This is a genomic window from Rhodococcus baikonurensis (assembly GCF_040489275.1).
Classification (GTDB): domain Bacteria; phylum Actinomycetota; class Actinomycetes; order Mycobacteriales; family Mycobacteriaceae; genus Rhodococcus_F; species Rhodococcus_F baikonurensis.
The window spans coordinates 112243-169913 of the sequence record NZ_JBEUOQ010000005.1; the positions used below are offsets into that span (position 1 = coordinate 112243).

Genomic DNA, 57671 nt, shown 5'->3' on the forward strand with positions numbered 1-57671 from the left:
ACGACCACCTGGTAGACCGTCGAAACCATCTCGGCGCGCACGTCTTCTGCCATCGTGAACCTCACTTCTGTCGGAACTGCACTCTGACCACGAAAATACGTCGACGGATCACTCGATCGACCTGCCAATGGAACCACACCGGCATCGGCGTGAAACAATGACGCGAAAGAAACAGAAGGGAGACCAATCATGGGTAAGCGTGGTCGTAAGAAGCGCAGCCGTAAGGGCAACGCCGCTAACCATGGCAAGCGTCCAAACGCCTGACATGTAGCGCAACAAAACGTCCGAGGGGCGGGGAAGCATTGCTTCCCCGCCCCTCGGCGTTACTGCCTACGCTACTACCGCTCAGATCGTCGCTGACGGGCTAGCTGTCGGTTTCGGTAGTCGTTATGACGATGGTCCGACGCAACTCGACGGTGAGCCGCTGACGCAGACTTTCCGGCGCGTGGTCTCCGCCGCACTTACGGTTGATCAGGCTCTTGACCTTCTCTTCGATCCCGTAGGCCTCGAGGCACGATCCGCAATCGTCGATATGACGCTGCAGGCGAGCACGACTGGAATCGTCACATTCACCGTCGAGCATCAACCAGACGTCGGCGATGACTGCCGAGCAGTCGAGCCTTTCGAATTCGTCCTGCTCACTCATCGTGTGACACCTTCCGTCTCGGTGGCTGCGACTGTGGCTGTGTCGACTGCGCCGTCCCGATTGAATCCCCGGTCTTTTGCGACATCGGCCAGAAGACCACGCAATTGCTTGCGACCACGGTGCAGTCGCGACATCACCGTTCCGATGGGTGTGCCCATGATCTCCGCGATCTCCTTGTACGGGAATCCTTCGACATCGGCGTAGTACACCGCCATCCGGAATTCCTCGGGAAGCGACTGCAGCGCCGCCTTGATGTCGTCGTCGGGCAACGCGTCGAGCGCCTCCACCTCGGCCGAACGCAGACCTGTGGACGTGTGCTCAGCGGTCGCGGCCAACTGCCAGTCGGTGATCTCGTCCGTCGGGTACTGCGCGGGTTGGCGCTGCTTCTTACGGTACGAGTTGATGTAGGTGTTGGTGAGAATCCGGTACAGCCAGGCTTTCAGGTTGGTACCGGCACGGAACGAGCGGAAAGCGGTGTACGCCTTGACGTACGTCTCCTGCACGAGATCCTCGGCATCAGCCGGATTCCGAGTCATGCGCAGGGCAGCGCCGTACAACTGGTCGAGCAGCGGGAGCGCGTCGCGCTCGAACCGGGCAATCAACTCATCCGCAGTTTCGGGCGTTTCGGACACTGCGCCGTCGGCAGGTTCGGTAACCCCTGACGGTTCGTCCTTGGGCCGGTCGTGTTCCAGCACTCTGATCCCTTCACTAGCCGTAGGGATCAAGGTTACCGCCAACTGAAGATCCGACCCACGGGCCGGTGGTGGCTCACACACAGCCAGCACGGTCGCTCCTTCGCTTCTCGGGACAAGTTTCATCAACTGGTACCAACACGGGAGTCTGCGACTCTGTTCCCGGCCTGGTCGGATGCACCTGTCGGCGATCCGCATAGGGTGTCCTCATGGCCGGAACTGCGACCCCTGCGACCGTACTTCTCGACAAGTCGAAGACACCGCACCGAGTCCACAGCTACGACCACGATCCTCGCGCCGAATCGTTCGGCGACGAAGCCGTGGACGCGCTGGCCGAGTCGACAGGCGTCGAGGCTGCCCAGATCTTCAAGACCCTGGTAGTCAAACTCGACACCGGCAAGCTCGCCGTCGCGGTTCTGCCGGTCCCGGACAAGCTCTCGCTCAAGGCTGCAGCCGCTGCCCTCGGTGCGAGCAAAGCAGTCATGGCCGATCGCGTCGAAGCCGAGCGCTCGAGCGGCTACGTCTTCGGCGGTATCTCACCGCTCGGCCAGCGCAAGAAACTGCCGACCGTGATCGATGCGTCGGCGCTCGACTGGGACCGCATTCTCTGCAGCGCCGGTCGACGCGGGCTCGAGATCGAGCTGGCTCCGACGGACCTCGTGCAGTTGAGTGGCGCGGTCACGGCGCAAATCACGGCGGGCTGAGTATCCGGTCGCTACGGTCTCACCATGCGACCACACCTGAAAACTCTGGCACTGACCGCTGCAGCGGCAGCCCTCACCGTCTCGCTGACGGCCTGCGGGAGTTCGGACAATGCCGCCAAGGAAGTCACGGTAGTCGGATCAGGGCAGATCCGCGGAGCGCCGGACATCCTCAATGCCGACATCGGTATCGAGGTGGTTGCCCCGGATGTATCGGGAGCGGTCTCGGAGTCGAATGACAAGGCCCGTCAGATGATCGACGCGATAGTCGCCGCCGGCGTGGCCCCCGAGGACGTACAGACAAGCGATCTGTCCGTCCAGCCGCAGTACGACGCGAGTGGTGGACCGTTCATCGGCGGCAACGTGACCGGCTACCGGGCAACCAACTCGGTACGGATCGTCGTCCGCGATCTCGACAAGGCCTCTTCTGTCCTGGACGCCGGCATCGCGGCGGGCGGAAACGCGGCACGGCTCGGCAACGTCGCCTTCGCCATCGACGACGACTCTCAGCTTCTGGCCGACGCTCGCACCCGAGCTTTCGAGGACGCGAAGAACCGTGCCGAGCAGTACGCGGATCTGTCCGGCACTTCGCTCGAGAACGTCGTGACCATCACCGAGGCGCACGACACGAGTGGCGGTCAGACCATGCGCGCTCCCGACGCCTCGATGTCCGACATGGTTCTCGCCCCGGGAACCCAGCAGGTCTCGTTCGAAGTGACCGTTACCTGGGCTCTCGGCTGACTGCTAGAGCAGGCTGATCTGCTCGCCGGCACGGTCGACGTCCGGCTCGATCAACTCGTGTCCGTTGTTCTTGACACTGTTGACCAGCGGCCGGACTCGATCGACGTCGATTCGTTCGAAGAGATCCGGTACCGGCTCGAGCAGGGCCGAATCGACGGTGTTGTCGGGATCGAGCCATGGCTCCCAGCGGTCGCGAGGCAGGGCGAGGGGCATGCGGTCGTGAACCTGCTCGAGGTGACCGAGAGAGTCGACTGTGACGATCGAGCAGCTCAGGACGGGGCTCGCGTTCTCGACCCTCGGGTCCCGCCAGGCAGACCACACACCCGCCATGAACAGCCGTGATCCGTCGTCGGGGTGCATGTAGTAGGGAATCTTCGCTGCCTTCTTCCCGCCGGTGGCCTCGGTCTGCCACTCGTACCACCCGTCCATGGGGACCAGGCAACGCTTGAACTTGAAGGCGGTCCGAAAGGCCGGCTTCTCCGCCAGCGAATCGGCACGGGCGTTGAACAGGACCGGGCCTTTGCCCAGTTCCTTGGTCCACGACGGGACCAGTCCCCAGCGCATCCGCCGAATCCTCTTGGTCGGATCGCTGTCGGGGTTTTCCCGATCGTGGCGTTCGACGACGGTCAACACCTCGGTCGTCGGGGCCACGTTGTAGTCGGCTTCGACGGGCGCCGAGTGGTCGGTCTCGTCGAGCGCATCGAGTTCCACCGCCAGGGTGGCCGGGTCAGCTGTGGTCGCATACCTTCCGCACATGACACCCAGGGTGGCACGGTTTCGACCATTCCCCCACCGATGAGAGAAGATGGACCATGTGAGTCTGAGTCTGTGGAGCGCCCCGAGGGCCCAAGCACCCGTCGATGCAGTGGTGACGCTGCCCGGATCCAAGTCCATCACCAATCGAGCTCTGATTCTTGCCGCACTTGCGGATGGCCCGTCCACGATCACCGGTGCACTCCGCAGCCGTGACGCCGACCTGATGATCGCAGCTCTGCGTGACCTCGGCATCGGCGTCGAGGAAGCCGGCGATCCGACCACGCTTCACATCACCCCTGGGCCCCTGCGCGGCGGCGAGGTCGACTGCGGCCTGGCAGGCACCGTGATGCGCTTCCTGCCGCCGCTCGCCGCGATGGCCGACGGCATCGTTCGCTTCGACGGCGACGAGCAGGCACGCACACGACCGCTCGGCACCATCTTGGAAGCCCTCCGCGGTCTCGGCGCACACATCGAGGGTGACGCACTCCCGTTCACCGTCACCGGAACCGGATCCCTACGCGGCGGGACGGTCACCATCGACGCATCCGGTTCGTCGCAGTTCGTCTCCGGTCTCCTCCTCTCGGCTGCTGCCTTCGAAGAGGGTGTCACCGTCCACCACGACGGCAAGCCCGTCCCGTCCATGCCGCACATCGACATGACCGTCGAGATGCTCCGCGAAGCCGGAGTTTCCGTGACGACACCAGCCACGGGCGGTGACGCGGACACCTGGCGTGTGGCACCGGGGCCGGTGCGCGCCGTGGACTGGGCGATCGAACCCGATCTCTCCAACGCCACACCGTTCCTGGCCGCTGCCGCAGTGACCGGCGGAACCGTCAGCGTTCCGATGTGGCCGTCGTCGACCACGCAACCCGGCGACGCGATCCGCGGGATCCTCGCCTCGATGGGCGCCGACGTCACTCTCGCCGATGGTGTGCTGACCGTTCGCGGCCCGGAGAAACTGCGCGGCATCGACATCGATCTCCACGACGTGGGAGAGCTGACCCCCACCGTCGCGGCCCTGGCTGCTCTCGCCGAGGGCACCTCGCATCTACGAGGTATTGCACACCTGCGCGGGCACGAGACCGACCGTCTGGCCGCCCTCGCCGACGAGATCAACAAGCTCGGCGGCTCCGTCACCGAAACCGATGACGGCCTGACGATCGTTCCCGCGGAACTTCATGGCGGACAATGGCTCTCGTATGCCGACCACCGCATGGCAACAGCCGGCGCGATCATCGGCCTGGTCGTCGACGGCGTCGAGGTCGACGATGTAGGAACCACCGCCAAGACACTGCCCGGCTTCGAGAACATGTGGGTCGACATGCTCGAGAGTTCGACTGCGACGCCGAAGGCAAGCTTCTGAGTCCGCGGCAGTACGACGAGTCCGACGTCCGGGTACGCCCCGGACGCGGATCCCGCCCCCGTACGAAGACTCGGCCCGAACATCTCTCGGCTGAATCGGGGATGGTGGTGTCGAAGGATCGTGGCCGTTGGGGTTGCGTCCTCGGCGGTGATCCCGACCGGCTGATCGTCACGATGCGCGCCCGCGAGTTGGGCCGCACCCCGATCGTCGTCGGCGATCAGGTGGACATTGTCGGCGACCTGTCGGGTAAAACCGATACTCTGGCTCGCATTGTCCGGGTCTCCGAGCGTTCGACGGTTCTGCGCCGAACCGCCGACGACACCGATCCCTTCGAACGCATCGTCGTCGCGAACGCCCAGCAGTTACTCATCGTCGTGGCACTCGCCGATCCCCCACCGCGCACCGGCTTCGTCGAGCGCGCACTGGTCGCCGCCTACGTGGGCGGCCTGACACCGATCGTCTGCCTGACCAAGAGCGACCTCGAACCACCCGAGGAATTCGCGAGCACTTTCGCCGACCTCGACATCCAAGTGGTCGTCGCCGGTCGCGACGATCCACTGGACGAACTGACGCAGATCCTCGAGCACAAGCTGACCGCCCTGATCGGGCATTCCGGCGTCGGAAAGTCGACACTGGTCAATCGTCTTGTCCCCGATGCCAATCGAGCGGTCGGCATCGTGTCCGGCGTCGGCAAGGGCCGGCACACGTCGACACAATCGGTGGCGCTCCCCCTCGCCGGTGGCGGCTGGGTCATCGACACTCCCGGCATCCGTTCGTTCGGCCTTGCACATATCTCACCCGAGAATGTGGTGGCGGCATTCTCGGACCTTGCCGCGGCGATCGAGGATTGCCCGCGCGGATGCACACACCTGGGGCCGCCGGCGGATCCCGAATGCAAGCTCGACCTGCTGGAGGGCAAATCAGCTCGACGCGTCGTCGCGGTGCGACAACTGCTCGAAGCGATCAAGTCCAACGATCAGTACTGAGCGACACCCCTGCACGACCCCCAGCGCGAGAACAGCAAAGCGGCCCGACACCATCGAATGGTGTCGGGCCGCTTCTGTTCTGGTCAGCGCAGGCGGGAAATCAGCGAAGGCCCAGGAGGCTGCGCAGCTTTCCGCTCTTACGCTTGCGTGCGATGGCGCTCTTGAGGCCGCTGCGACGCCCGGTCACGGGATCGACGGTTGAGGTCAGTTCGCCGTCGAACATCCGCTCCGACGCCGTCTCGGGCGCATTGTCGACGGTGTCCTTGAGGTACTTGTTGGGCAGCGACAGCTTGGCGATGGTGCGCCAGGACTTGGCGTACTGCACGGCAAGCGGGCCCGTCGTGTACGGCAAGTCGTACTTGTCCGCGAGCTGACGCACCGTGACCGCGATGTCCTTGTAGCGGTTGCTGGGCAGATCGGGGAACAGGTGATGCTCGATCTGGTAGCTCAGGTTGCCAGTCATGAAGTCCATGAGCGCGCTGCCCTCGATGTTGGCGCTGCCGAGCATCTGACGCAGGTACCACTGAGCCTGTGTTTCCTTGTCGATGTCTTCCTTGGTGAACTTCTCGGCACCGTCCGGGAAGTGACCGCAGAAGATGACCGCGTTGGTCCACACGTTCCGCAGGGTGTTGGCGGTGAAGTTGGCCGACAACGTGCTCTTCCACGCCGGGCCGGTGATGGCCGGGTAGATGACGTAGTCGCGCAGGACCTGCTTGCCGATCTTCTCGCCGACCTCGCGAAGCTTGCGCTGCGTCTCTTCCTTGTCGGCGCGGCCCTTGGCCACCTTGCCCAGCTCGAGGTGCTGAGCGGCGATGCCGTACTCGAAGAACAGAGCAAGCAGCGTGTTGTAGACCAGGTTGCCGGCATTGAAGGGCTTCCAGCGCTGATCGCGGGTGACGCGAAGGAGGCCGTATCCGACGTCGTCGTCCATTCCGAGGACGTTGGTGTACTTGTGATGCAGGTAGTTGTGGGTCTGCTTCCAGTGTGCAGACGGGCCGGTGACGTCCCACTCCCACGAGGTGGAGTGGATCTCCGGGTCGTTCATCCAGTCCCACTGCCCGTGCATCACGTTGTGCCCGAGTTCCATGTTCTCGATGATCTTCGAGAGCGTCAGCAGACCAACACCGGCAAGCCACGCCGGACGACGACGGCTGGCGAAAAGCACTGCGCGGCCCCCGATTTCGAGCGAACGCTGCAGGCGAATGACGTTGCGCACGTAGCGCGCGTCCTTCTCGCCGCGCGACTCCTCGATGTCCCGACGGATCGCGTCGAGTTCGCGGCCGAGCGCCTCGATGTCGGCGTCCGTGAGATGTGCGTATTCCTTGACATCTGCAATCGCCATGGAAAGCCTCCTAGCAGTGAGTTAGGCGCAAAGTAGTAAGTGCAGAACGATCATGAATTCGAATCGTTCAGATCAACTGCACCTACTGTAGCGTAACTTACGGCACCGTAGGTTGGGTTTTTCCCGATGTAACCTATATCACTTCCGACGCTTCGGCATGCGGGAACGGGCCTGCGACTTGAGTGCGGTCAACAAACCGAGACGCTTACCGGTGACCGGATCCGTACGAAGGTCCTCGACCATCGCCATGGCTGCATCCCGGAATCCCGAGTCGCGGAACCGTAGTTCCGAAGAGGTTTCCGGAGCATTGTCCGAGGTTGCGGTCAGCCACTTGTCCGGCAAAGCCAACTTGTGGATCGTGCGCAGAGCCAGAAGATACTGCTTGAAGAGCGAACCGGTGGTGTACGGGAGATCGAACTTCTCGCACAATGCACGCATCTTCACAGCGATTTCGGGATAGCGGTTACTCGGCAGATCAGGGAACACGTGATGCTCGATCTGGTAACTCAGATTGCCGCTCATGAGTCCCATGAGCTTGCCCGAATTGAAGTTCGCACTACCGAGCATCTGGCGCAGGTACCACTCGTGACGAGTCTCCTGCTCGAATTCGGCAACCGTGAACTTCTCGGCACCGTCCGGGAAGTGGCCACAGAAGATGACGACGTACGCCCACAGGTTGCGCACGAGATTCGCGGTGGCATTGGCCGTCATGGTCGACTTCCACGCCGGCCCCGTCAGGGCCGGGAACAAGATGAAGTCCTTGCCCACCTGACGAAAGATCTTGCGCGCGAAGTCTTTGTTCGCCTGCGAGTTCAGTTGTCCCTTTTCCGCGCCCTCCAACTCGGCTGCCGCCGTGAGGTCGTGCAGCGCGATGCCCCACTCGAACGTGGCCGCCAAGATCACGTTGGCGATCGGCTGGAACAGGTTGATCGGCTTCCACGGCTCGTCACGCGTCATACGCAGGATCCCGAAACCGAGATCCTCGTCCATACCGACGACGTTGGTGTACGTGTGGTGCTGGTAGTTGTGGGCGCGCTTCCAGTGCTCGGAAGGACCGGTCTGGTCCCACTCCCACGAGACGGAGTGAATCTCGGGATCGTTCATCCAGTCCCATTGCCCGTGCATGACGTTATGCCCGAGTTCCATGTTCTCGATGATTTTCGACAGGCTCAGCAGGGTCGTACCGACCAGCCATGCCGGTCGGTACCGACTGCCGAACAGCGCGATACGCCCGCCGAGCTCCAACGCCCGCTGGACGCGAATGACGCGACGAATGTATCGGGCGTCCCGGATTCCACGAGAGTCTTCGATGTCGAGTCGAATCTGATCGAGTTCACGTCCGAGAGCTTCGACATCGGCCTCGGTGAGGTGCGAAAACTCTTTGATATCGGTGATGGCCACCGTGGTCCTCCGTGTGCCTAGAAGCTATGCGTCCAGCGTACAGTCGCCGGCGGCAGCGGAGATGCACGTCTGAATGCGCTCACCCTCCGCGTGCTGTTTACCCGAACGTAGATCGATCGCGTGGCCGGCAACGAGAGGTACGACACACGTCTGGCAGATGCCCATACGGCAACCGAAGGGCATCAAGGCACCGGACTGCTCGCCGGCCTCCAGAAGGGTCGTCGCGCCGTCGACGGTGATCGTCTTACCCGATTTCTCGAACGTGACCGTGCCGCCGTCCGCCGAAGCGTCGATGCGCGACACCGCGAACCGCTCCATGTGGAGTCGATCCTCGATGCCTTCCGCCTTCCAGACGTCTTCGAGCTCGTCGAGCAACGGAAGTGGTCCACACGCCCAGGTGTGGCGCTCACGCCAGTCGGGGCAGACCGTGTCGAGCGAACTGAGTTTGAACTTTCCGTCACGGCGCGTGAGTTGAACGTGGCTCACGAAGTCCTCGTGCTCTGCATGCAGTGCCGTGAGTTCGTCGGCGAACATCACGTCGGATTCCGTCGGAGCCGAGTGGATGTGCATGACGTCGGGCAATTGACCGCGCCGGTTCATCGTCCGCAGCATGCCCATGACCGGAGTGATGCCACTGCCCGCGGTGATGAACAGGATCTTCTCCGGCGGCGGATCAGGCAACGCGAAGTTGCCCGACGGCGTGGCGAGTCGAACGATGGTTCCCGACGGCACCGCGCCGCTGACGAGGTGGCTCGAGAGGAAGCCCTCGGGCATGGCCTTGACCGCGATGGAGATGCGCTTGTTCTCCCAGTTGGGAGGAGAAGTAAGTGAGTACGACCGCCAGTGCCACCGGCCGTCGATATGCAGGCCGATGCCGATGTACTGCCCCGGCTGGTAGTTGAAGTCGAATCCCCAACCCGGCTTGATGACGATGGTCGCCGAATCCGTGGTCTCGGGCCGGACTTCGACGATCTGACCACGCAGCTCGCGGGCGGACCACAACGGATTTGCGAGGTGCAGATAGTCGTCGGGAAGCAATGGTGTGGTCAGCCGAGCCGCCGCACCGCGAAGCAGATTGAGCTTCGACCGCGCTGCCGGAACTACCGACGCCGCCGGTGCCTCGATCCAGTCCTTCAGACCCATCAGACCTCCACCTCTCACCTTCCGAACCCACTGCCTACGGTACCGTAGGTTATCAGGTTACGGTACCGTAGGTTACTTGACGGTAAGCATATTTACAGCAGGTCGAGCAAGAACGGCAACTCCTGCGCGGCGTACCACGCCAACTCGTGGTCCTCCGCGTCGCCGAGCGTGAACTCGGCATCGGCATCACCGAGATCCGCCGCGTCGACTATGCCAGCAGCGCGCTCGATGTCCGATTCTGCCTGTTCGAGGTCGACATGCACAGATGCAACCTGAGCCATCGTGACAGGACCTGCCAATCGGACTACCGAATCGTCGAGATCGGGCCGCAACTTCACATCGGCATCGTCGACGTCGGCGGCAACGACAGCACGCCGGAAGGTGACGTCGCCCTCGGTTCCGGCGATCAGCCGCAGCGACGCACGCGCAGCCTCACCCATGGCGACCTCGGCCAACTCGTCGTCGTCGCCCGCCGCGTACGACTCACGCAACGTCGGGGTAACCGCAAAAGCCGTCCGGCTCATCGGGTCGAACTCCTGATCTGCGACCAACTTCTGCAAAATCTCGACCGTCGCCGGTACGTACACCCTCATGAGACCACCTTCATGCTCGTTCGTCACCGACTCGCATCCGTCAATTCCTCGAGTGACTCGAAGATCAGCGAACGAACGACGTCGACGTCCGACATCGCGTCACGGTCGGCATTCAAACCGTAGTAGACATTTCCGTCGTACGACGTCAGGGCAATGCTGAGTGTCTGATTCTTGAGCAGTGGCGACACCGGATACATCTCCAGCATCCGAGCTCCGCCGAGGTAGAGCGGGAACTGCGGCCCTGGTGCATTGGTGATCATCAAGTTGAACATTCGCTGCGACAGACTGCTGGCCGCACGGGAGCTCATCGCATGCAGCGTCGCCGGCGCAAACCCGGACATTCGCACCATCGTCTGCGCGGTGACTCGCCGACCCTGACGCGCGAATGCCTCCGTCGCATGCGCCACGTGCGAGAGCCGAACCACAGCGTTGGGTTCACCGACAGGCAGGTCGATGAGGAACGAGGAAACATGTCCCGGCGCCTGCGGATCGTCGACGTCGGGACTCTCGGGGCCATCCGTGTAGACCGACATGGGCACCATCGCCCGCACGATGGTCGCCTCGGTCACCGGCTCGCCACGCGAGAGCAACCAGTTCCGCATCGCTCCAGCGATGACGGTCAGAATCACGTCGTTGATCTCGCACCCGTACCGCGCGCGAATGCGTCGATAGTCCTCGAGTGACGTCTTGGCCACCGCAAGGCGTCGATTGCGGGAGATGGTGGCGTTGAGCGGGCTCGACGGGGCAACCTGCGTCGCCGTTCGAACCACTTCTGCGAGCTTTCCCAGCGCGCTCACCGCCTCGGTGACGGACGTGGTCACGTCGTTGAACGCTGCACGCGCCCGCGCGATCCCCTCCCCCGGGCTCGTCACGAGATCCGCCAGCGCACTGACCAACAAGCTGGTATCGCTCGGCGGCCTGGCGGGCATCCACAATTCTTCGGGGCCGGGCGCTCGATTCTTCTCCGGATCGAAGATCACCTGACTGATCTCGGGAGCCGCCTCGCCGTCCACCAACGACGAATGGGACTTCGTGAAGATGGCAAATCTGTTTCTGCTCAGACCCTCGACCAGGTACATCTCCCACAGCGGTCTCGTGCTGTCGAGAGGTCTCGACGTCAGCCGCGCGATCAGATCCATCAGCTGTTCGTCGGACCCCGGCTTGGGCAGAGCCGATCGACGGACGTGATACGTGATGTCGAAATCCGAGTCGTCCACCCACACCGGGCGGGCCAGCCCGAACGCCACCTCACGAACCCTCTGGCGGTACCGCGGAACCGATCCGAGCCGATCTTCGACCAGGCGAAGCAATTCCTCGTGATCGATCCCGTTTCGCAATTGCCGGAAAATCCCCAACGAGCCGACATGCATCGGCGTCGTCCCGGCTTCGAGGAAGTAGAAGGCCGCGTCCTGAGTGGTCAGTCTGTTCACCATGGCTTCGTGCCCCCTCCTTCGCCGAGCTCGAACAGAATCGACAACTCCTCGATGGTCGATTCCGAGCCGACGTGATGGACCCCGACCATCCCGACGGCCACCGCCGCGCGAACGTTCACCTCGAGATCGTCCACGAAGACGAACTCCCCCGGATCGACGCCTAACCGACTCGCCGCCAACAGATAGATCTCGGCGCCGGGCTTCGCCATCTCGACGTCACCGGACAAGATCACGTCGTCGACCAAGACCCCGTCACCGAGATCCCGCAACCACTGAGCATTGGCACCGCCGGGATCGTTGCTGACGATTCCCGTCACGATTCCGCGGGCCCTCACCGCGCGCACGACCGCGCTCAAACCGTCGAGATCCGATCCCGGACCGAACAGCACGCCACCGACATCCAACAGAAGTCCCCGCACGCCATCACCCTAAGTCGCGATGGTGATCACGGCGACATCTCGAGCGTTTCGTGTCATGCTTCTCACCATCGCTCGGGGGAGCGAAGTCCGAGACGACCATCTCGGACGCACGATCATCCGGGGGGATGTCATGGAGCAGGACTGCGCAATCATTCTCGAGCCGGCGCCGCACTTCGAGCCGCACGCACACACCGTCGTGCTGGTGCGGCCACAGTGTCGGCCGGACCGAATGCAGTGTCGAACAGACCGGATGCTGCATCGCCCGCGAAAGTCGCCGCACAACGGAACGTCGCCCAGTGCCGGGTTCACTCACACTCCGGAACCGCGCTTGGCAGGTGCCGACATCTTCTGGAATCGATCGCTTCGCCTGGTTCTCGAAACCGTCGACCGACGACGAAATCCGCGACAGCTCAAGGGCGTGTTGACGCCGTCCGTCCTGGAAGTTGTTGCACGACTTTACACTTCGGAGTTTTCGGCCCGAAAGCTGGGCGGCGCGGCTGTTCACCGCACCCACGTTCAAGCAGTGTCGGAGAGTACCGCCGAAGTCTGTGCGACGTACACACGAGGCACGCAGACGTTTGCCGTCGCGGGTCGGATCGACCGCACAGACGGAACAGGCTGGACGGTCACCGCACTACACGTGGTGTGACCGTCCAGCCTGCCGAGTACTACCTGCGCTGGTTGCTCAGCGCTTGCGCTTGGACTTCGGAGCTCGATTGCTCTTCGACTGCGTCCGCGCTGCTTCACGACGTTCGCGACGCGAGGCGGCGCCGTCACCGGAGTCGGCGGCCGAGTCGCGAGTTGCCTTCGCCTTGCCGTCCTCGTCCGGGCCGGTGTACGTCAGTCGTGACGGACCTTCGTCGTCAAGTCCCTTGGCGCGCAACGCCGTCGGGGCAGCAGTTCCGGCAGTCCTGGCCGCAGCTTCCTGCGTCGGGAGCGGCTTGGGCGCCGTGGCCGACGCCGCGGCGGCCGAGCCTGCGGTGACGGAAATTCCGCTCGCGGGCTGAGCCGGCGCTGCCTCGACCTGGAGATTGAAGAGGAATCCGACGGACTCTTCCTTCAATCCGTCGAGCATGCCGATGAACATGTCGTAACCCTCGCGCTGGTACTCGACCAATGGATCGCGCTGGGCCATCGCACGCAGACCGATTCCCTCCTTGAGGTAATCCATCTCGTAGAGATGCTCACGCCACTTACGGTCCAGGACCGAGAGGAAGACACGACGCTCGAGTTCGCGCATACCGTTTTCGCCGGCGATCGCATCGATCTCGGCCTCACGCTTCTTGTACGCCGCGTGGGCGTCTTCGAGCAAAGCGGTTCGCAGGTCGTCACGACTCAGGTCACTGTTGATGCCTGCGCCGTCCTCCCCCGCCAACGTCTTGTGATCGATACCGACCGGGTACAGCGTCTTGAGCGCGGTCCACAGCTGCTCGAGATCCCAGTCCTCGACGTATCCCTCAGCGGTGGCGCCGTCGACGTAGGCGGTGACCACGTCGGTGATCATCTGCTCGACCTGGCCTTCCATGTCCTCACCCTCGAGGATCTGGCGGCGCTCCTTGTAGATGACCGTTCGCTGCTGGTTCATGACCTCGTCGTACTTGAGGACATTCTTGCGAATTTCGAAGTTCTGCTGCTCCACCTGGGTCTGAGCGCTCTTGATGGCCTTCGAGACCATCTTGGCTTCGATCGGGACGTCGTCGGGCAGGTTCAGGCGCGTCATGATCGACTCGAGTGCCGAACCGTTGAAGCGGCGCATGAGCTCGTCACCGAGCGAGAGGTAGAACCGCGATTCGCCGGGATCACCCTGACGTCCGGAACGACCACGCAACTGGTTGTCGATACGACGCGATTCGTGACGCTCGGTGCCCAGGACGTACAGGCCGCCGGCATCGCGGACCTTCTCGGCGTCGGCCTTGACCTCGGCCTTGACCTCGTCCAGAACTGCGTCCCACGCTGCCTCGTACTCGTCCGGCGTCGTAACCGGATCGAGGCCCTTCTTGCGCAGCGCGATGTCGGCGATGATGTCCGGGTTACCGCCGAGCACGACGTCGGTACCGCGGCCGGCCATGTTGGTCGCGACAGTGACCGCACCGGAGCGACCGGCCTCGGCGATGATGGTCGCTTCCTTCTCGTGGAACTTTGCGTTCAGGACGTTGTGGGCGACACCGCGCTTGGTGAACTGCTTCGACAAGTACTCCGAGCGCTCGACGCTGGTGGTACCGATGAGGACGGGCTGTCCGTTCTCGTGGCGCTCGACGACGTCGTCGACCACCGCGTCGAACTTGGCTTCCTCGGTCTTGTAGATGAGGTCGCCGTTGTCGACTCGAACCATCGGACGGTTGGTCGGGATCGGAATCACGCCGAGGGTGTAGGTCTGATGAAGCTCGGCAGCTTCCGTCTCGGCGGTACCCGTCATGCCCGACAACTTGTCGTACAGACGGAAGTAGTTCTGCAAGGTGATGGTGGCGAGGGTCTGATTCTCCGCCTTGATCTCCACCTTCTCCTTGGCCTCGATCGCCTGGTGCATGCCCTCGTTGTAGCGGCGGCCGACCAGCACGCGGCCGGTGAACTCGTCGACGATGATGACCTCACCGTCACGGACGATGTAGTCCTTGTCCTTGGTGTAGAGCTCTTTGGCCTTGATCGCGTTGTTCAGGTAGCTCACCAGCGGCGAATTCGCGGCTTCGTACAGGTTGTCGATACCGAGCTGGTCCTCGACCAGTTCGACGCCCGCCTCGTGCACACCGATGGTGCGCTTGCGGATGTCGACCTCGTAGTGAACGTCCTTCTTCAGCAGCGGCGCGATGCGCGCGAATTCGCTGTACCACTTGCTGGAGCCGTCAGCCGGGCCCGAGATGATGAGCGGGGTTCGGGCTTCGTCGATGAGGATCGAGTCGACCTCGTCCACGATGGCGAACGCATGGCCACGCTGGACCAGGTCGTCCAACGAATGCGTCATGTTGTCACGCAAGTAGTCGAAACCGAACTCGTTGTTGGTTCCGTAGGTGATGTCCGCTGCGTAGGCGACGCGACGCTCGGCCGGCGTCATGCCCGAGAGGATCACGCTGGTCTCGAGGCCGAGGGCACGGTGAACGCGGCCCATCCACTCCGAGTCACGCTTGGCGAGGTAGTCGTTGACTGTGACCACGTGGACGCCGTCGCCGGCGATCGCGTTGAGGTATGCCGGAAGAACGCAGGTCAGGGTCTTGCCCTCACCGGTCTTCATCTCGGCGACGTTGCCGAAGTGCAGGGCTGCGCCACCCATGATCTGCACGTGGAAGTGCTTCTGGTCGATCACGCGCCACGACGCCTCGCGGGCCACGGAGAATGCCTCGGGCAGCAGCTCGTCGAGGGATTCCCCGGCGGCGTAGCGCTCACGGAACTCGGTGGTCTTGGCTTTGAGTTGCTCGTCTGTCAGGCCTTCGACATCGGGCGACAGAGATTCGACATGCTCGGCGATGTGCTTGAGCCGCTTGACCATGCGACCTTCACCAACACGGAGCAGCTTCGATAGCGACAGCGACGGCACAGTCTTCTTCGTCCTCAATCTTCGGCGACAGGGGGTCACACACTGAAAATCCGGCCGGGGTCCGAAAACTCCGGCCGGATTCCATGGTAGGCGCTACCGGCGGCGAGCGAGCAAACCCACCACCGATTGGGTCATGTCAGGCGGATCAATCCGTAGTCGAAAGCGTGACGACGGTAGACGACGGACGGCTTGTCCGACTCCTTGTCATGGAAGAGAAAGAAGTCGTGTCCGACCAGTTCCATCTCGTAGAGAGCGTCGTCGATGGTCATCGGCTCGGCCGGGTGATCCTTCGTGCGGACCACGCGTCCGGGGCCGTCGTACTCGTCCGGCTCTTGACCGTTCAGCGAAATGTCCGGTGTGACTCCGAGTGAGTCTGCGTCGACGAGGGAGGCGGTTGCCTCCGCGACGGATACCGGTCGCTTGTCACCGTAATGGACCTTCTTGCGGTCCTTGGTTCGACGGAGGCGACTCTCGAGCTTGTCGATCACCGATTCGAAGGCGGCGTAGAAGCTGTCTGCGGACGCTTCGGCTCGGGCCACCGGGCCTTTACCTCGAGCGGTGATCTCGACGCGCTGGCAACTCTTCGCCTGTCGTCGGTTGCGTTCATGTTGGAGTTCCACGTCGAAGTGGAATATGGAGGGGTCGAAGTGTTCGAGTCGCGCCAGCTTTTCCGAAACGTAGATTCGGAAGTGATCGGGGATCTCGACATTTCGTCCCTTGACTACGACGTCGGATCTCGGAGCTGCGGCATTCTCGGAACGCTCGATGGTGGCGTCCTCGATGAAAAACGAGGCTTGCGAAGGGGTCGTCACTCGTACCTCCCAATTACGGCCCCGCCCCACGGTGGGCGGCGGCAAATTCTGCAAGTACCGAGAGGGGATCCGCCCGGCACCAGTATCGAAGTACCACCTCCTACCAGTATTTTCGGGTGTGCCGCCGACGCTAGTACGTAACGCGCGCGAGTGCCACTGTTCCAACGAAATTCATCTAAGCCCCTGCAAGGACAAGCACGAGAGTTGTCCGAATCCCACTGAGCGAGAGTGCCCGAACCGACTCTGCCGCAGTCGCTCCCGTGGTCAGCACGTCGTCGAGCACGACGATGCCGCAGTCTTGCGCCATGGACGAGATCGCTGTGGTGTCGAGAGACACACGACCGTTCACATTGGTCACCCGGTCGGCCGCGGACAGCCCCACCGAGTCACGTACGCCCCGCGTCATCCGGAGGATCGGACACACTCGTATCGGACGAGCCACAGCAGAACCGGTTTCGCGCTTTTCGCGCACACTCTCGGCTACCCGGCGCACGGGATCACCCCCGCGAGAGCGCGCCGCGCGGGCGCGTGTGGGTGCCGGCACCAGGACGATCGGGTCCCGAATCCCGGTGCCGAGCTCGCCCCACCGTTCAAGCGTGGCCAATGCACCGGCCACAGCGATCCCCAGAGGCGTCGCGAGGTCCCGACGACCCCGTTCCTTCATCTCGATCACACTGCGCCGTCTGGGGCCGTCGTAGCGGCCGAGTGCCCACACCGGCACGCCCGGGTCGACGCGCGGACTCAGTTGAACCGGATGGTCACGCATCAGTTCCGCGCACTCACGACACCACAGAGTCCCCGTGCGGCCACACCCACCACACTCGCGTGGCAACAACAGATCGAGCAGGCCGGCGCCGAATTTCTTGTCCCCCATGGTCGAATCATGACCTGGGGCACCGACATGAAACCGAGCGCCGACGCGTCAGCCGGGTGGAGACGCGTCAGCCAGGTAGAACCGGGATGGCTTTCTGTCCGGTCAGCACGGTCACTTCACGCCAACGACGATCCCCGGCGGGGTCGTTGTTGTTCAGTTGGAACACCGCACGCGCGTCGGCCACGTACTCGGTGGTCGGCGACGCATCCACGGAGGTGACGGGAGCCGTCAGGTTTCCACTCGGCAGCGCGTCCATTCGGGAACCGTCGATCGCGACCTGGACGACCGGTATGTCGGCTCCACTGCGCGCGATCACGATGGTGTCGCTGTTGCTCCAGTCGAGCGAGAGCGCGGTGCTGCCCAAACCGGAGGCCACTGCGCGTGGACTCGTCAGGGCGTAGACGCCGCTGGCTGTGCGCACGACCACGGCCAGGTAGACCTTGCCGTCGATGATCATCGCCGCTCGCACACCGTCACGGGAGAGTCGTAGTTCAGAGATCGTGGAACCGACCGACGTCAGGGCCCCGACATCGACATTGGTGACCGACACCCGGCCGGTGCCTGGTTCACGGACGACCCGTACGACGGTATTGCCGTTCACGGCCGCCCAGACCGCGTTGTTGTCCAGCTCCCACGAAGGTCGGGTGATGGCACTGCCTTCGAGTACCGGAACGGATCCTTCGCCGTAGGTCCCGAGCGACAAGTCGAATCTTGTGGCTGGATCCGGCCGAGCAGTGTCCGCGACGGCTGCCACCAACTTGCCGTCCCGGGAGAGAGCGGCCGCTGTGAGGTTGCCCGCAGTGCCCGCGAAGCCGGGCACCGGAGCCGCCTCCTGCTCGGTGACGCTCACCAGTGAGCCGTTGCGCAGGGCGTGCAGTCCGACGGTCGCACTCGTGGTGGCCAGCGGGTTGGTGGATGCGACGTCAGCGGTGGTCCAGCCGTCCGCATGAGCTGCGTCCAGCGGTTCGCCGTCGATCTCCAGTACGTACGGTCCCGCGACATCGGCATTGGCGAGCGTCCAAATGACCTGTGCTGCAAACAATCCGCGAGTAGCAGCATCCATCGGGTTGTCGAGGCGGAAGTTGATGCGCACACCACCGAGCCCGACACCGACCTGTCCCGGCTTGCCGTCGGCCTTGGTGATCGGACCGATCACCGACACGCCATTGCCGAGTTCGTTTCGTACAGCCGGCGCCAGCGCTGCCTTCGGTCCGTCGATCATCAGGCCGATCAGCTGAGCTGCCACCTGGTCCTGTCCGCCGGAAATCCAGCGAAGGTCGGGGACGACCGTCTGACTCGTGGGGTCGAGGAAGAACAACGACTTGCGCTGATAGGCGCCGAGGAACTGCGGGCGCTCCATGATCACACCGGGTGGCAGATCACTGATCCGCCATTCGCCGTCGGTCAACGTCAGGGTCATCCTCGCTTCGAAGCTGCCCTCTTCGGGAACGTACAGTCCGCCCGGATCGAGGCGACCTACCTTGTTCACCCGAATCGTGTACACCGCTTCGGAACTGGTTCGCGATGCGGACAGGGTGTCGATCTTGTCGACGATGACGGCGCTGGCCGCGTCGTCCCAGCGCGCCGACGCGTCCTTGGTGAGGTACTGACGTGCTGCGGCATGCCGGTTGGACGGATCGGTACTCGCCTTGACGAAGTCGCGTACCAGCAGGTCCGGCTCTCGCCCTGATGCCGGTGATTCGACGGAGGTTCCGGGCACGGCTGTTGCCAGAGTTCCGATTGCCTGCGGCGACGAGGACTCGGGCAGACTCGCGCACGCGCCGGTCAGCAACAGCACGCTGAGCGTTGTTGCGAGAAGTCCCAGACGACGGCGGGTTCCGATCATGATCGATCTCCGCCACTGGACTCGTTCCGCGAGTCCGGTTCACGCGGCGTCGGCAGGGACGACGTGACCTCGCCGACGGTATCGGCGACGATGTCGGCTTCGCTCGGTGTGCGCACGAATTTGGTGGTCGTCGGCTTGAGCGGCAGCGGACTCGACACGATTTTCTTGCCGCGGGTACGCGAGAGCGTCAGCCGGAAGCAGGCGCCGACGCCTGGTTCGCCCCAGGCTTCGAGCTTGCCGTCGTGCAGATTTGCGTCCTCGACGCTGATCGCGAGGCCGAGTCCGGTGCCACCACTGCGGCGCACGCGGGACGGGTCCGATCGCCAGAACCGATTGAAGACCAACTTCTCCTCCCCTGGCCGCAATCCCACACCACTGTCACGGACGATGAAGGCGAGAGCATTGTCGTCGGCGCGAAGGCGAAGCAGAATCGGCTTCCCTTCGCCGTGATCGATGGCGTTGGCCAGGAGATTTCGCAGGATGCGTTCGACGCGGCGCGGATCCACATCGGCCATGACGGGCTCGTCGGGCATGTCCACGATCAGTTCGGTGCCGGATTCGCGGGCGAGATGGCGAACCGTGGAAACCGCCGCTCGTGCACACATACGCACGTCGAGTTGTTCGGACGCGAGTTCCGCGACGCCGGCGTCGTGGCGGGAGATCTCGAGGAGGTCTGCCAGTAGCCCCTCGAACCTGTCCAGTTCGGCGACAAGCAGTTCCGACGACCGACGCAGCATCGGGTCGAGGTTCTCACTGCCGTCGTAGATCAGGTCGGCTGCCATTCGGACCGTCGTCAGTGGAGTGCGGAGTTCATGGCTGACATCGGAGGTGAAGCGTTTCTGGAGACTGCCGAACTCCTCGAGTTGGGTGATCTGTTTCGACAGACTCTCGGCCATCTCGTTGAACGACATGGCCAGGCGCGCCATGTCGTCCTCGCCGCGGACCGGCATTCGTTCCTTGAGTCGGCCGTCTGCGAAACGCACCGCGATCCGTGAGGCCGATCGAATGGGAAGGACGACCTGTCTGGCGACCAACAGTGAAATCGCCGCCAGGAGCACCAGCAACACCGCTCCACCGATCAGCAGGGTGCTTCGAACCAGAGAGAGACTTCGGTCTTCGCTGGCCAGCGGGAAGATCAGGTACAGCTCGAGACCGGAGATCGACGACGCGGTGGGGCTACCGATGATCAGCGCGGGTCCGGAGTAACCGTTCGGGTTGGACACCGTCGCGAATTGGTAGCTGATCTGGCCGCGTTTGACGAACTCGCGCAGGTTGTCGGGGATCTGATCGACCGGGCCCGAACTCGTCGGCTGGCGCGGCCCGTCCCCGGGCACGATGAGCACCGGATCGAAGGTGCCGGCCGAACCGGAGGCCTGGCCCGAGGTCTGGTTTCGACGGCTCGTCAGTCCGGACGCCGCGCTCTCCAATTGGACGTTCAGTGCCGTCGAATCGTCGACGCCGGCGAGTTGGTCTTCCACGATGCCGCGGGCACGGTCCATTTCTTCGGTCGCCGCAGTGATCTTCGTTTCCAACAGCCGATCGGTGATCTGGCTGGTGAGCACGACGCCGAGAATGACGATGACGATCAAGGACAGCGTCAAAGTCGAGACGACCACTCGCAACTGGAGCGAGCGTCGCCACGTGTGCGCGAGGGTGTTGCTCATCGAGTGACACCACCGCAGGAATGGCGTCAGCCGTCGGTTGAGACGACGACGCCACCTGGAAACTCCGCTCACGGCGGTCCGGCCTTGTAGCCGACCCCCCTGACCGTCAGAACCACTTCGGGATTCTCGGGATCAGTTTCGACCTTGGCGCGCAAACGCTGAACGTGCACGTTCACCAGACGGGTGTCGGCGGCATGGCGGTAGCCCCACACCTGCTCGAGGAGGACTTCACGGGTGAACACCTGGCGCGGCTTGCGCGCCAAGGCGACCAGCAGGTCGAATTCGAGTGGCGTGAGCGAGATCTGCTCGCTGCCGCGGCTGACCTTGTGTGCCGGAACGTCGATCACGATGTCGGCGATGCTCAGCAGTTCGGCCGGTTCTTCTTCGGTACGGCGCAGGCGAGCGCGCACCCGCGCCACCAACTCCTTCGGCTTGAACGGCTTCATGATGTAGTCGTCCGCACCGGATTCGAGGCCGAGCACGACGTCGACGGTGTCGGTCTTGGCTGTCAGCATCACGATGGGCACACCGGAATCCGCACGCAGAACCCGGCATACGTCGATGCCGTTCATTCCGGGAAGCATGAGATCGAGCAGGACCAGATCGGGCCGAGTCTCACGCACTGCCGCGAGCGCCAGGGTTCCGTCGCCTACCACGTAGGGATCGAAACCCTCACCACGCAGCACGATCGTGAGCATCTCGGCGAGTGCCGTGTCGTCGTCGACAACCAGAATCCTTGGTTTCATATCCCTATCGTTGCATCTCGGAGCGATGAATCAGACCGTTACGTGGCCGTGCGGCGTGCCGCGTCTTTCCCTCTACTGTGCCGGAAAGTTCGAATCACGGCCGCAAGGGTGACCGATCACGCGAAATCCGCGAGCCTGTGCGCCAGGTCGGCCGGGTCCGTCTCCGGCCCCACGATCCACCAGGGTGAGACCCAGGCCGTCGCTGCCAACTGCGTGTACAGCTCACCGGTTCTTGCTTGCAGGCCGCCGTCGCGCTCGTAGGCGTCGAGCTGACGCGACGCGTCCTCGGCCTCACGCGAGCGGGCGCGCTGCTCGGCGAGCGCTACCGGTACGTCGAGGTACAACTGCAGATCGGGAGCGGGGAGAGCGAGTCGGCCCAGCTCCAATTCACGGACCCAGGCGACCATCTCGCCGTCCACGCCCTGATGCACGCGCGCCGCGTTGTAGGCGGCGTTGGACGCCACGTAGCGGTCGAGGAGAACAATGTCGTTGGTGAACAACAGTTCCGAGATCCGATCCGCAGCACCGGCGCGGTCCAAGGCGAACAGGACTGCCATCGCGTTCACGGATTCAGCCAGATCTCCGTGTGATCCTTTGAGTGCCTCGGCAGCAAGATCCGCGTGGATCGACTTTCCGTACCGCGGAAAATCCAGAGTTGCGATCGACGTGCCGCCGCGGCGGAGTTCGCTCTCCACTTTGCCGATCAACGTTCGCTTTCCAGCTCCGTCGAGGCCTTCCAATGCCACCAGTGTTCCCACGGCGGACAAGCCTATCCCCCGGCCTGCTTGCGCAGACCGGGGGACGGTGGGCACTACATTCTCAGCGACGAATCACCGAGTCAGTAGCGGTAGTGCTCCGGCTTGTACGGGCCTTCGACGTCGACGCCGATGTACTCAGCCTGATCCTTCGTGAGCTTGGTCAGCGTGCCACCGAGTGCCTCGACGTGGATCTTGGCGACCTTCTCGTCGAGGTGCTTCGGGAGGCGGTAGACCTCGTTGTCGTACTCGTCCGGCTTCGTCCACAGTTCGATCTGTGCGATGACCTGGTTGGAGAAGCTGTTGCTCATCACGAACGACGGGTGGCCCGTCGCGTTGCCGAGGTTGAGCAGGCGGCCTTCGGACAGCACGATGATCGAGTGGCCGTCGGCGAAGGTGAACTCGTCGACCTGCGGCTTGATGTTGATCCGCGTGACGTCGCCGGACTTCTCGAGGCCGGCCATATCGATCTCGTTGTCGAAGTGACCGATGTTGCCCAGGATGGCCTGGTGCTTCATGGCCTTCATGTGCTCGAACGTGATGATGTCCTTGTTACCGGTGGACGTGATCACGATGTCGGCCCAACCGATGGCCTGCTCGACGGTCTTGACCTCGAAGCCGTCCATGAGCGCCTGAAGGGCGTTGATGGGGTCGACCTCGGTGACTGCGACGCGAGCGCCCTGGCCACGAAGTGCCTCGGCACAACCCTTGCCGACGTCGCCGTAACCACAGACCAGCGCAGCCTTGCCACCGATCAGAACGTCGGTGCCGCGGTTGATGCCGTCGAGCAGCGAGTGGCGCGTGCCGTACTTGTTGTCGAACTTGCTCTTGGTGACCGAGTCGTTGACGTTGATCGCGGGGAACGTGAGTTCGCCGGCAGCGGCAACCTGGTACAGGCGCAGAACGCCCGTTGTGGTCTCCTCGGTGACGCCCTGGACGGACTCCGCGATTGCCGTCCACTTGCCCTTGTCGGACTCGAGGGACTGACGCAGAAGTGCGAGGAAGACCTTGTACTCGTCGGAATCCTGGTCGTCGTCCGTGGGCGGTACGACGCCGGCCTTCTCGAACTGTGCGCCCTTGAGCACCAGCATGGTGGCGTCGCCGCCGTCGTCGAGAATCATGTTGGCGGGCTCGCCCGGCCAGGTCAGCATCTGCTCCGCTGCCCACCAGTACTCTTCGAGGGTTTCACCCTTCCAGGCGAAAACCGGAACCCCCTTGGGCTCTTCCGGAGTGCCGTGCGGACCGACCACGATGGCGGCGGCAGCGTGATCCTGCGTGGAGAAGATGTTGCACGAAGCCCAGCGGACCTCGGCGCCGAGCGCGGTCAGCGTCTCGATCAGAACCGCGGTCTGGATGGTCATGTGCAGCGAGCCGGACACGCGAGCACCCTTGAGCGGCAATACCTCTGCGTATTCGCGACGAAGCGCCATGAGGCCGGGCATCTCGTGCTCTGCCAGACGGATTTCCTTGCGACCGAACTCCGCGAGCGAAAGATCTGCAACTTTGAAGTCGATGCCGTTACGGCTCTCGGCCACGGGCGTTGTTGAAACTGAGGTCGTCATCTGCCTCTCCTGGTTGACGTGCAAACTATGCACAAGCCTATCGGTGTACCAGGCTATCGGTTAGACGCCCTCTCCCGCCCGCCCCTCTCGCGCCACGTCGATGAAGGGCCCGAGCAACGTGCCCAGATCCTCCGCCACCGAAGCCCCGGACTCCGGCGGCATCGAAATGTAGCTGAGCCCGAGACGCGCAATCGCCCTGGCCAAGATCCCGGCATCGGCGGGTGACGCCTGTATCCACCCTCGCTGGAAACTCTCCGCAAGCCGTGACGACGCCCGCTCGATGATGACCGCGCTGTCGGTGGTGATCAGGCGAAGCAGGTCCGGCTTGGCCTCACCGGTGAGGAGTGAGATCACCAACGGGTCGGTTGCACTGGAGGCGAAAAACGATCCGAAGCCCGCCATCAACGCCTCGACTGCACGCCCCTCGTTCGCCACCATGGCCTCGTCCACGGCGTCGACGAATCCGTCGGCAAGGCGAAGCGCGTACGCCTCGGCAAGCCCTTGCCTCGAACCGAACTCGTTGTAGAGCGTCTGACGACTCACACCGGCATGCTTGGCCAGAACTGTCAGCGTCACCTCCGACCAGTCGCGCTCGGTCAACAAGTCACGCATCGAATCGAGCACCGACGTACGCAGCAGCAGGCGCGACGCTTCTTTCTGCGGCAGACGAGTGGGCGTCGAAGTCATGCTGACGACACTACCGCCGCACTCAGGTCTCTTCGACGCCGACGCATCTCACCGTCGTTCGACCTCCACCATGAAGAAGTCACTCTTCGCCGCCCCGCAGTCCGGGCAACTCCAGTCGTCGGGAATGTCGTCCCAGCGAGTGCCCGGCTCGATACCGTCGTCCGGCCAGCCGACCGCCTCGTCGTACTCGAATCCGCACTGCGCGCACTGATACAGCTTGTAGTCGTTCATGATTCACTCCCCGCCGGCGCCGGCATCGTTTCGAAGTCCAGCTTTTCCCTCACGCCGCAGTCCGGGCAGCACCAGTCGTCCGGAACGGCATCCCACGGGGTGCCGACCGGAAACCCTTCTCGTGGTGCACCCTTCGACTCGTCGTAGACGTATTCGCACACCGGGCATCGGTAGCGGCTCATCACGCTGCTCCGTACCGAGCGAGGATGCGATCGCGCTTGGACGGCTGAACGTTGACGCGGGTGATGTCGCCGCCGTAATGCGCAAGGACCTTGGGATCCATCACTTTTCGCCACAGCGGCGGAACGTAAGCGAGCATGATCATGCTCGCGTAGCCGCTGGGCAGGTTGGGTGCGCCGTCCATGCTTCGAAGCGTCTGATACCGACGCGTCGGGTTCGCGTGGTGGTCGCTGTGACGCTGGAGGTGATACAGGAAGATGTTGGTGCAGATGTGATCGCTGTTCCAACTGTGCTCCGGTGCGGCACGCTCGTACCGCCCACTGTCCAGACGACGACGCTTCAGACCGTAATGTTCGAGGTAGTTGACGGTTTCGAGCAGACAGAACCCGAAGACGGCCTGCAGCACCAGGAACGGCAGCACCGAGAGTCCGAAGACGGCGACGAGGACACCGAAGAGCACGACGGACATCAACCACGAATGCAGGACGTCGTTGCGAATTGTCCACGGCTTCTTACCCAGTCGATCGAGTCTGGCCTTTTCCAGGGACCACGACGAGCGTAGAGAACCCCACACGCTGCGCGGCAGGAAAGTCCAGAAACTCTCACCGAAGCGAGACGACGCCGGATCCTCGGGCGTGGCGACACGCACGTGGTGTCCACGATTGTGCTCGATGTAGAAGTGACCGTAAAACGACTGCGCCAGAGTGATCTTCGACAACCAGCGCTCGAGGTCATCCTTCTTGTGGCCGAGTTCGTGTGCGGTGTTGATCCCGATTCCTGCGACGCAACCGATACTGATCGCCAGGCCGATCTTGGAGATCAGCCCCAGTCCGCCGTCGATTCCGAGCCAGGACAGATCGGTGGCCGACCAGAGATAGCAGGCCACGACCAGGCTGGCCAACTGGAACGGTATGTAGATGTAGGTGCAGTACCGGTAGTACTTGTCGTTCTCGAGGCGTTCCATCACCTCGTCCGGCGGATTCTCGCCGTCCGGACCGAAGAAGATGTCGAGGATCGGGAGCAGAATGTAGACGAGCAGCGGTCCGATCCACCACCACACCGGCGAGATCGCATTCCATCCGAGACTGTTGAACAACGCGACCAACCCGACGGCAATGAAGACCGCCGTCGGCGGTACCAGGCCGAGCAGCCAGAGATACCTCTTCTTGTCGCGCCACTGCTCGGGTGGGAGCGTCTGCCCGGACTGCGAGTTCACGTGCGTCGACACGGTCTGCCTCCTCGATTCGGACCAACTCGGTAACTGTGAGTCAGTTCACTATGAGATAGACATTACTACTGATTTTGTACAAGCAATAGACAAATGGATAACTTTGTACACATCACGCGATTTCGCCGCGTTCGCGCTTCCCGATCATCGAATGCTGCCTGCTATAGGCGAAATAGATGACAACTCCGACAGCCATCCAGACCACGAACCTCATCCAGGTCTCCACCGACAGGTTGAACATCAGCCACAGACACGCGAGGACAGCCAGAATCGGGACCAGAGGGACCAGTGGCACCCGGAACCCGCGCGGAAGGTCCGGTCGCGTCCGCCGAAGCACGAGAACCCCGATCGAGACGAGAACGAACGCGAACAGTGTGCCGATGTTCACCATTTCCTCGAGGGTGCCGATCGGAAAGACTCCGGCGAGCACCGCGACCACGACGCCGACCAAGATCGTGATCCGCACGGGAGTTCCGTGCTTGCCCGTCGGCGCCAGCCGTCGTGGCATCAGACCGTCGCGGGCCATCGCGAAGAGCACCCTGGTCTGACCGAGCATCAGCACCATCACCACCGTCGTGAGACCGGCCAACGCTCCGAACGAGATGACGTTCTTCGCCCAGGTGATGTCGTGGAACGCGAATGCCGTCGCCAGGTTGGACGTATCACCCTCGAGTTCGGTGTATTTCACCATCCCCGTCAGCACGAGTGTCACCGCCACGTACAGAACCGTGACGATCAACAGTGAGCCCAGGATGCCTCGCGGCAGCGCCTTCTGCGGCTCCTTCGCTTCCTCAGCAGTCGTGGCGACGACGTCGAATCCGATGAACGCGAAGAACACCAGACTGGCTGCCGCGAGCAATCCGTACCACCCGAACGTGCTGCCACCGGCCCCGGTCACGTACGAGAACAGCGACTGGTGAATGCCCTCCCCCGTCGAGCCCGGTTGAGACGGCGGAATGTACGGCGAATAGTTGTCGGTGTCGATGTAGAACAGACCGACGATGATCACCAGCAACACCACCGCCACCTTGATCGCCGTGATCACCAGTGACACCCTCGACGAGAGTTTCGTACCGGTCGCGAGCAGGATCGTGATGACAGCGATCACCAGCACCGCACCCCAATCGAACGAGATCGGCCCCAACTCGACGATCGGGCTGCGTGAGCCCATCACTTCTCCGAGGTACAGCGACCAGCCTTTTGCCACCACCGAAGACGCCAAGGCGAATTCGAGGATGAGATCCCAGCCGATGATCCAGGCAACGAATTCTCCGAACGTCGCGTACGAGAACGTGTATGCGCTACCGGCGACCGGGACCGTCGACGCGAACTCGGCGTAACACAGCGCTGCCAGTCCGCAGGCGATGGCGGCAATGACAAACGCCAGGGAAACCGACGGCCCGGCGACGTTTCCCGCCGTCCGCGCCGTGAGTGTGAAGATGCCGGCGCCGATGACCACCGCGACGCCGAACACCGTGAGATCCCACGAGTTCAGCTCTTTCCGGAGTTTGGTTTCCGGCTCGTCGGTGTCCTTGATGGACTGCTCGATCGATTTGGTTCGAAACAGCTTCGACCGGCCGGATCCGGCCTGCTCGTCCTTGACAGCCATTGCCGCCTCCTTGCTGGGGACCCGCAGGTCCCACCATGGGCAAGTAGAGAGATGGCATCAGCCTAAGCCCGCAGGCGCGGCTTTGTTCAGGGTTTGTCGGGAGCCTGTAGATCTGTCTCAGGGCGGTCGGAACCAGGTCGATCCGCGCTGAGACGATCGAGGTCCGGCTCGAGGTAGATCACCCGCGCCGCAGGCACTGCAGCGCGCACGCGGGACTCGGCCTCGTCGATCGCCGTCGCCACATCGGAGATCGTCGAGCCGAGTGGTACCGCAACCTTGGCCGCAACGAGGATTTCCTCGGGACCGAGGTACTGCGTCTTGCAATGGATGACACGTTCGATGCGAGTTCCGTCCACGAGGGCATTCAGGATCAGTTCGGTCTCGACCGGCGTTGCGCCCTCACCGATCAGCAATGACTGCATCTCGATGATCAGAATGACCGCGATGATGCCGAGCAGGACACCGATGCACAGGGTTCCGATACCGTCGAACACCGGATTTCCGGTCACCATCGTGAGGCCGACGCCGCCGAGTGCAAGCACCAGACCGATCAGTGCTCCGGTGTCCTCGAGCAGCACTACCGGAAGTTCCGGACTACGAGAGGTTCGGATGAAGTTCCACCACGACGCATTTCCCTTGAGCGGTCGTGATTCCTTCGCTGCGGTCCGGAAGCTGTAGCCCTCCAGGCAGATCGCGATCAACAGGATCGCGATTGCCACGAAAGCCGAATTGAGTTCTTCCGGATGCTGAATCTTGTGAATACCTTCGTAGATCGCGAAGAGCGATCCGAGAGTGAACAGCACGAGCGCGACGACAAACGAGTAGAAGTATCGGCTGCGCCCGTATCCGAACGGGTGAAGTTGGTCCGCCTCGCGTTCGGCCTTCTTCTGCCCCAGGAGCAGCAGTCCTTGATTGGACGTATCGGCCACCGAGTGCACCGATTCCGCGAGCATCGACGACGATCCGGTGATCAAAAATCCGGCGAACTTGGCTACGGCAATTCCGGCATTGGCTCCGAGGGCCGCCAGAATTGCCTTTTTGCCACCATGAGCCGACACAATGTCTCCTCGCTGTCGACCGGGATTCTTATCGTCCGAGATGTTCATCGACCGAGAGGTTCATCGACCGACGACGGCACTGAAAACCTGCGCAGTCGGTGTTCGCCCACTCAGGTGTACTACGGGCTCTTCGGCAGCGATCCACGCCGCTCGCCCCCGGTCGAGGTCGAGCGTGTCGGCACCGCACGTCGCAGTGACCGCACCCTCGGTGCAGATCAGAATCCGGGGGCCGCCGGCTTCGACAACGAGGTCGGTGGAATTCGAGTCGAACTCCAGACGCGTCAAACGAAACTCGGGTGCGGGCGTGACGTACTCGTATCTACCTGATCCTGACCGACCTGATGACGGGGCCGGATCGAGCACTTCGATATCGGCCCCGACGAAGTCCAGAACCCTCAACAGTTCGGGCACGTCGACGTGCTTGGGCGTCAGCCCACCGCGCAGAACGTTGTCGGAGTTGGCCATGATCTCGACCGCGAGTCCATGGAGATACGCGTGGAGATTGCCGGCAGCGAGAAACAGTCCTTGGCCGGGCTCGAGGGTGACGCGGTTGAGCAGCAGTGCCGCCAGAACGCCGGCGTCGCCGGGGTACGCCTCACTCAATTCCAACGCGGTGCGGATCTCGGTCACGAATTCGGCGTCGTGATGCGCGACGTAGGTGATGCACCCCGCAAGTACGGCAGGGAGCAACGTCCCGAGCACTGTGGACGGCAGCGTGATCCACGTCGTGAACAAGGCTCGGAGTCCGTCGGAATCGGGTTGGCCTTCGAGCAGTCCGATGTACGGCTCCAACTCGTCGACGGCCAGAGCGCGCAGCAGTTTGACAGTTCGCGTCGGCTCGCGGAATCCGGCAAGCGCTTCGAATCTGCTCAGCGCGACAACGAGTTCGGGCTTGTGGCTGCCGTCCTTGTAGTTGCGAATCGGCGACTCCATGGGAACGCCGAGTGCGTTCTCACGACGAAAACCCTCTTCGGCTTGAACGGCGCTGGGATGCGCCTGAAGTGACAGCGGTTCTTCCGCCGCAAGCAGCTTGAGCAGGAATGGGAGTCGCTCACCGAACGCCTCGAGGTTCTCGCGGCCGAGTTCGCGTTCGGGTTCGCGGTGCAGGACCTCGAGCAACGACTCGCTTCCGGATTCGGTGATCACGCGCGCCGGGTCACCCGGGTGCGCGCCCAACCACAATTCCGCCTCGGGATGATTCGACGGAGTCGCAAGACCGCGTAGTTCGGCAATTGCCGTTCGCGAGCCCCACGCGTAAGAACGAAGTGCACCTTCGAGTTCACGCACTTACTTCGCACCGCCTGTCAACTGCACGTACGCCGCGGCCATGTCTACTCGAGACGCCAACACGAATACCTGCTCCATCTCCGAGATCACCACGTTGGTCTGGTCTTCGTCCGCCGCCACCACCAGATCGGCGTCGGCCAGTGCGTCCATCCGGCGTCTCGCCTCCCCGCGCGTGGATTCGGTCGCGAAGACGAATGCCCGCGCCGGCGGGGTCGGCAGTGCGCCGTCGAGTTGCGGATCGTGAAAGAACGGGTCGTGGAACACCGAATCACGGGAAGTTGCGTCCGGCGCGAACAACGCCCGAGCAGAACGAATCACCTCGGACAGTTCGGCGGCAGCGGCGTTCAGGCCCGAGCCCATCAGCGAAACACTCGAGAACTCTGCGAGTGCTGTTGTCACGGAACCACTTCCACACAGAACGACCCGTCGGCCGCTCATTCTGGTGGCCAACGACTTGGCCGGGTTGTGGAACACCTCGTTGGACGGCCCGTCCCGCAGCGCCTCGGCATCAACTGCGTCGGCGATTCGACCGAGTACCGCCGAACGGTCCTCGATCGATCCCTTGCCCTCGATTTCGGCGGCAACGGCCAGGAAGACGGCGAGGAACCGCGTCATGGTGTGCCGCGGCGAGGCGTAGAGCCGCGGCGGCAAAGCCATGGTGCGCCCGGCCGCCACGGCTCGCATGGGCCCCTCGTCGGGAACGGCGACAACAACTTCGGCGCCGCGGCGTACGGCACTGTCGACGGATTCGACCAGGCGTGGATCACCGGCATCGTCACCAGCGACGACGATCACGTCCAACGGCCCGGCCCACGAGGGCGTCCGGTCGAGTACGAGGAGCGGGCAACCGACCGAATCTCCGACGAGAGCGAGCGCGATCCTGGCTCCGTGTCGAGCGCCACCGGCACCGGGGATCAGTACGACGCTGCGCGGACGCAGACCGGCCAACCGAGAGATGACACCCTCGCCGACGGCCGATGCGGTGGCCCGAATCTGTGCGCCCCCCATGGCCACAGAACGCAGTAGCCCTTCCGAATCGGCAGCCGACAAACCCTCGCTGTCGTCGAGGTCGAGAAGCGGCATCGGCGCTGTCATCTCACCGCACCCCCTTCTCCGTTAGCAGTTCCCGCACCATCCAGCATTCCAGCTCTACGCGGTCCGTGGTGGCAAAGCCCTCGTTCCCGAGGCCGTCGTCCCCGAGATAGTCCCCCAACTATCCCAGGGCTTCGGCTCACCGACAAACCGATCAGACTCGGATTCAAGCCCGGACGATCGCCAGAATTTCGTTCACCAACGCGTCGACATCGGCGGACGTGGGCGCTTCGACGTTGAGTCGCAGCAAAGGCTCGGTGTTGGACGCACGCAAGTTGAACCAGGCATTTCCCTCGAGACTGACCGTGACACCGTCGAGGCGATCCACCGACTCGGTGCGGTCCGCAAATGCTGCCAGCACAGCGGCCGTGCGATCGGCCGCGTCAGCCACCGTGGAATTGATCTCGCCCGAGGCCGCGTAGCGGGTGTACTCCGCCATCAACTCGGAGAGCGGACGGTCCTGCTCGCCCAGTGCGGCGAGTACGTGCAACGCCGCAAGCATGCCGGAATCAGCGCCCCAGAAATCGCGGAAGTAGTAGTGAGCGGAGTGCTCGCCGCCGAACACGGCACCGGTCTCGGCCATCTCCTGCTTGATGAACGAGTGGCCGACTCGGGTACGAATCGCGACGCCGCCGAGTTCTTCGACCAGTTCGGGCACTGCTCGTGACGTGATCAGGTTGTGGATGATCGACGCGCCCGGTTCCTTCGCGAGTTCGCGCTTGGCGACAAGTGCGGTCACCGCGGACGGAGAGACTGGGTCGCCCTTCTCGTCGACGACGAAGCAACGGTCCGCGTCACCGTCGAAAGCCAAGCCGATGTCTGCTCCGGTTTCACGCACGTAGGCCTGCAGGTCCACGAGGTTGGCCGGATCGAGGGGGTTGGCTTCGTGGTTGGGGAACGTGCCGTCGAGCTCGAAGTAGAGCGGGAGGACGTCGAGGGGCATCGGCCCGAATACGGCCGGCGCGGTGTGCCCTCCCATGCCGTTGCCTGCATCGACTGCAACCTTCAGCGGGCGCAACGCAGCCAGGTCGACCAGACCGCGGAGGTAGCTCGCATATTCCTCGAGGACGTCCTTGGTGCTGGCGGTGCCTGCCGGTCCGTCGTACGCGGGAACACCCGAGACGACCTCGGCGGAGATGACTGCCAGGCCGGTGTCCTGACCGACCGGCTTGGCGCCGGCCCGGCACATCTTGATGCCGTTGTACTTGGCGGGATTGTGGCTCGCCGTGAACATCGCGCCCGGGCAGTTCAGCAAACCGGATGCAAAGTAGAGCTCGTCGGTCGACGCCAACCCGATGTAGACGACGTCGAGGCCTTGAGCGAGCACACCGTCACCGAAAGCCGAGGACAAAGTGGGCGACGATGCACGCATGTCGTAGCCGATCACCACCGTCGTGGCGGCGCCGGCCTCGTCACGGACCAAGCGGGCGAACGACGCACCGACGTCGCGGACAAAATCTTCGTCGATCTGCTCACCGACCACACCGCGCACGTCGTACGCCTTGATGATTGCAGCAACCGACTCGGCTGTTCGCCCCACTGAAAACTCTCCTTGTGCATGCACCCTCACAGACGGGAACGTCCGGGCGCATGGCGTCCGGAGATTCGCAGTACTCGGGTGTGGAAGTACTCGGTCGAGCCTAGCCTCTGCGGCGACGAATCTCGCGTCAGTTGGACGGGTCGGGCAGAACGCGGAGGTGTCCACGACGCCCTGTACGGGCAGTACTCGGAGCTGCGGGACGTATGTCCTCATCTGCATCGACGTTGGACTTGTTGCGATCTCCGAGACCGGCTTCACGCACAGCTTCGGCCAAAGCGGTCAGATCGTCTTCGTCGGGAGTGCTCGACGCGAATCCGCCTTCGTGGCGGACGAGTTCCCAGCCCTTGGGGGCGGTGATTCGAGAGCCGTGAGTGTCACACAAATCCCATGAATGGGGCTCTGCGACGGTCGCCAGCGGCCCGACAACCGCAGTGGAGTCCGAGTAGACATACGTCAGCGTCGCGACGGCGGGGTTCTTGCACCCGGGGCGGCAGCAGCGACGCAGAGATCTCACAGGTACGGAGCCTAGCCCTCCCCACGTCCGGAACCTACTCGGACACACCGAGCAGTTTCTTCTGTCGTAATCTGGGCGCCATGCCACAAGCCCGCCGCCGACGCTCGGTCACCACTCGTTCCATCGAACGACACGGCCGTGGCCTGCGCGGACCGCTACTTCCCCCGGAGGTACCGGCCAGACGCACCCGGGCCGAGAAGTTCGATCTCCTGGTGCTCGACGCCTTCTCGCCCGTCGACCTGGCGTGGCACGACCGGTTGACGAAACTCGACATCGCAGTGGACGAAGTTCCGAAGATTCACGCACACGATCCGGAGTCCGTCACGTGGCCGCCGGAGGTCATCGCCGACGGACCGGTTCCACTGTCACGACTGATTCCGGCCGGAATCGACCGTCACGGAAATACGACTCGCGCAAGAATTGTGCTCTTTCGCCGCCCGTTGGAGCAGCGCGCGAAGGATCCGGAAGAACTCACGGATCTGGTGCACGACGTGTTGGTCCATCAAGTCGGCACGTATCTGGGCGTCGACCCACAGGTCATCGACCCCACACTGCCCGACGAGGACTGATAGCCCGACGAGGACTGATACTGCCCGACGAGGACTGACGCACCGTCAGACGAAAAAACTGATGTCACACGAAGAAGTAAATCCACACGAAGAACAAAACAGTCGTTGCTTGACCTGCAATTCCCCGTTGCAGGTCAGACTTTCGAAGACCGCCCGTCAGCCCCGACGCTGACAGAACCGATTCAGCAGCAGATCAGATGATCCCCCGCTTGAGTCGCCGACGCTCGCGCTCGGACAACCCTCCCCAGATTCCAAACCGTTCGTCGTTCGCGAGCGCGTACTCGAGGCACTCGTCACGAACTTCACAACCGAGGCAGATCCGTTTTGCTTCCCTCGTCGATCCACCCTTTTCAGGAAAGAACGCTTCGGGATCGGTCTGCGCGCAGAGAGCACGCTCCTGCCACTGATCCTCGATGGTGTCGAACAATTCTTCGAAGCCGGTGACGAGACTCAGCACTGGCCGAGTACTCATACCGTCGAACTCACTGCTGCAGGCACCTTCTGCTGCGCCTGCTCGGGAATCGGTCTGCGGTTCGTCGCTTACTGTCATTGCGAGAGAACTGATCTCGACATTTTCATTGGGCATCGTTCCGCCTCCTCACCTGTAATAGCGCAGAATTTTCACTCCATCTTCAACCCCACCCCGTCGACCGTTCGAAACTGTGTTCGAAACCGGCCCCGCTGCAAGTGAACTCACAAGTAGCGGTTGGAATGACACATTTGAGATTACACACGTCCAGCGTGTCGCGGTCAAGCTAAACGAGATGAATCCATTAGTATTCCGGCCCCCAATTGACGGGACCTTCTGCCCGCCAGACACGACGACGCGCCGACCGCCTAGGCTCTGTTGTCGTGAACGTGACTGTATTGGTTGGCGGCGTCGGCGGGGCCCGTTTCCTTCAAGGTGTGCAAAATGCGCTCGGAATCGTCGGTGGTGAATCCCTCGAGAAATACGAAGGCCCACATCGCATCACGGCCGTCGTCAACGTCGGCGACGACGTCTGGATGCACGGTCTGCGCATCTGCCCCGATCTGGACACTTGTATGTACACACTCGGCGGTGGCATCGATACCGAACGCGGGTGGGGGCACGCCGGTGAAACCTGGAATGCGAAAGAAGAACTCGCGGCATACGGAGCGAAGCCGGATTGGTTCGGCCTCGGAGATCGCGATATCGCAACGCATTTGATTCGCAGCCAGATGCTCCGCACGGGATATCCGTTGTCCGCGATCACCGAAGCGTTGTGCAATCGCTGGAATCCCGGTGTCGCACTGCTTCCCGTCAGCGACGACCGCAGCGAAACACACGTCGTGATCACCGATCCGGAAGACGGTGAGCAGAAGGCGATTCATTTCCAGGAGTGGTGGGTACGCCACAGGGCACAGGTGGAAACTCACAGCTTCGCTCACGTCGGCGCCGAGCAGGCCAAGCCCGCGCCAGGGGTGGTCGAGGCAATCGACGGTGCCGACATCGTGCTGATCGCACCCTCCAATCCCGTCGTGAGCGTCGGCGCGATCCTCGCGGTGCCGGGCATTCGCGGAGCCCTGCGCACCACCGCCGCCAAGGTTGTCGGCCTCTCTCCCGTCATCGGCGGAAAACCGTTGCGCGGCATGGCTGACGAGTGCCTCGAAGTGATCGGGGTCGAGACGACTTCCGAGGCGATCGGTCGTCACTACGGAGCTCGTTCGATCAACGGCATTCTCGACGGCTGGCTCGTCGACGAAGGTGACACGGCCGACATCGACGGGGTGGACGTGCGAAGCATCCCACTTTTGATGACGTCCCCCGAAGAGACCGCAAAAATGGTTCGAACGGCTTTCGAGATCGCCGGAGTCGAACTGTGACCGAACCCGGAACCGAAGCAAGCCGCGACGGAAATCACTCTCCCGGCGATCACTCCCCCGGTGCCGCAATCGAAGTCATTCCCGTGCTCGGACTTCCCGAATTCCGGCCGGGAGACGATCTGGCCGCCGCCGTCGTCGACGCGACGCCGTGGATCGAAAGTGGCGACGTCGTTGTCGTCACGAGCAAGGTGTTCTCCAAAGTCGAGGGGCGCATCGTTTCCTCGCCCACCGATCCGGAAGAGCGCGACGCAGCACGACGCCTCCTGGTGGATCAGGAGGCCGTCCGCGTCGTGGCACGCAAGGGCCGCACTCTGATCACCGAGAACAAACTCGGCATCGTGCAGGCCGCATCCGGCATCGACGGCTCCAACGTCGACGGTGCCGAACTGGCTCTGCTCCCCGTGGATCCGGATGCGAGCGCTGCGGGCCTGCGCGCCCGGATTCTCGAGAGCACGGGCAAGTCCGTCGCCGTCGTCGTGACCGACACGATGGGTCGTGCGTGGCGCAACGGACAGACCGACGCCGCAATCGGTTCCTCCGGCATTCCGGTCCTGCACGGCTACCTCGGAGCACAGGACAGTCAGGGCAACGAACTGATCGTCACCGAGATCGCGATCGCCGACGAGATCGCCGCTGCTGGCGATCTGGTCAAGGGCAAACTGGGCGGCGTTCCCGTCGCCGTCGTGCGAGGACTCCGATTCGAGGACGACGGTTCGAGTGGCCAGGATCTGATTCGCCGCGGCCCGGATGATCTGTTCTGGCTGGGCACCGAGGAGGCTACGGCGATGGGCCGCGGCCAGGCGCTGCTGTTGCGTCGATCGGTCCGACAGTTCGCAAGCGACCCCGTCGACGCGGAGATCATTCGCAACTCGATCGCCGAGGCACTCACCGCGCCCGCACCGCACCACACGAGGCCGGTGCGATTCGTGTGGCTGCGAACCGAGTCCGTCCGCACGGCTCTCCTCGAGAAGATGCGTGAGCAGTGGGCCGCCGATCTTCGCGCCGACGGTCGCAGCGACAAATCCGTCGACGCGCGGATTGCACGCGGAAACATCCTGTTCGACGCCCCCGAGGTCGTCATTCCCTTCTGCGTACCCGACGACGCACACAGTTACCCGGACCCCCGACGTACCGCCGCGGAGTCCACGATGTTCACGGTCGCCGCCGGAGCGGCCGTGCAGGGACTGCTGGTCTCGCTGGCCACACGCGGTGTGGGAAGCTGCTGGATCGGCTCGACGATCTTCGCCGCCGACCTGGTGCGTCGACACCTCGATCTCCCGGCCGATTGGCAGCCACTCGGCGCGGTCGCAATCGGGCACCCACTCGAACCACTGACTCCGCGCACCGTCCCCGCCCCCGGGGACGCGTTGGTGGAGATGTAGGTCATGTCAGCCGAATCGCTGCACGCCTCGGCCAAGGGCGTCCTGGAGGGCTGGGTGACGCCCTCCGAAGCGGACGAGTCACTGCGGCACACGATGCTCGCGTTCCTCGATTCGGCTCCGGACGGCTGCCTTCGTCGCCACGCACCGGGACACATCACAGCGTCGTCTCTGGTTCTCGACGAGAGTGGCTGCCATGTCCTGCTGACGCTGCATCCCAAGGTGGGCCGGTGGATTCAGCTCGGCGGCCACTGCGAACCCGACGACGAGACGGTGGTCGATGCAGCATTACGGGAGGCTCGTGAGGAGTCCGGAATTCACGACGTTCGGATAGATGCGGACTTACTCTCCGCCCACACACATCCGATCACGTGCTCACTCGGAGTCCCGACCAGACATCTCGATCTACGGTTTCTCGTTGTGGCACCGGATAATTCGCATATCGTCCGGAGCGCAGAGTCCGCCGACCTCCGATGGTGGCCGGTGGACGCGCTCCCGCCGACTGCCGAACGCGAGACCATCGACCACCTGGTCGCGCTCGCACATCAACGCAAGAATCAGGACTGAATCGGGGACATTTCGGGTTGCTTGGCGCTTACGCCGTCCCCCGAGGACGTTCCCTTCACTCGCCGAGCTACCCACGGCACCAAGAACTCTCGTGCCCATTGACGATCCTCGCGACGAGTTTCGGCTTTCGTGAGAACCGGCGCCGGTCCCAGATCGGGCGGGATCAATCCGTGTTCGACACCGAGCACGTCGAGCACACGCGTCGCCATGTTCTCGTGCCCGGCGGGCGACATGTGCAGTCGATCCCAGTCCCACATCCGAAGGTCCTGATATTCGGAGAATCGCCAGAAGTCGACGAGGGTCGCACCATGGCGGTCCGCCACCTCACGAACGAGCTCGTTGTAGATCGCCAGACGTCCGCGGAGCTTGCCGAAGAAGGCGGACCATCCGGTGTCGTACGCGGTGAACATCAGAACCCGGGCGCCGGATTCAGTGAGCCGGCCGATTGCCGAATCGTAGCGGGCGACGACTGCATCGATGTCGAGCTTGGGACGCATCATGTCGTTTCCGCCGGCGTAGATGGTCACCAGATCGGGCTTCAGCGCCAGGGCGGGTTCCAACTGCTCGTCGATGATCGGTCCGAGTAGGCGACCACGAATCGCCAGGTTGGCGTAGCGGAACTCGGGATTGTTCACCGCCAGCTGCTCGGCCACTCGGTCTGCCCACCCGCGCAGACCGTTGGGGAATCGTTCGTCGGCGTCGCCGACGCCCTCGGTGAACGAGTCACCGAGGGCAACGTAACGGCTCAGAGGAGAAGTCATACCCACCAGTATTCCAGTAGGTCAGCTAACGATCACACATCTGTGCTGAAGCGCACGCCACCGTCCGGCAACGTCACGCCCGGCCACACGCGTGCGCCGCGCAACAATTCACATCGCGCACCGATGTCCGCGCCGTCACCGATGACGGCGTCGCGAACCAGTGCTCGGGGCCCGATACGGACGCCGAATCCGAGGATCGATCGTTCGACCACCGCGCCGGCTTCCACAACCGCGCCGTCGAAGAGAATTGCACCGTCGAGGCGCGCACCTGCGCCGACTTCGGCTCCTCGACCGACGACCGTGCCGCCGATCAGGACGGCACCCGGCGCGATTCCGGCACCGGGGTGAACGAGCGACTCACCGCGCGGACCTTCGAGAGCGGGCGAAGGAGCGATGCCCCGCACCAGGTCGGCGGAACCACGAACGAAGTCCTCCGGGGTGCCCATGTCCCGCCAGTACGAGGAGTCGACGTGGCCGAACACGCGCTTACCCTCGGCGAGGAGGTTCGGGAACACCTCACGCTCCACCGAAACCGGGCGTCCTTCGGGGATCTGCTCGATGATCTCGCGCTTGAACACGTAGCAACCGGCGTTGATCTGATCCGTCGGCGGATCCTGCGTCTTCTCCAGGAAGGCCGAGACCCGTCCGTCCTCGTCGGTCGGAACACAACCGAATGCACGCGGGTCACCCACGCGAACCAGGTGCAGGGTCACGTCGGCATCCGTCTTCTCGTGGGTCTCGAGAATGCCGTTGAGATCGGTGCCGCCGAGCACGTCACCGTTGAACACCATGACGTTGTCGCCACGCAACTTCGGGAGCACGTTGCGGATTCCGCCACCGGTGCCCAGTGGTTCGGTCTCGAAGACGTAGTCGATCTCGAGCCCCATCTTGGAGCCGTCGCCGAAGTAGTCCTCGAATACCTCTGCCTTGAAAGACGTTCCGAGCACAACGTGCTTGATACCGGCTGCCTCGATCCGGGCGAGCAGATGTGTCAGGAACGGCAGGCCGGCGGTCGGAAGCATCGGCTTGGGTGCCGACAACGTCAGCGGACGCAGCCGAGTGCCCTTGCCGCCTACCAGGATTACGGCGTCGGTCGGATTCTGATCGGACATCATTTTCCCCCGTGGTTCGAAACTGTTGGGTTGTCGGTCGAATTGTCGGTGCGAGCGCGCTCGCGGACTGCTGAAGCTACGGCGATCTTGGATCGCACAGCGAGGCCACCACGCAGGGCGAGTCGCAACGGCGCCTGCCACCAGTGCGGATGGCGATCAGCCTGGAACTGGTACGCACTGCGATGGTGGGCGGGCAACATCAGTTCCGGATGACGTCCTGCCGCATGACCCTTGGCATGCGTGACGACAGCGGAGGGGACGAATACGTTGAGCCACCCGGCTTTTCCGAGGCGGTCACCGAAGTCGACGTCCTCCATGTACATGAAGTAACGAGAGTCGAAACCGGAGATGGTGTCGAAGGCGTCGCGTCGTACCAGCAGGCACGACCCGGAAAGCCACCCCACGGCACGCTCGGTGACGGCCTCGTTCTCCTGACGGTAACGAGCAGTCCACGGGTTCTTCGGCCATACCGTACCGAGCAACGCGTGCCCGACGCCCGAGGTGATGTCGGGCACCGTTCGCGCCGACGGATAGACACTGCCGTCCGGTTCGAGGACCTTCGGCCCCAGTGCACCGGCCCTTGGCCACCGATTTGCCGCAGCCACCAATTCGTCGAGTGAACCGGGTGCCCATTGGACGTCCGGGTTGGAAATCACGACGAATTCGATCGACGAATCGATCTCCGCGACAGCCCGATTTATCGCTCCCCCGTACCCGATGTTTCCACCGGTACGAAGCAGACGGACATGCTCGTACTTGGCATCAGCGGCCTCGGGGGCACCATCGGTCGACCCATTGTCGGCCATGATGACCTGGGGTTTTTCTGTCGTCGCCACAGCGAGCGTGCTCAAGAAATTCTCGAGATGCTCGCCTGGCGAGTAGGTCACCGTTACCACGGCCAGCTTGGGACTCACGCCGGTCAGCCTAGCCGTCCGCGGCCACTGCCCCGAACAATGCTCACGCCAGAGCGGCGTGCAGAGCCTCTCGCCACGGACGCAACGGCGTCATTCCCGCGGTAACCCATGCGCGCTCGGACAAGACCGAATATGCCGGGCGCGGGGCGGGGCGTACGAACTCCGCGCTACTGCACGGGCGCACCCGTGCCGGGTCCGCGCCGATCTCCTCGAACACAGCTCGCGCCAACTCGTACCAACTGGCTTGCCCGCTGTTGGTCACGTGGAATGTCGACGCACCCGTGAAGTCCCGCAGCGCGAGTTCGACGATGCCGCCGGCCAGATCGACGCTGTACGTGGGTGACCCGATCTGGTCGTCCACGACGTTCACGAATTCTCGTTCTGCTTCGAGCCTTCGCATCGTGGCCACAAAATCGGTACCGACACCCGAATACACCCACGCGGTACGCACGACGGCCACGTCGGCCCCCGACTCTCGAACAGCGATCTCGCCGTCCAGTTTGGTTCGACCGTAGACCGTCGCGGGACCGGTCGGGGCATCGACGTCGTAGGGCGTGCTCGCGTCGCCAGGAAATACGTAGTCCGTCGAGACGTGGATCAACCGCGAACCGGCACGCGCACACGCTCGCGCGAGATTCAGCGGTCCGATCTCGTTGACCGCCCTCGCTGCCTCCTGGTCTGTCTCGGCAGCATCGACTGCCGTGTACGCAGCGCAGTTGATCACCACCGAATCAGGCGAGACGAACTCGTCGACCGCGCGGCTGTCGGTGATGTCGAGCTCGCGGGAACCGACGGCCGTCACAGTGTGACCCGCCGACGTTGCGAGAGCATCGATACGTGTTCCGAGCTGCCCTCGGGCGCCGGTGAGCAGGATATTCGTCACATGGTTGAGTCTGGCACGCCGCGCCGAGGTACCCGCGGCCGAGCATCGGACCAGTAACCTGAAGGAGTGTCCCACCAGCAACCGCAGCGCCGCGCGCGTCCACGACCTGCGCCGATTCGGACCAAGACGAGCCCGGCTCGCATAGCGGTCGCGGTGCTCTCCGTGCTCGTACTGCTGGTCACCGGGTTCGCGTGGCGGGGTGTGGACTCGTTGAGAAACAGCCTGGCCACTGCCAGCGGCCTCGGCCTCGGTGGGGGCAAGGACGGAGCCATCGACATCTTGATGGTGGGTACCGACAGTCGCACCGACGCACACGGCAACCCGCTCTCGCAAAGCGAGCTCGACTCGTTGCGCGCCGGCGAGGAAGTCGCCTCCAACACCGACACCATCATCTTGATCCGCGTCCCCAACGACGGAAGTTCCGCAACCGCGATCTCGATTCCCCGCGATGCATACGTCAACGTCCCCGGTATCGGTATGTCGAAGATCAACGCCGCGTTCGGTGCCACCAAGGAAACCGAGCGACTGAAGTTGGTCAACAACGGGTCGTCCGACACCGAAGCCGACAAGAAGTCGACGGAAGCCGGCCGAACCGCGCTCATCGGAGCCGTGGCGAATCTGACCGGCATCACCGTCGATCACTACGCCGAAGTCGGTCTACTCGGATTCGTCCTGCTGACCAACGCCGTGGGTGGAGTCGACGTCTGTCTCAATGCGCCGGTCGACGAACCGATGTCCGGAGCCAACTTCGCAGCCGGGAAACAGACACTCGACGGCGCCGACGCGCTGAGCTTCGTGCGACAACGACACGACCTTCCTCGCGGCGACCTGGACCGGATCGTGCGCCAGCAGGTGTTCATGGCTTCTCTCGTCAGCAAGGTACTCAGCGCAAAAACGTTGAGCGATCCCGGAAAGCTCAGTCAGTTGACCTCGGCCGTTCAGCGTTCCGTCGTCATCGACGACGACTGGGACATCATCGAATTCGCCAAGCAGTTGCAGAATCTGGCCGGCGGAAAGGTGCAATTCGAGACCATCCCCGTTCTCGACATCAACGGCATGACCGATTACGGCGAGTCCATCGTCAAGGTCGATCCCAAGGCGGTCAAGAAATACATCGCCGGACTGGTCGGCGCCGACAGCGAGGACTCGGAGGAGACCTCGGAGGCACCGACCACCGTGAATGCGTCCTCGATCACCGTCGACGTCGCGAACGCCAGTGACATCGCAGGGTTGGCCAGCGGAGTTTCCGAGGCGTTGAGTGCCCTCGGGTACAAACAGGGTCAGGTCGGCAACAACACCGGCGCCGATGTCTCCGAATCGACGGTGTTCGCAAAGTCCGCGGACGACGACGCTGCACTCGCGGTGGCCGAGGCACTCGGGGGCCTGACGGTCAAGGCGGATTCGTCGTTGTCCTCGGGCAAGGTTCGAGTTGTCATTGCCGAGGACTACTCCGGGCCGCAGTCCGCGGACGCGGTATCTCCGTCCGAAGGCGCAGCGACCACGACTGAATCGGCGAGCACCACCGAGACCAGCCCCACCCCCGCACCGCCCGGTCCCCCGATCGATGCAGCCTCCAACGGTCCCCGCTGTGTTAACTGAACGGCTGCGTAAGCTGAGGACGTGCCTTCGCCTGTAGACAACCTGACCGACGCCCTCCTCGGACCGATCTTGACTGCCGACCCGGCCGGCCCTCGCGTGACGTACTACGACGATGCCACCGGCGAGCGCATCGAATTGTCTGCGAGCACGCTGGCCAACTGGGCGGCCAAGACCGCGAACATGGTTCGGGACGAGTTCGCCCTCGAGCCCGGCGGCAAGGTCGCCGTGCTGCTGCCCGCACACTGGCAGAGCGTCGCCGTCTTGCTGGGCGTGTGGTGGGCAGGCGGTGAGGTAGTCCTCTCCCCCGACGCCGACGCCGAACTGGCTTTTGTCACCGCCGACCGCCTGGACGAGGTTGCGGACGTACCCGAAGTAGCCGCACTCTCACTCGACGCGTTCGGCAAGGGATTGAGCGATCTTCCGCTCGGCGTCGCCGATTACGCAACGTCCATTCGCGTCCACGGCGACCAGTTCCGCAGCGCCGGAGCCGGTTCGGCGTTGGAAGGCCGGTCCGTAGCGGACACGATCGACGCGGCTCGTGCATCGGCGAAGAACATCGAATTGGCGTCGACGGATCGTGTCCTCTCCAGCCGGACGTGGGACACGGCAGACGACTTGATCGACGGGCTTCTGGCGGTCCTCGCCGCAGGCGCCTCACTCGTGCAGGTGGCCCACCCGGACACGGAAGCTACCGCGCGCCGAGTGGGCACCGAGAAGGTCACAAAGCAGTTCTGAGCGCTAGCTCGCGAGTGCTGTCACCGGTGACACCAGTCCCGCCCGCCGAGCGGGGAGCAGTGACGCGATCACACCGCAGATTCCGCCGATCAACACGATGGCCACCAACTGCACCCACGGCACTGCGCTGAGGGCAACGTCCTCGATCCCGAACACCGATGCGGTGCCCGCTACGCCGAACACCATCCCGAACAACACTCCGATCACCGATGCAACTCCTGCCACCAGCAGTGCTTCCCAGATCAACATGGCTCGAATTCCCTTCTTGGTCAATCCGAGTGCGCGGAGCAGTCCGGATTCGCGGCGCCGTTCGAGTACGGACAGCGCCATCGTGTTTCCGACGCCGATCAAGGCGATCAGCACCGCTACCGACAGCAATCCGGCAACCACCATGAGCATGGTGTCGAGGATCGAATCGAGGGCTGAACGCATCTCGGTCATTCCCTGAACATCGCTGCCCGGGGCTTCCTGGCGTGCGAGGTCGGTGATGCGGTCGGTGGCGGCGAGCGCCTGTTCGTCAGTATCCGTATTCAACCTGACCCAGTACGAATCGGTGGTCGGTGCAGTGGCCGCTGCACCCAGATCTCCTCGATCCAGCAGCGCTGGTTGACCTTTCACGCCTTCGATCACGCTGACGTTGACGGCGCCGCGATCCCCTCTCACCGTGGCCGTATCGCCCGCCGAGAGTTTGTACTCGGTCAGATCAGCGGGCGAGAGCACGAGCTGACCGGCAGTGGGTACCGAGATCTCGGTACGCAGAACATCTTTCACCCGAGCAGCGTCGACGCCGAATCCGGCCAACGAGCCCCGCCCGTCGATCGTCAGTTCGGCCTTGTCCAGACCGCTCACCGCGCCGACTCCGTTGACGGCCGCAATGTCAGTCCCCAAACCGGCGGGCAGGGGCGCGGAGCCGGAGCTGCTCACCATCACGTCGACCGGAAATTGGCTGTCCATTGCTGCAGGTGCAGCTTCCTTGACCGTCGCGATTCCCACGACGAGCGTGCTCGTCAATGCGACTCCGATCAACAGCGCCGTGGCTGTCGCCGAGGTCCGGCGTGGGTTTCTCCCGGCGTTGCCTGCTGCCAGGCTTCCCACCGGACCGATCAGTCTCGCCAATACGCCGCCGGCGGCATTGATCAGTGCAGGCACGATTCGACCGGACAGGGCTGCGATTCCCAGGAACGAGAACAGCCCACCGGCGGTTGCGGCCGGCACCTGCTGATTCGTCACTCCCAGGACCGTCATCGCGATGCCCGCGAGCAGGATCACGACGCCGAGAACCCGGCGCACCACCGACACCTGAACGCTCTCGGGCTTGGATTCCATCGGCTGCAGTGCCGCCAACGGGGACAACTTCGTTGCCGCCCGTCCGGGCGCAGATGCAGCGAGCATCGTCATCACGATGCCGACAGCAAGGCCGACCACGACGGTCACCGGGGTGACGCTCAGTGACGAAAGTGGAACCGGCACATCCGCGGCCGTTGCTACGCGACCGATCGCCCAGGCAAGTCCGACACCGAGTCCGACGCCGATCACCGAGGCGATCACGCCGACCGCCGCGGCTTCACTGCGAATGCTCCGGCGAACCTGCTTGGCCGTGGCGCCGACGCATCGCAGCAACGCGAGTTCCTGAGTGCGCGCGGCGAGCAATACGGCAAACGTATTGGCGATCACCAGCGCGGCAACGACTACGGCGATGGCGCCGAAGGCGAGCAAGACCGTGCTGAGGATCTTGGTGCCGCCCATGTATTCCGCTGCGGCGTTGTCGGTGGCTTCTTCTCCGGTCAGCACCGTGGAGTCCGAGGGCAACGCGCTCGAGATCAAATCCACGAGTTGCTGCTGAGAGCGTGAACCGTCACCGGCAACACGGAACTCACGTTCGGCGCTGTCGCCGGCCCACGCGCTCACCTGCTCGGCGGTGGTGAATATCTTGATCCCGCCCAGACGTTGCGCCGAACCGGAGAGGTCGACCAAGCCGACTACCTCCGCGGTGGGTGCCGCGGCACCGACCGTCGAATCTCGTGCCGTGACAGTGATCCGGGCACCCATCGGTATCCCGGAGTCCGCACTCACCAACACCTGCCCGAGGCCGGTGGGAAGCGACCCCTCCGACACCTTCTCCCAACGCAATTCGGGATTGTCGGCGATCGAGAGCGCATCCCCGTAGGACGCGCCCTTTGCCTCGGAATCGACACGAACATACGTCGACACGTCGTCGGCGACCGCTGAGACGCCCGGCACTGCGCTCAGCACTGTTTCTGTCACTCCTGGACCGGAGGCGACAACATCGGTGGTTTCATATTGCGTCGCAAGTGATTTACTCACACTCGCATCAACCGTCGAGCTCAATGTCAAAGTCGCGACGATGTATCCGACTGCGATCACCACGGCGAGTATCGACGCCACATAGCGCCCGGCATGCGCCCGCGCCTGGGCAAAGGCCAGACCCTTCATCGCAGTGCGCCCGAAGCTGCAGGAACATCGGCCAAGTCGTCGGCCCCGAGGGCGCGCATGGCACCGATCACCGAATCGACGGTGGGTTGGTCGATCTCTCCGGCGATGCGCCCGTCCGCGATCAACACGACTCGGTCCGCATACGACGCCGCCACCGGATCGTGTGTCACCATGACGACCGTCTGACCGGTCTCCCGGACGCTGGTGCGCAAGAGTCCCAGAACCTCTGTCCCAGAACGGGAATCCAGGTTTCCGGTGGGTTCGTCGGCAAAGATCACGTCGGGCTGCGGCAGGAGTGCACGGGCGACAGCAACACGCTGCTGTTGACCACCGGACAACTCGTGCGGAAGGTGATCGAGGCGCTGGGACAGCCCTAGCTTGCCGATCACCTCGTCCATCCACTCGGGCGACGGTTCACTGCCTGCCAACTTCATCGGCAGCAGCATGTTCTCCCGAGCAGTGAGCACCGGAAGCAGGTTGAACGCTTGGAAGACGAACCCGATTCGCTCGCGTCGCAGTTCGGTGAGTTCCGTGTCGCCGAGTTTCGTGACCTCGGTGTCGCCCAGGAAAACCTGCCCGCCCGAGACCGTGTCGAGTCCGGCCAGGCAGTGCATGAGCGTCGACTTTCCGGAGCCGGACGGGCCCATGATCGCGGTGAACCGCTCACGGCCGAAGTCCACGTCGACGCCGCCGAGCGCGTGAACCGTGGTCTCACCGGTGCCGTACACCTTGGTGACACCGCGCGCGGTGATCGCCGGCACTTCGGCTGGTTCCGTCGTGGTGTGCGCATGCATTCTTTTGCCCTCCGTAAAGCTTCTCGCTATGACGGAATCGACGTTATTGCAGCGCAAGTGGTCTCCGCGTCGGAGCGCGGGGCGATCTTCGAAACCCCGGTGTCATCCCGGGGTAGGACTGGACACGACTGCTCGTCAGCCCTCGGTACCGAGGAGGTCGGCGCGCTTGACCAAGCCGATCTGGAAAGCGAAGACGACTGCCTGCACACGATCACGTGAATGCGTCTTCGAAAGAACCCGTCCGACATGGGTTTTCACAGTCGTTTCGGAGACGTGGAATTTGGCGGCGATCTCCGAATTCGACAGCCCGTACGCCATGGCCTCGAGCACCTCGACCTCGCGGGGCGTCAACTCTTCGGGCAACTGCGCTTCGGGCGCCGAACCTTCCAGTAGCGGCCCGACGTGCTGAAGCAGTCGCCGGGTGGCCCGGGCCTCGATCACCGCGTCCCCGCGGTGCACGGTGCGGATGGCGTCGAGCAACTGCTCCGGTGGCACGTCCTTGAGCAGGAATCCGCTGGCGCCCGCCCTGATTGCCGACATCACGTACTCGTCGTTGTCGAAGGTGGTGAGCACCACGACCTTCGGTGCATCGGGATCGGCCAGGAGCCGACGGGTCGCCTCGATGCCGTCCATCTTCGGCATCTGGACATCCATCAGGACGACGTCGACATGACGGGCGGCCAATTCGGTCAATGCCTGCTGACCGTCCGAAGCCTCGACCACCACGGACAGATCCGGCTGCGAGTCGATGACCATTCGAAAACCTGCGCGGACCAGCTGCTGATCGTCGATCAGTGCCACTGCAATCGGAGCCACGTGTTCGTCCATGCCACTCACCTTAAGACCTGCAGACGTTTCAAGACCTACCCAGACGTTCGTTCGTAGGGCAGGACAGCCCGGACACTGTATCCGCCGCCAGATTTCGGTCCGGCGGTAACTTTGCCTCCGTGCAGTTTGGCGCGCTCGGCCATTCCGATCAGTCCCTGTCCGCCTGGTGACGATTCAACCAGCGCGGCGCTGCCACCTCGTCCGTCGTCGGTGATGCCGAGAACGAGTTCGGTTTCAGCCCACGTCATCTCGACGCTCGCCTGTGCTCCTGGTCCGGCATGTTTGAGAACGTTCGTCAGTGATTCCTGGACGATGCGATACGCCGTCAACCCCGCACCCGCAGAGAGTTCGCGTGGTTCGCCGGTCACGCTGACGGCGATGTCGAGCCCACTGCTGCGCAACTCGTGGAACAGACTGTCGATGTCGCCCGCACCCGGGATCACCGAGAAGTCACGGGGCGTGTCCTCGCGCAGAACCGACAGAAGCGAGCGCATGTCGGTCAGCGCCTGGCGGCCCGTGGAGGCAATGGTTTCGAGTGCCTGAACGGCAGCCTGCGGGTCCTTCGCCGCACTGTAGCGTCCGCCGTCGGCTTGGGCGATGACAACGGTCAACGAATGCGCGACGATGTCGTGCATCTCGCGCGCTATCCTCGAGCGCTCGCTGATCGTCGCGATTTCCGCTTCCTGCGCACGCTCGAGTTCGAGCAACCGTGCGCGCTCGGTCAGGCCTTCCAGTTGTTTGGTGCGGACTCGACGCAGATCACCGAACGCCCAGACCGCGAGCATGAAGATCATGACGGCCACGGACTGCATGACCTGCGAAGACACCGGAATTCCGTCGTAGCCGAAGTATCGAACAGTCCCGGCAATCGAGCCGAGCAACGCGAGCAGCAGACCGGTGAGTGAACTCCACCGTGCTCCGTAGGCGGCCAGCGCGTACAGGGAGATGGGAACAACGACGGCGGACGCCAGCAGCGTATTGCCGATGAAGATCACGTGCAGTACCGAGAACCCGGCGATCACCATGCCGGAGAGTTCCGGGCGCGAGCGCCGCCACACCAGCGGAACCGTCATGCCCAGCGAGATGAACACCGCCAGCGGACTCGCCTCGACCGCAACGACGACACTGAACAGTGCGGCAACCGTCGCGATGCAGATGTCCACACCGCGAGCATGATCCGCGCTCCAGCGGACGAAGCGTTCACTAGTCGGAAAACGAGCCATGACGCCAACAGTAGCTTTGCTCAGGTGCGGTAGCCGCCGTCTTCGAGTCCGGCCTCGATTTCGAATCGGTTCCGCGGCCCGCGATGACGCAGCTCCTCACGCAGGTAGAGCAGCCCGAATACGATTCCGTACCTGGCCCATTGGTCTGCGTGGACAGCTTCGTGACGAAGGACGGATCGAGTCGTGTTTCTCCGTGTGAGATACACACCACCGAGAGTTGTTCCGCCTCTGGCGAACCCGCCACGTAGCCCGGAAGCGACAAAGATCCCGGACTCGTCGTCGAAGCTGATGTCCGCGCCGAGAAGCCCGGCGTAGAACAGGGCGACGCGAGTGACGAATGCGGACTGCGCGCTGCCCCGACTCGCTCGGATCAGCGGCAGCCCGCGTCGTGCACACACGAGAAGATCAGCCCAGCAGTTTCTCGCGAAGCGCCTTGTCCTTGTCGAGCACCATCGACTCCAGGCTCTCCTGGAATGCCACCATCCGCTGCTGCAGTGCGGGATCGGAAGCGCCGAGAATCCGGGCGGCCAGCAGACCGGCGTTGCGAGCCCCGCCGATCGACACTGTTGCCACCGGGACACCGGCCGGCATCTGGACGATCGAGAGCAGCGAATCCATACCGTCGAGGTACTTGAGCGGCACCGGAACTCCGATGACGGGCAGCGGCGTTGCCGAGGCAACCATGCCCGGAAGGTGTGCGGCGCCACCGGCACCGGCGATGATGACCTTGATTCCGCGGCCGGCGGCGTCCTTGGCGTAGTCGAGCATCCGCTGAGGCGTACGGTGCGCCGAGACGACTCCGACCTCGAAGCGGATACCGAATTCGGCCAACGCTTCGGCTGCCGCTTCCATGGTCGGCCAATCCGAATCGCTGCCCATGATCAGGCCGACCTGCGCGCTCTCACTCACCGTGTACATCCCATCCGTCGGTCCAAACTGCGTACGAAAGCCAATGTGCTGCCCGCTCGGCGCGTTCCCGAACTGCGGCAACATAATTCGGATCGTCGATGGATCCGGCGCCGCCCACGATGTTGACGTGCCCGATCTTGCGGTCCTTGCGCTCACCCTTGCCGTACAGGTGGATCTTCGCGTCGGGCATCCGAGCGAACAGGTGATGGACACGCTCGTCCATCGTCATCTCGGGCGCTTCCGGTGCACCCAGAACGTTCGCCATCACGGTGACCGGAGCGATCGGCGAGGTGTCTCCGAGCGGGTAGTCGAGAACCGCGCGCAGATGCTGTTCGAACTGAGAGGTGCGGGCGCCGTCCATCGTCCAGTGACCGGAATTGTGCGGGCGCATCGCCAACTCGTTGACCACGAGAGTGCCGTCCGTCGTCTCGAAGAGTTCGACGGCCATCGAGCCGACGACGCCGAGTTCGGACGCGATGCGCAGCGCCAATTGCTCGGCTTCCTCGGCAACGGCACTCGACAGCTCGGGGGCAGGTGCGATCACGACGGCGCACTGGCCGTTGCGCTGAACGGTCTCGACGACCGGCCATGTAGCACCCTGCCCGAACGGTGACCGCGCAACCATGGCGGACAGTTCCCGCCGCATCGAGACCATTTCCTCGACGATCAGTGGAACACCCTTGTCCAGCTGCTCGGTGACAATGGCTTCTGCTTCGTCCTGATCGTCGGTGATCCAGACGCCCCGGCCGTCGTAGCCTCCGCGTGTTGCCTTGATGACAAGCGGCCAACCGTGTTCGGCACCGAAACGCACGACGTCTTCTGCCCACGTCACTTCGGCGTACGCGGGTACGGGTGCGCCCAGTTCGGCAAGTTTGCGACGCATCAGCAGTTTGTCCTGAGCGAAGATCAGAGCGTGCGGCGGAGGCTGAACGTTCACGCCTTCGGCAACCAGAACCTCGAGATGTTCGGTCGGCACGTGCTCGTGGTCGAACGTCAACGCGTTGGAACCGACCGCTGCGCGGCGAAGAGCGTCGAGGTCGGTGTGGCTGCCGAGCACGACGTCGGGGCTGACCTGAGCTGCCGGCTCGTCCGCAGTCCCGGAGAGCACTCGGAGCGTCTGGCCCAGGGCCACCGCCGCCTGGTGAGTCATCCTGGCCAACTGTCCGCCACCGATCATGGTGACGACGGGCATGGATGCTTTTGCCGGTCGAGGGGTGGTCGGGCGGGCGGGGATCTGCGCGGGATCGTTGTTGCCGGTCACGGCTCTCTATGTTGTCATGTGCCGCGTTCGCCCGTTCATTCAGCGTTCCCAATCTGTGATTCTGCTGATGAATCCGCGGCAAATTGGTGGTAACGCGGTTTCGTTTCGTAAACTCATCTGTTGTGCCATTTGTCGACGGGGTCATTGCCCGCATACCCCAACCGTTTCGTGACATCGCTCTGCGTCACAGCGAGCTGATCAAATTCGCGATCGTCGGCGGAACGACCTTCCTGATCGACTCCGGCATCTTCTACACACTCAAGCTGTCGATCCTCGAATCCAAGCCGATCACGGCCAAGATCATCGCCGGCGTCGTCGCGGTGATCGCGTCGTACATTCTCAACCGCGAGTGGTCGTTCAAGAACCGTGGTGGCCGTGAACCAGCGCACGAGGCTGCCCTGTTCTTCATCATCAGCGCCATCGGCGTCGTCATCAGCTTCATCCCGCTGTACATCTCCAGTTATGTCTTCAACCTGCGCGTACCCGAAGTCAGCTTGGCGACGGAGAACATCGCCGACTTCATCAGTGCGTACGTCATCGGCAACCTGCTGCAGATGGCGTTCCGATTCTGGGCCTTCCGCAAGTTCGTGTTTCCCGACGAGAATCCGGAACCGCTCGAACTATCCGACAGCACAGGATTGTCCGAAACCACGGCGTTATCCGAAACCGCAGCGTTAACCGAAACCACAGCGCCTGACCCGGTCATTCCTGACGCCGAAGAGGAACTCGGGCACTCCTGAGTTTCCCGTCTGCGCGAGCCTTTCGGTCAGCGCGGCTCGCGGTGCGGAACGACGTCCGCGGGCGGAGCAGTGTTGGCCACCGGCAAGAAGACGGCGAACAAGGCAGGCTTACGCCTCTGCAGTTCCAGTCGGCCCCCGTCGGCTTCGATCAGTGCACGTGCGAGCGCCAACCCGACGCCGGTGGACCCGGCCCCCGAAAATCCTCTGTCGAAGATGTGCGGTGCAAGATCGTTCTCCACGCCGGAGCCTTCGTCGGTGACCTCGACGCACACCATCGAGTCACGACGAGACGAACTGCGACCGGTACCGTCGATCAATCGGACAGACACCGTGCACGTGCCTTCACCGTGTTCGAACGAATTGTCGACCAGAACGGAAACAGCTTCACGCAGACGCGAACCTGTGGTCGCAGCCATCACTGTGCGGTCGCCGCGTAGGCGGAGCCTGCGCCCCTCTCCGTCGAACTGAGCCTGCCAGTCGCGGGTCACCTGTTCCAGCTCGCCGACCACCGACACCAGACTCGCCGACGACCCACTGGTGCGCGACGAGCGAATCAGGTCGTCGATTCCGTCGGTGAGCCTGTCTACTTGCGCCATGGCTTCCTCGGCCTCGTTCACGACGTCAGGATCTTCGTGAACGGACAACTCGTCCAGGCGCAACCGCACTGCAGTCAGTCGACTGCGCAGTTGATGCGAGACGTCCGCGACCAGCGCGCGCTCTCGTTGCAGCCGCACCGAAATCTCCACCGTTGCCGCGTCGAGCACGTCGGACACGCGGTCGAGTTCGGGGATGTCGTGCCGACGAGGATCCGGCCGGAAGTCACCTTCGGCGAGGCGCGCCGCCCGGTCGGCCACATCCTGCAGCGGATCGGCCAGCCGACGCGCAGTGACCACAGCGACGACGGTGCCTGCCGTGATGGACAGAAGCACGAGCACGCCGACGGCCATCACCGCTTGCTTCTGCTGGGTGCGCAGGTTCTCCGACGGCACCTCGAGGCGCAACGAGCCTGAGGTTCCCATCGCGAGCGATTCGACGAGTGCGTTCTTGACTGTCGCCTCACCGACGTCGACGCGTGCGGCGCCGTCGACGACGGTCGGATACACGACGACGAGGCGCCCGTCGTTCGGGGTGAGGACCTTGAGCGAATCGGTGTTCAACGCACCTTCGACGAGTCCGTTGGTGCCCTCCTGTGCGATGACCTCGGCGGCCATCCGGTCGAGTCGCACCCGGAGGTCACTGCGCGTCACGTCCTCCACCCAGAGCCACGCCGTGTAAATCAGCGGAACTCCCAGCAGCAACGCCGTCATGATCACGACAGCGAGAATCGACTGCAATATGCGACGCCGCATGCCGGCAGTTCCTGGTTCTCGAGTTGCTAGTCGGTGTTGATTCGGAAACCGACACCGCGGACGGTGGCAATTCTGCGTTCCACGGCGGGGCCCTCGTCACCGATCTTGCGGCGCAGCCACGACATGTGCATGTCGAGCGTCTTCGATCCACGAAGCTCGACGTCGCCCCACACCTCACGAAGGATCGTATCGCGCGAGACTACTTCCCCGGCATGCTCGAGGAGGACCCGCAGAAGCTCGTATTCCTTGTTGGCCAAGGCGATTTCGGAACCGTTGACGAGTACGCGTCGTGCCGCGGGCTCGAGTCTGATGCCACCGACCTCGACGATCGTGTCCTCACGGCCACCGTGGCGACGCAGGAGTGCTCGCACACGTGCCATCAACTCGGCGAGACGAAACGGCTTGCTGACGTAGTCGTCGGCGCCCGCGTCCAACCCGACCACGAAGTCGACTTCGTCGGTTCTGGCGGTCAACATCAGCACGGCGAGCGAGGTGCGATGCGCACGGATCTGTCGACAGACCTCGAGGCCGTCCATGCCCGGAAGGCCGAGATCGAGAATCAACAGATCGAAATCACCTTCGAGCGCCTGCTGCAACGCAGCGGGTCCGGTCGGTTCGACGGTCACCGAATACCCTTCACGTCCCAATGCACGGGAAAGGGGTGCGGCAATGGCCTCGTCGTCTTCGGCTAGCAATACGGCAGTCACACGAACAGACTACGGACAACACGCCTTTGCACGTTGATTACCAGCCATTTCGATCGTTCGGGTCGTCGTTTTCTACGATCGGCCGCTGCAGTGGCTGCTGTGGCGGCTGCTGCGTCGAATCGAAAACCTGGTGATACAGGAGGGCGTGAACATGCTCGACATCCGGAATGTCGTCGAACTCGAGCGGATCGTCACTGGCCGATGCGATGACCAGAGTTCCGGTCTTGAGCATTCGATCGATCAGGCCGTGGCGGAACTGAACATTGCTGATCCGCCCCATGGGAATGTCGATACCGGTGTGTGTGAGCACTCCGTGGCGGATGAGCACCCGCCGATCGGTGACGATGAAATGCGTGAACTTCCAGACCGTGAACGGCGCAACCGATCGCCAGGCCACGACGCCGAGCCAGATGATTCCGACGGCAATGGACGACACGGTGCGAGCCGTGCCGTCCAATCTCGTCTGTGCGAGGCCCAACAAGAACCCGGCGACGGCCGTCGCAAGCACGAACGTCAGCGCCGGAAGCACCAACATCTTCCAATGAGGATGGCGATGCAGTATCAGTTCCTCGTCCTGAGCGAGGGCGTCTTCGGGATATCCCATGACGGGAAGTCTGCCACCCCGCACCGACTTTCAGGCACACCGACTTTCAGGCACACCCGTCTTCAGGGCACGCTCAGGGCTGCGCGATCTTTCGCAGCACCAGCGGGGTCACGACGATGATGATGCCGTACAGCACCATCCATACGCCGACCACGATGCGGAAGACGTCGAGCGAGAGTTCGGGCTGCAGAAGGACGATCGCGCCCGCGACGATGCTGATGACTCCGAGCACGATCGACAGACCGCGATCGACGGTGTGCCCGGACGCTGCGTCGACCAGATCGAGAACACCGCGGAATACCCACCAGGCACCGATCACCAATGCGATCAGAACCACCGTCTGCAAAGGGCTACGGAGAACCAGGAATCCGAGGAGCACTGCCAACGCGCCGGAGATCGCGACAAGCGTCCGAGTTCCACCTGAAGCCGTCACGTCCGCGAACGAACGGATGATCTGGACGATTCCGAATCCGAACAACTGAATTGCAATGACAACCGCGACCACGAAAAGGGTGGCATCCGGCCATGCGAGTACCGCGATACCCAGGCCCAATGTGAGGACACCGAGCAGCACCGTCACGCCGGTGAGTACGCGGCGAGCGCTCTCGGCCGTCTCGGCTTCGGTCGGAACAACGATCGGTGTGGTCATGACGCCCCTAGGCAGCTCAGTAGATCCCGCAGATAAGTGAAATGAAGGACGGACGGTTGGTTCGAAAACCGGCCAGGGCCAAAAATTAGCACTTTGGTGCCAGAAAATCCGGCAAGGCTCATGATTCGGCTACCGGGGCGGCCCGAAGGTGCGTGATATCACCCGCAGCGACCGCAAAGGTCTCCCCGTCTGTTCCCTCGATCTCGATGACGACGCGGCCGGAAGTGTCGACGTCGGTCGCGATACCGAACACCTCCTTGTCGCCCGGCAAGACCGCGCGGACTCGTTTGCCCAGCGTCCCGCAGCGCTGCCGGTATTCGGCAGCCAACACAGATGTATCCCATTTCGATGATTCCCAAGCACGGAACTGCGTCGCCAACTCACGGGCGATTGCTCGAACGAGGGTGTCGCGGTCGACAGTCGATGCTTCTTCGACGAGGAGTGATGTAGCGGTCGGGACGGGCAGCTCCTCCACACCCAGGCTCACGTTCAACCCGATGCCCACCACCACCGCGGGATCGGGCGCAGTCCTTGCCACCTCGGCCAGAATTCCGGCAACCTTCTTGTCACCGATGAGAACGTCGTTCGGCCACTTGAGTTCTGCGGGCACTTCGGCCACGTTGCGCAGCGCGTCGACGACGGCGATTCCCGACAGCAGCGGGAGCCAACCCATGTCCGTGAGATTCATTCCGGGCATCGACAGCAGAACCGACATCGAGATCTGCGCTTGCGGCGGACTCACCCAGGTGCGCGAATGACGGCCGCGGGCACTCGCCTGATATTCGGCGATCAGAACGTGACGGTCTGCATCCGGATCTGCCGCTCGCGCAAGGAGATCCGCGTTCGTCGAGCCGGTCTCCTCGACCACGTCGAGGCGGTTCCAGAAAACGCGCGCGTCATCGTTGTCACTGCGCACGAGTGCGCGTCGTAGGGCATTGCCGTCGAGGGGCGGTCGGTTCAAGTCGGTCCACATAGTCCCAGCCTATGACGACGGCGAGAATGTACTGGTCAGTAGCTTGAGCCTGCAAGACAGCGACAATCGGACCTGCCTTCGAAGCCCCCCACGCACTCTCGTTAAGCTCACGTCCATGACCACTGTCCAAGAGCCGAACGCGCCGGAGGCGGCGGCCGCACCCGATATCCACACGACCGCGGGAAAGCTCGCGGACCTGCGGAATCGCCAAGCCCAGGCGCAGGCACCGAGCGGCGAAGCCGCCATCGACAAGGTGCACGCCAAAGGCAAGCTGACCGCCCGCGAGCGCATCACCGCCCTCCTCGACGAGGGCTCCTTCGTCGAACTCGACGCACTGGCACGGCACCGGAGTGTGAACTTCGGTCTCGCTGACAACCGCCCGGTCGGCGACGGCGTCGTCACCGGTTACGGCACCATCGACGGCCGCGACGTCTGTGTCTTCTCACAGGACGCCACCGTTTTCGGCGGATCGCTCGGCGAAATCTACGGTGAGAAGATCGTCAAGGTCATGGACCTCGCGATCCGCACCGGTCGCCCCCTCGTCGGCATCAACGAAGGTGCAGGCGCGCGCATCCAGGAAGGCGTCGTCTCGCTCGGCCTCTACGGCGAGATCTTCCATCGCAATGTCCAGGCATCGGGCGTCATCCCCCAGATCTCACTGATCATGGGACCCGCCGCCGGCGGCCACGTCTACTCCCCCGCGCTGACCGACTTCGTCGTGATGGTCGACGAGACCTCCCAGATGTTCGTCACCGGCCCCGACGTCATCAAGACGGTCACCGGTGAAGACGTCACGATGGAAGACCTCGGCGGTGCTCGCACCCACATGGTCAAGTCCGGCGTCGCACACTACGTCGCTTCCGGCGAGCAGGATGCCCTCGACTACGTCAAGGACCTGCTCAGCTACCTGCCGTCCAACAACCAGGCAGCAGCTCCCCGCGGCGAGATCACCGACCCGATCGTCGGTTCGATCGAAGACAGTCTGACCGCCGAGGACATCGAACTCGACACCCTCATCCCGGATTCGGCCAACCAGCCGTACGACATGCACGAGGTCATCCGTCGCATCCTCGACGACGACGAGTTCCTCGAGGTCCAGGCCGAGCGCGCGATGAACATCATCGTCGGTTTCGGTCGCGTCGACGGCCGCTCGGTCGGCATCGTCGCCAACCAGCCCACCCAGTTCGCGGGCTGCCTCGACATCGACGCCTCGGAGAAGGCCGCACGCTTCGTGCGCACCTGCGACGCCTTCAACGTCCCGATCATCACCCTCGTCGACGTTCCCGGCTTCCTTCCCGGAACCGAGCAGGAATACAACGGCATCATTCGTCGCGGCGCGAAGCTCCTCTACGCGTACGGCGAAGCAACGGTCGGAAAGATCACGGT

59 protein-coding genes (2 of these 59 only partly in view) are annotated in these 57671 nt (G+C 63.4%); 14 read left to right on the plus strand and 45 right to left on the minus strand.

Annotated features, from left to right (window positions below; translation table 11 throughout):
- Positions 1-53, minus strand: the beginning of a protein-coding gene (locus ABWI03_RS13870; protein WP_007731208.1) for a biotin/lipoyl-binding carrier protein. 163 nt of this gene lie to the left of the window's left edge; 53 of the gene's 216 nt are visible here — the first part of the coding sequence; the start codon lies at positions 51-53; the stop codon falls past the left edge of the window.
- 136 nt (positions 54-189) lie between these two features.
- On the opposite strand from ABWI03_RS13870, the gene ABWI03_RS34190 reads away from it, so the two are divergent.
- A complete protein-coding gene (locus ABWI03_RS34190; protein ID WP_022597109.1) occupies positions 190-264 on the plus strand; it encodes a 50S ribosomal protein bL37 in 75 nt (24 codons plus the stop codon).
- Positions 265-364: 100 nt separating this feature from the next.
- On the opposite strand, the gene rsrA is transcribed toward ABWI03_RS34190, so the two are convergent.
- Positions 365-646, minus strand: coding sequence for a mycothiol system anti-sigma-R factor (rsrA, locus tag ABWI03_RS13875; protein WP_003940722.1), 282 nt, complete (start codon positions 644-646; stop codon positions 365-367).
- The gene (locus ABWI03_RS13880) at positions 643-1341 is read right to left on the minus strand and encodes a sigma-70 family RNA polymerase sigma factor (RefSeq protein ID WP_095969105.1); all 699 of its coding nucleotides are present in this window, start codon (positions 1339-1341) and stop codon (positions 643-645) included. The genes rsrA and ABWI03_RS13880 overlap by 4 nt, the downstream gene beginning before the upstream one ends.
- 206 nt (positions 1342-1547) lie before the next feature.
- On the opposite strand from ABWI03_RS13880, the gene ybaK reads away from it, so the two are divergent.
- Both ybaK and ABWI03_RS13890 read left to right on the plus strand, forming a co-directional pair.
- Positions 1548-2042, plus strand: coding sequence for a Cys-tRNA(Pro) deacylase (gene ybaK, locus ABWI03_RS13885; RefSeq protein WP_095969104.1), 495 nt, complete (start codon positions 1548-1550; stop codon positions 2040-2042).
- A 24-nt stretch (positions 2043-2066) separates the two neighbouring features.
- Positions 2067-2780, plus strand: coding sequence for an SIMPL domain-containing protein (locus ABWI03_RS13890; protein WP_298778132.1), 714 nt, complete (start codon positions 2067-2069; stop codon positions 2778-2780).
- A gap of 3 nt (positions 2781-2783) precedes the next feature.
- Here ABWI03_RS13890 and ABWI03_RS13895 read toward each other — a convergent pair whose 3' ends face one another.
- Entirely contained in the window at positions 2784-3536 is a 753-nt protein-coding gene (locus ABWI03_RS13895) for an SOS response-associated peptidase (protein ID WP_124566398.1), read from the minus strand.
- Positions 3537-3585: 49 nt separating this feature from the next.
- On the opposite strand from ABWI03_RS13895, the gene aroA reads away from it, so the two are divergent.
- Complete coding sequence (gene aroA, locus ABWI03_RS13900; protein ID WP_298778136.1) at positions 3586-4899, plus strand: 3-phosphoshikimate 1-carboxyvinyltransferase; 1314 nt, start codon at positions 3586-3588, stop codon at positions 4897-4899.
- Positions 4848-5885: a ribosome small subunit-dependent GTPase A gene (gene rsgA / locus ABWI03_RS13905; RefSeq protein ID WP_124566400.1), complete on the plus strand. Its 1038-nt coding sequence runs from the start codon at positions 4848-4850 to the stop codon at positions 5883-5885. Before aroA ends, rsgA begins: the two co-directional genes overlap by 52 nt.
- A 100-nt stretch (positions 5886-5985) precedes the next feature.
- Here the strand turns inward: rsgA and ABWI03_RS13910 are convergent, their stop codons facing one another.
- From ABWI03_RS13910 to ABWI03_RS13935, 6 genes are all read right to left on the minus strand, one after another.
- Positions 5986-7227, minus strand: coding sequence for a fatty acid desaturase family protein (locus ABWI03_RS13910; RefSeq protein ID WP_003940700.1), 1242 nt, complete (start codon positions 7225-7227; stop codon positions 5986-5988).
- A 138-nt stretch (positions 7228-7365) separates the two neighbouring features.
- Complete coding sequence (locus ABWI03_RS13915) at positions 7366-8628, minus strand: fatty acid desaturase family protein (protein ID WP_020907111.1); 1263 nt, start codon at positions 8626-8628, stop codon at positions 7366-7368.
- A gap of 24 nt (positions 8629-8652) precedes the next feature.
- The gene (locus ABWI03_RS13920) at positions 8653-9771 is read right to left on the minus strand and encodes a ferredoxin reductase (RefSeq protein ID WP_003940928.1); all 1119 of its coding nucleotides are present in this window, start codon (positions 9769-9771) and stop codon (positions 8653-8655) included.
- A gap of 92 nt (positions 9772-9863) precedes the next feature.
- Complete coding sequence (locus tag ABWI03_RS13925; protein ID WP_020969223.1) at positions 9864-10364, minus strand: DUF6912 family protein; 501 nt, start codon at positions 10362-10364, stop codon at positions 9864-9866.
- Between the two features lie 23 nt (positions 10365-10387).
- Positions 10388-11797 carry a WS/DGAT/MGAT family O-acyltransferase gene (locus tag ABWI03_RS13930; protein ID WP_095969099.1) on the minus strand — a complete coding sequence of 470 codons (1410 nt, stop codon included), beginning with the start codon at positions 11795-11797 and terminating at the stop codon, positions 10388-10390.
- Positions 11791-12216 carry an HAD-IA family hydrolase gene (locus ABWI03_RS13935; RefSeq protein WP_298778144.1) on the minus strand — a complete coding sequence of 142 codons (426 nt, stop codon included), beginning with the start codon at positions 12214-12216 and terminating at the stop codon, positions 11791-11793. The genes ABWI03_RS13930 and ABWI03_RS13935 overlap by 7 nt, the downstream gene beginning before the upstream one ends.
- 55 nt (positions 12217-12271) lie before the next feature.
- Between ABWI03_RS13935 and ABWI03_RS13940 the strand changes: the two genes are divergently transcribed.
- On the plus strand, positions 12272-12865 hold the full coding sequence (locus ABWI03_RS13940; RefSeq protein WP_298778147.1) for an Rv3235 family protein: 594 nt from the start codon (positions 12272-12274) through the stop codon (positions 12863-12865).
- A 36-nt stretch (positions 12866-12901) separates the two neighbouring features.
- Here ABWI03_RS13940 and secA read toward each other — a convergent pair whose 3' ends face one another.
- The 18 genes from secA to ABWI03_RS14030 all read right to left on the minus strand — a co-directional run bounded on the left by secA (position 12902) and on the right by ABWI03_RS14030 (position 33430).
- Positions 12902-15745, minus strand: coding sequence for a preprotein translocase subunit SecA (secA, locus tag ABWI03_RS13945; protein WP_124566403.1), 2844 nt, complete (start codon positions 15743-15745; stop codon positions 12902-12904).
- Between the two features lie 131 nt (positions 15746-15876).
- Positions 15877-16557, minus strand: coding sequence for a ribosome hibernation-promoting factor, HPF/YfiA family (gene hpf, locus ABWI03_RS13950; RefSeq protein WP_003940893.1), 681 nt, complete (start codon positions 16555-16557; stop codon positions 15877-15879).
- A gap of 175 nt (positions 16558-16732) precedes the next feature.
- Positions 16733-17431: a ComF family protein gene (locus tag ABWI03_RS13955; protein ID WP_296556610.1), complete on the minus strand. Its 699-nt coding sequence runs from the start codon at positions 17429-17431 to the stop codon at positions 16733-16735.
- A gap of 67 nt (positions 17432-17498) precedes the next feature.
- The gene (lpqB, locus tag ABWI03_RS13960) at positions 17499-19277 is read right to left on the minus strand and encodes an MtrAB system accessory lipoprotein LpqB (RefSeq protein ID WP_095969094.1); all 1779 of its coding nucleotides are present in this window, start codon (positions 19275-19277) and stop codon (positions 17499-17501) included.
- Positions 19274-21013 carry an MtrAB system histidine kinase MtrB gene (gene mtrB, locus ABWI03_RS13965; RefSeq protein ID WP_298778162.1) on the minus strand — a complete coding sequence of 580 codons (1740 nt, stop codon included), beginning with the start codon at positions 21011-21013 and terminating at the stop codon, positions 19274-19276. Before mtrB ends, lpqB begins: the two co-directional genes overlap by 4 nt.
- Complete coding sequence (mtrA, locus tag ABWI03_RS13970; RefSeq protein ID WP_003941013.1) at positions 21010-21687, minus strand: MtrAB system response regulator MtrA; 678 nt, start codon at positions 21685-21687, stop codon at positions 21010-21012. The genes mtrB and mtrA overlap by 4 nt, the downstream gene beginning before the upstream one ends.
- Positions 21688-21803: 116 nt before the next feature.
- Positions 21804-22445, minus strand: coding sequence for a dTMP kinase (locus tag ABWI03_RS13975; protein ID WP_298778167.1), 642 nt, complete (start codon positions 22443-22445; stop codon positions 21804-21806).
- Between the two features lie 80 nt (positions 22446-22525).
- Positions 22526-24004, minus strand: coding sequence for an adenosylhomocysteinase (gene ahcY / locus ABWI03_RS13980; protein WP_003940766.1), 1479 nt, complete (start codon positions 24002-24004; stop codon positions 22526-22528).
- A 60-nt stretch (positions 24005-24064) separates the two neighbouring features.
- On the minus strand, positions 24065-24691 hold the full coding sequence (locus tag ABWI03_RS13985; protein WP_298778169.1) for a TetR/AcrR family transcriptional regulator: 627 nt from the start codon (positions 24689-24691) through the stop codon (positions 24065-24067).
- Positions 24692-24739: 48 nt separating this feature from the next.
- A complete protein-coding gene (locus tag ABWI03_RS13990; RefSeq protein ID WP_095969090.1) occupies positions 24740-24922 on the minus strand; it encodes a rubredoxin in 183 nt (60 codons plus the stop codon).
- Complete coding sequence (locus tag ABWI03_RS13995; protein ID WP_298778171.1) at positions 24919-25104, minus strand: rubredoxin; 186 nt, start codon at positions 25102-25104, stop codon at positions 24919-24921. Before ABWI03_RS13995 ends, ABWI03_RS13990 begins: the two co-directional genes overlap by 4 nt.
- On the minus strand, positions 25104-26330 hold the full coding sequence (locus ABWI03_RS14000; protein WP_235171902.1) for an alkane 1-monooxygenase: 1227 nt from the start codon (positions 26328-26330) through the stop codon (positions 25104-25106). The genes ABWI03_RS13995 and ABWI03_RS14000 overlap by 1 nt, the downstream gene beginning before the upstream one ends.
- A gap of 112 nt (positions 26331-26442) precedes the next feature.
- Positions 26443-27939 (minus strand): amino acid permease, encoded by a 1497-nt coding sequence (locus ABWI03_RS14005; RefSeq protein ID WP_353798738.1) that lies wholly within the window; start codon positions 27937-27939, stop codon positions 26443-26445.
- 86 nt (positions 27940-28025) lie between these two features.
- Positions 28026-28997: a cation diffusion facilitator family transporter gene (locus ABWI03_RS14010; protein ID WP_095969279.1), complete on the minus strand. Its 972-nt coding sequence runs from the start codon at positions 28995-28997 to the stop codon at positions 28026-28028.
- A gap of 60 nt (positions 28998-29057) precedes the next feature.
- Complete coding sequence (manA, locus tag ABWI03_RS14015; protein WP_298778175.1) at positions 29058-30284, minus strand: mannose-6-phosphate isomerase, class I; 1227 nt, start codon at positions 30282-30284, stop codon at positions 29058-29060.
- The gene (locus ABWI03_RS14020) at positions 30285-31379 is read right to left on the minus strand and encodes a tobH protein (protein WP_124566411.1); all 1095 of its coding nucleotides are present in this window, start codon (positions 31377-31379) and stop codon (positions 30285-30287) included. It abuts the gene before it with no gap.
- A 163-nt stretch (positions 31380-31542) separates the two neighbouring features.
- Positions 31543-32916 (minus strand): phosphomannomutase/phosphoglucomutase, encoded by a 1374-nt coding sequence (locus ABWI03_RS14025; RefSeq protein WP_003941022.1) that lies wholly within the window; start codon positions 32914-32916, stop codon positions 31543-31545.
- 127 nt (positions 32917-33043) lie between these two features.
- On the minus strand, positions 33044-33430 hold the full coding sequence (locus tag ABWI03_RS14030; RefSeq protein WP_020969213.1) for a DUF3499 domain-containing protein: 387 nt from the start codon (positions 33428-33430) through the stop codon (positions 33044-33046).
- An 80-nt stretch (positions 33431-33510) separates the two neighbouring features.
- Here ABWI03_RS14030 and ABWI03_RS14035 point away from each other — a divergent pair, with 80 nt between their 5' ends.
- Entirely contained in the window at positions 33511-33999 is a 489-nt protein-coding gene (locus ABWI03_RS14035; RefSeq protein ID WP_003940797.1) for a metallopeptidase family protein, read from the plus strand.
- A gap of 193 nt (positions 34000-34192) precedes the next feature.
- On the opposite strand, the gene ABWI03_RS14040 is transcribed toward ABWI03_RS14035, so the two are convergent.
- Positions 34193-34471 (minus strand): WhiB family transcriptional regulator, encoded by a 279-nt coding sequence (locus tag ABWI03_RS14040; RefSeq protein ID WP_020907098.1) that lies wholly within the window; start codon positions 34469-34471, stop codon positions 34193-34195.
- A 380-nt stretch (positions 34472-34851) separates the two neighbouring features.
- Between ABWI03_RS14040 and cofD the strand changes: the two genes are divergently transcribed.
- From cofD to ABWI03_RS14055, 3 genes are read left to right on the plus strand one after another with little or no spacing between them, the layout of a single operon-like run.
- Positions 34852-35844, plus strand: a complete 993-nt coding sequence (gene cofD, locus ABWI03_RS14045; protein WP_095969084.1) for a 2-phospho-L-lactate transferase — start codon at positions 34852-34854, stop codon at positions 35842-35844.
- Positions 35841-37226, plus strand: a complete 1386-nt coding sequence (locus tag ABWI03_RS14050; RefSeq protein WP_298778187.1) for a coenzyme F420-0:L-glutamate ligase — start codon at positions 35841-35843, stop codon at positions 37224-37226. Before cofD ends, ABWI03_RS14050 begins: the two co-directional genes overlap by 4 nt.
- A gap of 3 nt (positions 37227-37229) precedes the next feature.
- Positions 37230-37790 (plus strand): NUDIX hydrolase, encoded by a 561-nt coding sequence (locus tag ABWI03_RS14055; protein ID WP_298778190.1) that lies wholly within the window; start codon positions 37230-37232, stop codon positions 37788-37790.
- Here the strand turns inward: ABWI03_RS14055 and ABWI03_RS14060 are convergent.
- From ABWI03_RS14060 to rfbD, 4 genes are read right to left on the minus strand one after another with little or no spacing between them, the layout of a single operon-like run.
- A complete protein-coding gene (locus ABWI03_RS14060) occupies positions 37781-38551 on the minus strand; it encodes an SGNH/GDSL hydrolase family protein (RefSeq protein ID WP_298778195.1) in 771 nt (256 codons plus the stop codon). The genes ABWI03_RS14055 and ABWI03_RS14060 overlap by 10 nt on opposite strands.
- Positions 38552-38583: 32 nt before the next feature.
- Positions 38584-39666: a mannose-1-phosphate guanylyltransferase gene (gene manB, locus ABWI03_RS14065; protein WP_378374021.1), complete on the minus strand. Its 1083-nt coding sequence runs from the start codon at positions 39664-39666 to the stop codon at positions 38584-38586.
- Positions 39663-40577 carry a glycosyltransferase family 2 protein gene (locus tag ABWI03_RS14070; protein ID WP_095969079.1) on the minus strand — a complete coding sequence of 305 codons (915 nt, stop codon included), beginning with the start codon at positions 40575-40577 and terminating at the stop codon, positions 39663-39665. Before ABWI03_RS14070 ends, manB begins: the two co-directional genes overlap by 4 nt.
- Positions 40578-40620: 43 nt before the next feature.
- Positions 40621-41460, minus strand: a complete 840-nt coding sequence (rfbD, locus tag ABWI03_RS14075) for a dTDP-4-dehydrorhamnose reductase (protein WP_298778200.1) — start codon at positions 41458-41460, stop codon at positions 40621-40623.
- 66 nt (positions 41461-41526) lie between these two features.
- On the opposite strand from rfbD, the gene ABWI03_RS14080 reads away from it, so the two are divergent.
- Positions 41527-43059 carry an LCP family protein gene (locus ABWI03_RS14080; RefSeq protein WP_298778203.1) on the plus strand — a complete coding sequence of 511 codons (1533 nt, stop codon included), beginning with the start codon at positions 41527-41529 and terminating at the stop codon, positions 43057-43059.
- Positions 43060-43080: 21 nt separating this feature from the next.
- Complete coding sequence (locus ABWI03_RS14085; RefSeq protein WP_298778206.1) at positions 43081-43794, plus strand: TIGR03089 family protein; 714 nt, start codon at positions 43081-43083, stop codon at positions 43792-43794.
- A gap of 3 nt (positions 43795-43797) precedes the next feature.
- On the opposite strand, the gene ABWI03_RS14090 is transcribed toward ABWI03_RS14085, so the two are convergent.
- The 7 genes from ABWI03_RS14090 to ABWI03_RS14120 all read right to left on the minus strand — a co-directional run bounded on the left by ABWI03_RS14090 (position 43798) and on the right by ABWI03_RS14120 (position 51194).
- On the minus strand, positions 43798-46248 hold the full coding sequence (locus ABWI03_RS14090; RefSeq protein WP_298778208.1) for an ABC transporter permease: 2451 nt from the start codon (positions 46246-46248) through the stop codon (positions 43798-43800).
- Entirely contained in the window at positions 46245-47042 is a 798-nt protein-coding gene (locus tag ABWI03_RS14095) for an ABC transporter ATP-binding protein (protein WP_235171891.1), read from the minus strand. Before ABWI03_RS14095 ends, ABWI03_RS14090 begins: the two co-directional genes overlap by 4 nt.
- 135 nt (positions 47043-47177) lie before the next feature.
- A complete protein-coding gene (locus ABWI03_RS14100; protein ID WP_124566418.1) occupies positions 47178-47870 on the minus strand; it encodes a response regulator in 693 nt (230 codons plus the stop codon).
- Positions 47871-47905: 35 nt separating this feature from the next.
- A complete protein-coding gene (locus ABWI03_RS14105; RefSeq protein ID WP_095969073.1) occupies positions 47906-49093 on the minus strand; it encodes a sensor histidine kinase in 1188 nt (395 codons plus the stop codon).
- A gap of 20 nt (positions 49094-49113) precedes the next feature.
- Positions 49114-49491: a hypothetical protein gene (locus tag ABWI03_RS14110; protein WP_166809777.1), complete on the minus strand. Its 378-nt coding sequence runs from the start codon at positions 49489-49491 to the stop codon at positions 49114-49116.
- A 7-nt stretch (positions 49492-49498) separates the two neighbouring features.
- A complete protein-coding gene (gene purE / locus ABWI03_RS14115; RefSeq protein ID WP_095969071.1) occupies positions 49499-50011 on the minus strand; it encodes a 5-(carboxyamino)imidazole ribonucleotide mutase in 513 nt (170 codons plus the stop codon).
- Positions 49995-51194: a 5-(carboxyamino)imidazole ribonucleotide synthase gene (locus ABWI03_RS14120; RefSeq protein ID WP_251012046.1), complete on the minus strand. Its 1200-nt coding sequence runs from the start codon at positions 51192-51194 to the stop codon at positions 49995-49997. The genes purE and ABWI03_RS14120 overlap by 17 nt, the downstream gene beginning before the upstream one ends.
- Positions 51195-51385: 191 nt before the next feature.
- Between ABWI03_RS14120 and ABWI03_RS14125 the strand changes: the two genes are divergently transcribed.
- Entirely contained in the window at positions 51386-52003 is a 618-nt protein-coding gene (locus ABWI03_RS14125; protein WP_283376994.1) for a GtrA family protein, read from the plus strand.
- A gap of 26 nt (positions 52004-52029) precedes the next feature.
- Here the strand turns inward: ABWI03_RS14125 and ABWI03_RS14130 are convergent, their stop codons facing one another.
- The 5 genes from ABWI03_RS14130 to ABWI03_RS14150 all read right to left on the minus strand — a co-directional run bounded on the left by ABWI03_RS14130 (position 52030) and on the right by ABWI03_RS14150 (position 56285).
- Entirely contained in the window at positions 52030-53352 is a 1323-nt protein-coding gene (locus tag ABWI03_RS14130; RefSeq protein WP_095969068.1) for a sensor histidine kinase, read from the minus strand.
- Between the two features lie 26 nt (positions 53353-53378).
- A complete protein-coding gene (locus tag ABWI03_RS14135; RefSeq protein WP_003940916.1) occupies positions 53379-54059 on the minus strand; it encodes a response regulator transcription factor in 681 nt (226 codons plus the stop codon).
- 37 nt (positions 54060-54096) lie between these two features.
- The gene (locus tag ABWI03_RS14140; protein WP_095969067.1) at positions 54097-54663 is read right to left on the minus strand and encodes a PH domain-containing protein; all 567 of its coding nucleotides are present in this window, start codon (positions 54661-54663) and stop codon (positions 54097-54099) included.
- A gap of 73 nt (positions 54664-54736) precedes the next feature.
- Positions 54737-55312 (minus strand): HdeD family acid-resistance protein, encoded by a 576-nt coding sequence (locus ABWI03_RS14145; protein ID WP_003941007.1) that lies wholly within the window; start codon positions 55310-55312, stop codon positions 54737-54739.
- A 118-nt stretch (positions 55313-55430) separates the two neighbouring features.
- The gene (locus ABWI03_RS14150) at positions 55431-56285 is read right to left on the minus strand and encodes a biotin--[acetyl-CoA-carboxylase] ligase (RefSeq protein WP_124566422.1); all 855 of its coding nucleotides are present in this window, start codon (positions 56283-56285) and stop codon (positions 55431-55433) included.
- A 115-nt stretch (positions 56286-56400) separates the two neighbouring features.
- Between ABWI03_RS14150 and ABWI03_RS14155 the strand changes: the two genes are divergently transcribed.
- Positions 56401-57671, plus strand: the 5' portion of a protein-coding gene (locus tag ABWI03_RS14155) for an acyl-CoA carboxylase subunit beta (RefSeq protein ID WP_003940853.1). It continues 370 nt past the right edge of the window; the window shows 1271 of its 1641 coding nt (coding positions 1-1271); it begins with the start codon at positions 56401-56403; its stop codon lies off the right edge, out of view.

Coding starts and splice junctions, on each gene's coding strand:
- ahcY (WP_003940766.1), bottom strand. CDS start 24,004: ATGACGACCTCAGTTTCAACAACGCCCGTGGCCGAGAGCCGTAACGGC.
- ABWI03_RS14035 (WP_003940797.1), top strand. CDS start 33,511: ATGCCACAAGCCCGCCGCCGACGCTCGGTCACCACTCGTTCCATCGAA.
- ABWI03_RS14100 (WP_124566418.1), bottom strand. CDS start 47,870: ATGGACGAACACGTGGCTCCGATTGCAGTGGCACTGATCGACGATCAG.
- ABWI03_RS13890 (WP_298778132.1), top strand. CDS start 2,067: ATGCGACCACACCTGAAAACTCTGGCACTGACCGCTGCAGCGGCAGCC.
- ABWI03_RS14090 (WP_298778208.1), bottom strand. CDS start 46,248: ATGAAGGGTCTGGCCTTTGCCCAGGCGCGGGCGCATGCCGGGCGCTAT.
- ABWI03_RS13995 (WP_298778171.1), bottom strand. CDS start 25,104: ATGAGCCGCTACCGATGCCCGGTGTGCGAATACGTCTACGACGAGTCG.
- ABWI03_RS13925 (WP_020969223.1), bottom strand. CDS start 10,364: ATGAGGGTGTACGTACCGGCGACGGTCGAGATTTTGCAGAAGTTGGTC.
- ABWI03_RS14055 (WP_298778190.1), top strand. CDS start 37,230: ATGTCAGCCGAATCGCTGCACGCCTCGGCCAAGGGCGTCCTGGAGGGC.
- manB (WP_378374021.1), bottom strand. CDS start 39,666: ATGATGTCCGATCAGAATCCGACCGACGCCGTAATCCTGGTAGGCGGC.
- ybaK (WP_095969104.1), top strand. CDS start 1,548: ATGGCCGGAACTGCGACCCCTGCGACCGTACTTCTCGACAAGTCGAAG.
- aroA (WP_298778136.1), top strand. CDS start 3,586: ATGGACCATGTGAGTCTGAGTCTGTGGAGCGCCCCGAGGGCCCAAGCA.
- ABWI03_RS14020 (WP_124566411.1), bottom strand. CDS start 31,379: ATGACAGCGCCGATGCCGCTTCTCGACCTCGACGACAGCGAGGGTTTG.
- ABWI03_RS14150 (WP_124566422.1), bottom strand. CDS start 56,285: ATGTGGACCGACTTGAACCGACCGCCCCTCGACGGCAATGCCCTACGA.
- ABWI03_RS14130 (WP_095969068.1), bottom strand. CDS start 53,352: ATGCGGCGTCGCATATTGCAGTCGATTCTCGCTGTCGTGATCATGACG.
- ABWI03_RS13940 (WP_298778147.1), top strand. CDS start 12,272: ATGCTTCTCACCATCGCTCGGGGGAGCGAAGTCCGAGACGACCATCTC.
- ABWI03_RS14105 (WP_095969073.1), bottom strand. CDS start 49,093: ATGGCTCGTTTTCCGACTAGTGAACGCTTCGTCCGCTGGAGCGCGGAT.
- ABWI03_RS13990 (WP_095969090.1), bottom strand. CDS start 24,922: ATGAACGACTACAAGCTGTATCAGTGCGCGCAGTGCGGATTCGAGTAC.
- ABWI03_RS13955 (WP_296556610.1), bottom strand. CDS start 17,431: ATGGGGGACAAGAAATTCGGCGCCGGCCTGCTCGATCTGTTGTTGCCA.
- ABWI03_RS14040 (WP_020907098.1), bottom strand. CDS start 34,471: ATGAGTACTCGGCCAGTGCTGAGTCTCGTCACCGGCTTCGAAGAATTG.
- ABWI03_RS13910 (WP_003940700.1), bottom strand. CDS start 7,227: ATGGCGATTGCAGATGTCAAGGAATACGCACATCTCACGGACGCCGAC.
- ABWI03_RS14140 (WP_095969067.1), bottom strand. CDS start 54,663: ATGGGATATCCCGAAGACGCCCTCGCTCAGGACGAGGAACTGATACTG.
- ABWI03_RS13920 (WP_003940928.1), bottom strand. CDS start 9,771: ATGGGTCTGAAGGACTGGATCGAGGCACCGGCGGCGTCGGTAGTTCCG.
- purE (WP_095969071.1), bottom strand. CDS start 50,011: ATGTACACGGTGAGTGAGAGCGCGCAGGTCGGCCTGATCATGGGCAGC.
- ABWI03_RS13895 (WP_124566398.1), bottom strand. CDS start 3,536: ATGTGCGGAAGGTATGCGACCACAGCTGACCCGGCCACCCTGGCGGTG.
- ABWI03_RS13930 (WP_095969099.1), bottom strand. CDS start 11,797: ATGGTGAACAGACTGACCACTCAGGACGCGGCCTTCTACTTCCTCGAA.
- mtrA (WP_003941013.1), bottom strand. CDS start 21,687: ATGAAACCAAGGATTCTGGTTGTCGACGACGACACGGCACTCGCCGAG.
- ABWI03_RS13985 (WP_298778169.1), bottom strand. CDS start 24,691: ATGACTTCGACGCCCACTCGTCTGCCGCAGAAAGAAGCGTCGCGCCTG.
- ABWI03_RS14120 (WP_251012046.1), bottom strand. CDS start 51,194: ATGCCCGTCGTCACCATGATCGGTGGCGGACAGTTGGCCAGGATGACT.
- ABWI03_RS14060 (WP_298778195.1), bottom strand. CDS start 38,551: ATGACTTCTCCTCTGAGCCGTTACGTTGCCCTCGGTGACTCGTTCACC.
- ABWI03_RS14095 (WP_235171891.1), bottom strand. CDS start 47,042: ATGCATGCGCACACCACGACGGAACCAGCCGAAGTGCCGGCGATCACC.
- ABWI03_RS14005 (WP_353798738.1), bottom strand. CDS start 27,939: ATGGCTGTCAAGGACGAGCAGGCCGGATCCGGCCGGTCGAAGCTGTTT.
- ABWI03_RS14145 (WP_003941007.1), bottom strand. CDS start 55,312: ATGACCACACCGATCGTTGTTCCGACCGAAGCCGAGACGGCCGAGAGC.
- rsrA (WP_003940722.1), bottom strand. CDS start 646: ATGAGTGAGCAGGACGAATTCGAAAGGCTCGACTGCTCGGCAGTCATC.
- lpqB (WP_095969094.1), bottom strand. CDS start 19,277: ATGATCGGAACCCGCCGTCGTCTGGGACTTCTCGCAACAACGCTCAGC.